At 49.6% G+C, this 57671-nt stretch carries 33 protein-coding genes and 3 pseudogenes (2 of these 36 cut by a window edge); 17 read left to right on the top strand and 19 right to left on the bottom strand.

The features are described from left to right. From AC27N8_RS13575 to AC27N8_RS13560, 4 genes and pseudogenes are all read right to left on the bottom strand, one after another. Nucleotides 1-679: the 5' portion of a transposase gene (locus tag AC27N8_RS13575; protein WP_487067928.1), read on the bottom strand. It extends 479 nt beyond the left edge of the window; 679 of the gene's 1158 nt are visible here — the first part of the coding sequence; it begins with the start codon at nucleotides 677-679; its stop codon lies beyond the left edge, outside the window. A 171-nt stretch (nucleotides 680-850) separates the two neighbouring features. Continuing rightward, nucleotides 851-1039 (bottom strand): annotated as a pseudogene (locus AC27N8_RS13570) (transposase); the annotation flags it as partial. A gap of 15 nt (nucleotides 1040-1054) precedes the next feature. Next, nucleotides 1055-1177: a hypothetical protein gene (locus AC27N8_RS13565; protein WP_487067856.1), complete on the bottom strand. Its 123-nt coding sequence runs from the start codon at nucleotides 1175-1177 to the stop codon at nucleotides 1055-1057. Nucleotides 1178-1330: 153 nt separating this feature from the next. Further along, a complete protein-coding gene (locus AC27N8_RS13560; RefSeq protein WP_487067854.1) occupies nucleotides 1331-2656 on the bottom strand; it encodes a hypothetical protein in 1326 nt (441 codons plus the stop codon). Between the two features lie 790 nt (nucleotides 2657-3446). Between AC27N8_RS13560 and AC27N8_RS13555 the strand changes: the two genes are divergently transcribed. The 4 genes and pseudogenes from AC27N8_RS13555 to AC27N8_RS13540 all read left to right on the top strand — a co-directional run. Continuing rightward, nucleotides 3447-4190, top strand: coding sequence for a peptidoglycan-binding domain-containing protein (locus AC27N8_RS13555; protein WP_487067852.1), 744 nt, complete (start codon nucleotides 3447-3449; stop codon nucleotides 4188-4190). 57 nt (nucleotides 4191-4247) lie between these two features. Continuing rightward, nucleotides 4248-4526, top strand: a complete 279-nt coding sequence (locus tag AC27N8_RS13550; protein WP_487067850.1) for a hypothetical protein — start codon at nucleotides 4248-4250, stop codon at nucleotides 4524-4526. Nucleotides 4527-5281: 755 nt separating this feature from the next. Beyond that, on the top strand, nucleotides 5282-5623 hold the full coding sequence (locus AC27N8_RS13545; RefSeq protein WP_487067848.1) for a hypothetical protein: 342 nt from the start codon (nucleotides 5282-5284) through the stop codon (nucleotides 5621-5623). Between the two features lie 71 nt (nucleotides 5624-5694). Beyond that, a pseudogene (locus tag AC27N8_RS13540) lies at nucleotides 5695-6333 on the top strand (IS3 family transposase); the annotation flags it as partial. A gap of 209 nt (nucleotides 6334-6542) precedes the next feature. Here AC27N8_RS13540 and AC27N8_RS13535 read toward each other — a convergent pair. Next, nucleotides 6543-8160 (bottom strand): annotated as a pseudogene (locus AC27N8_RS13535) (glycosyl hydrolase family 28-related protein); the annotation flags it as partial. 357 nt (nucleotides 8161-8517) lie between these two features. Next, complete coding sequence (locus AC27N8_RS13530; protein WP_487067846.1) at nucleotides 8518-17559, bottom strand: non-ribosomal peptide synthetase; 9042 nt, start codon at nucleotides 17557-17559, stop codon at nucleotides 8518-8520. 844 nt (nucleotides 17560-18403) lie between these two features. Between AC27N8_RS13530 and AC27N8_RS13525 the strand changes: the two genes are divergently transcribed. From AC27N8_RS13525 to sbnA, 12 genes are all read left to right on the top strand, one after another. Beyond that, nucleotides 18404-21598, top strand: a complete 3195-nt coding sequence (locus AC27N8_RS13525; RefSeq protein ID WP_487067844.1) for an alpha-L-rhamnosidase-related protein — start codon at nucleotides 18404-18406, stop codon at nucleotides 21596-21598. A gap of 154 nt (nucleotides 21599-21752) precedes the next feature. Then, nucleotides 21753-22775 carry a hypothetical protein gene (locus AC27N8_RS13520; RefSeq protein WP_487067842.1) on the top strand — a complete coding sequence of 341 codons (1023 nt, stop codon included), beginning with the start codon at nucleotides 21753-21755 and terminating at the stop codon, nucleotides 22773-22775. Nucleotides 22776-23011: 236 nt separating this feature from the next. Next, nucleotides 23012-24217, top strand: coding sequence for a saccharopine dehydrogenase family protein (locus tag AC27N8_RS13515; protein ID WP_487067840.1), 1206 nt, complete (start codon nucleotides 23012-23014; stop codon nucleotides 24215-24217). Continuing rightward, nucleotides 24218-25372: a carboxynorspermidine decarboxylase gene (nspC, locus tag AC27N8_RS13510; protein ID WP_487067838.1), complete on the top strand. Its 1155-nt coding sequence runs from the start codon at nucleotides 24218-24220 to the stop codon at nucleotides 25370-25372. Nucleotides 25373-25509: 137 nt separating this feature from the next. Further along, nucleotides 25510-26574, top strand: coding sequence for an ornithine cyclodeaminase family protein (locus AC27N8_RS13505; RefSeq protein ID WP_487067836.1), 1065 nt, complete (start codon nucleotides 25510-25512; stop codon nucleotides 26572-26574). Between the two features lie 350 nt (nucleotides 26575-26924). Then, on the top strand, nucleotides 26925-27923 hold the full coding sequence (locus AC27N8_RS13500) for an ABC transporter ATP-binding protein (protein WP_487067834.1): 999 nt from the start codon (nucleotides 26925-26927) through the stop codon (nucleotides 27921-27923). Further along, entirely contained in the window at nucleotides 27892-28680 is a 789-nt protein-coding gene (locus AC27N8_RS13495) for an ABC transporter permease (protein ID WP_487067832.1), read from the top strand. Before AC27N8_RS13500 ends, AC27N8_RS13495 begins: the two co-directional genes overlap by 32 nt. Nucleotides 28681-28776: 96 nt before the next feature. After that, complete coding sequence (locus AC27N8_RS13490) at nucleotides 28777-29508, top strand: ABC transporter ATP-binding protein (RefSeq protein WP_487067830.1); 732 nt, start codon at nucleotides 28777-28779, stop codon at nucleotides 29506-29508. 24 nt (nucleotides 29509-29532) lie between these two features. Then, on the top strand, nucleotides 29533-31887 hold the full coding sequence (locus AC27N8_RS13485) for an FtsX-like permease family protein (RefSeq protein WP_487067828.1): 2355 nt from the start codon (nucleotides 29533-29535) through the stop codon (nucleotides 31885-31887). Nucleotides 31888-31960: 73 nt separating this feature from the next. Next, nucleotides 31961-32776 (top strand): thioesterase II family protein, encoded by an 816-nt coding sequence (locus AC27N8_RS13480; protein WP_487067826.1) that lies wholly within the window; start codon nucleotides 31961-31963, stop codon nucleotides 32774-32776. A 12-nt stretch (nucleotides 32777-32788) separates the two neighbouring features. Continuing rightward, nucleotides 32789-33757 (top strand): ferritin family protein, encoded by a 969-nt coding sequence (locus AC27N8_RS13475; protein ID WP_487067824.1) that lies wholly within the window; start codon nucleotides 32789-32791, stop codon nucleotides 33755-33757. 57 nt (nucleotides 33758-33814) lie between these two features. Beyond that, nucleotides 33815-34843 (top strand): 2,3-diaminopropionate biosynthesis protein SbnA, encoded by a 1029-nt coding sequence (gene sbnA, locus AC27N8_RS13470; RefSeq protein ID WP_487067822.1) that lies wholly within the window; start codon nucleotides 33815-33817, stop codon nucleotides 34841-34843. A 73-nt stretch (nucleotides 34844-34916) separates the two neighbouring features. Here sbnA and AC27N8_RS13465 read toward each other — a convergent pair whose 3' ends face one another. From AC27N8_RS13465 to AC27N8_RS13450, 4 genes are all read right to left on the bottom strand, one after another. Beyond that, complete coding sequence (locus AC27N8_RS13465) at nucleotides 34917-35717, bottom strand: class I SAM-dependent methyltransferase (protein WP_487067820.1); 801 nt, start codon at nucleotides 35715-35717, stop codon at nucleotides 34917-34919. Nucleotides 35718-35834: 117 nt separating this feature from the next. Then, nucleotides 35835-37523, bottom strand: a complete 1689-nt coding sequence (locus AC27N8_RS13460; RefSeq protein ID WP_487067818.1) for an FAD-dependent monooxygenase — start codon at nucleotides 37521-37523, stop codon at nucleotides 35835-35837. Between the two features lie 169 nt (nucleotides 37524-37692). Continuing rightward, on the bottom strand, nucleotides 37693-38196 hold the full coding sequence (locus AC27N8_RS13455; protein ID WP_487067816.1) for a GNAT family N-acetyltransferase: 504 nt from the start codon (nucleotides 38194-38196) through the stop codon (nucleotides 37693-37695). Between the two features lie 141 nt (nucleotides 38197-38337). After that, nucleotides 38338-39870 carry a LuxR C-terminal-related transcriptional regulator gene (locus tag AC27N8_RS13450; protein WP_487067814.1) on the bottom strand — a complete coding sequence of 511 codons (1533 nt, stop codon included), beginning with the start codon at nucleotides 39868-39870 and terminating at the stop codon, nucleotides 38338-38340. A 201-nt stretch (nucleotides 39871-40071) separates the two neighbouring features. Here AC27N8_RS13450 and AC27N8_RS13445 point away from each other — a divergent pair, with 201 nt between their 5' ends. After that, on the top strand, nucleotides 40072-40248 hold the full coding sequence (locus tag AC27N8_RS13445) for a hypothetical protein (protein WP_487067812.1): 177 nt from the start codon (nucleotides 40072-40074) through the stop codon (nucleotides 40246-40248). A gap of 175 nt (nucleotides 40249-40423) precedes the next feature. On the opposite strand, the gene AC27N8_RS13440 is transcribed toward AC27N8_RS13445, so the two are convergent. The 9 genes from AC27N8_RS13440 to AC27N8_RS13400 all read right to left on the bottom strand — a co-directional run. Next, a complete protein-coding gene (locus AC27N8_RS13440; protein ID WP_487067810.1) occupies nucleotides 40424-41548 on the bottom strand; it encodes a phosphotransferase in 1125 nt (374 codons plus the stop codon). Between the two features lie 85 nt (nucleotides 41549-41633). Then, nucleotides 41634-41975 carry a hypothetical protein gene (locus AC27N8_RS13435; protein WP_487067808.1) on the bottom strand — a complete coding sequence of 114 codons (342 nt, stop codon included), beginning with the start codon at nucleotides 41973-41975 and terminating at the stop codon, nucleotides 41634-41636. 60 nt (nucleotides 41976-42035) lie between these two features. Further along, nucleotides 42036-46691, bottom strand: a complete 4656-nt coding sequence (locus AC27N8_RS13430; protein WP_487067806.1) for a non-ribosomal peptide synthetase family protein — start codon at nucleotides 46689-46691, stop codon at nucleotides 42036-42038. A gap of 25 nt (nucleotides 46692-46716) precedes the next feature. After that, nucleotides 46717-50115, bottom strand: a complete 3399-nt coding sequence (locus tag AC27N8_RS13425; protein ID WP_487067804.1) for an amino acid adenylation domain-containing protein — start codon at nucleotides 50113-50115, stop codon at nucleotides 46717-46719. 10 nt (nucleotides 50116-50125) lie between these two features. Next, nucleotides 50126-51202: an HAD-IIIC family phosphatase gene (locus tag AC27N8_RS13420; protein ID WP_487067802.1), complete on the bottom strand. Its 1077-nt coding sequence runs from the start codon at nucleotides 51200-51202 to the stop codon at nucleotides 50126-50128. A gap of 44 nt (nucleotides 51203-51246) precedes the next feature. Beyond that, a complete protein-coding gene (locus AC27N8_RS13415) occupies nucleotides 51247-52401 on the bottom strand; it encodes an acyl-CoA dehydrogenase family protein (RefSeq protein WP_487067800.1) in 1155 nt (384 codons plus the stop codon). 87 nt (nucleotides 52402-52488) lie between these two features. Then, nucleotides 52489-52746 (bottom strand): acyl carrier protein, encoded by a 258-nt coding sequence (locus AC27N8_RS13410; protein WP_487067798.1) that lies wholly within the window; start codon nucleotides 52744-52746, stop codon nucleotides 52489-52491. 45 nt (nucleotides 52747-52791) lie between these two features. Beyond that, a complete protein-coding gene (locus tag AC27N8_RS13405; protein WP_487067796.1) occupies nucleotides 52792-57468 on the bottom strand; it encodes a type I polyketide synthase in 4677 nt (1558 codons plus the stop codon). An 8-nt stretch (nucleotides 57469-57476) separates the two neighbouring features. Then, on the bottom strand, nucleotides 57477-57671 hold the 3' end of the coding sequence (locus AC27N8_RS13400; protein WP_487067794.1) for an SDR family NAD(P)-dependent oxidoreductase. Its footprint extends 8388 nt past the window's final position; only the last 195 of its 8583 coding nucleotides appear in the window; the start codon falls outside the window, past its right edge — the gene reads right to left on this strand; the stop codon is at nucleotides 57477-57479.

Here is a 57671-nt window from a genome sequence, read left to right as displayed (position 1 = left end):
CACATTGACTAGCATCAATGCCACGCTCCGTCTTCGCTTGCCATTTCACATCGCCTCGAGCAGGCCCAATTCCTTCAATGCCATGTTGTTGCTGACTACTGACGAGAATTGGTGCGGTAATATAGCCTGAACCAAGCACATGTTGACGAGGGGTGAGACCTGCGTGCTGAAGGTCTACATGGATCATTTCTATGAGCGCCTCGTCGGTGGTAGCAGCGATGGTCGTTGCTACATGCGTAATCAGATGAGGAGCGTCTTTCTCGCACGTCTCGGTGATGTGAACTTTGTAGCCCGTCCAGCGTGTCTCTCGTTTTTTGCCATAGCGGGCCTCTTGATCATAGGGCGAGTTGATAAAGAGCTTCTCTGCAGGAAGATCTTCGTTACTGCGCCAGTGAAGATGGCCCTCGACCCAGACGTAGTTTTGCAGCCAGATGCAGCGTAAGACCTGCACTGCTGGGATCTCGCGCAAGAAGAGAGGAGCATCGGCAGCAGAGACATCGGTGAGCAAACTCAAGCCATCCCGACCGATGAGGTCAGCAACCGACTCGCGTTCCTGCTGACCACGTGGGAGATAGGTCTCCTCAATTCGATGTCCATAGCGATCAACCCATTCAAGGTCACTGTGGGTGAGCAGCCCCCCCCCAGCAACAACGGCAATGCTGTTGAGAGCAAAGCACATAGCCTCGCCGACACACATGAGTCGATTGAGCGCACGCACTGTTGCGAGCACATGAGTCGAGTCACTGCGCTGACGTTGGCGTTCCTTGAGCCAGTCACGCTCCTTAAATAAACATAACATTGCATCCAACAGCACGTGTTCGGCCTTTCCTTCCACCAGACGTTTGCGAAAATCAGAGAGGATAGTAAAGTCAAAGTCGGAATCTGTGAGTTCTAAGCCCAGGGCATACTTCAAATCGATTCTCCCGCGTACCGCGTCTGCCGCCTGTCGATCAGGCAATCCTTCGATGAATTGCACGATGGTAATGAATGCCAACCGCCAGGGAGCCTCGACAGGGCGTCCATTTTGTGGAAACACATGAGCAAAGGCTTCGTCCTAGTACATGGTTCCCAAGGTATCACGCACCTTCATAGACAGATTCCCTTTGGGATAGGCTGCACGAGCCACACGAGCAGTTTCTTCCGGGATCGAACACTCGTTTTGAGGATGTAAGGTCATCTTCCTGCTCCTTCTTGCATGTAATTGCTCAGACTCCTTCTTCGTTTCTTATCCTAGCACATACGATGGGAAGGTTGGAGGGTTTCCCAACAGTGTCTAAAGTGTGCCAGACCCATTATTCGACAAACGACAATCTATACAGTGGCATACCTACTACGAAAATTTTGTCCACAATGTAAAATCTGTAAAATCTCCCTCAGTCACCTCATTTAAATTCGGCGAGGCACTAAAGAGCCCAATGTATCCAGTATTGGGAACTTGGTCACAAACGGTTATAAGCTTATGACCATTTATATAAACTGAAATCAATGATTTGATAATCACGATAGTAATAATATTCATTGAACTCTTTCCTATTCCTTGATGAATAAAAGGATTGGTAGGATCATTAGAGTTATTAGATAATGTACTCTGTGCTTGTGGACTATTCACATTTGTACATATGCTAAGGCGACCTGTATGGTTTTCATGTTGTATAAAAAGATCGTAGGTGCCATCACTGCCAATGCGTAAACGCTTCATTGATGCTGTGTCAGAAATATCTGAAGCTCCAAAAACAATACCCACGCTATGAGGAATTGACGGATCATTTACAGAAGAGAAGGTCACTACTGCCTGAATTGCAAACTGGTCTTGTGGTGCAAATAGTGGCAACATCTGTTCAAAGCATATGCCTAATGGCCAAGAAGATCGATCAATGGCTTGCAACCCTTTTGGTGTAAAGTTGCAACTTCGGATCTTCTCCGATCTTGGAGGCACTTGCCAGTGTAAAGACTGTGCATTTATCAAGGTATCGTGATAGGTTGGAGTGATGGTTGTTAGCCGGGCAGGTGTCAAGGTGGAAATAGTCAGAGATGGTTTAGAAGTTATACTCTGATTCCCAACCCATGTAGTAACCAATGCAAATACGAGAATACAGAGGCAAAGAAGAGTTCCCCCTGTGAACCACCATTTGTACCTCCGCCAAATAGTGGTTTGAAAACCCAAAAATCCGAGGGTTTCGCGAAGCTTCTCAGGCTGAGGCTGCGATGGACTTTCCCCCTGAGCGTTAGCTAAATCGATAGGTGTGAGCAGCGGCTCAGATTGTTGTATCTTTATGAAAGTCTCGTTTGAGGAAGTAGGTAATGGCTGGCTTGGTGATTGATGAGTAATCGCTACATCACTATATTCTAAACAATCTATATCTGGATTTTTCCATCCACCTGGAAAGCAAGATTCTAAGTCCATATCTACTAATTTAAGGAGTTCTTGCACTTGTTCTCTTTTGGTAATTATTTTTTTCTTTATAAAGACATTGGTAATATCATGTACATCTGACGTATTTATATTTGCGGATCCATTCAATTTTCTAGTGAGATTTTCTCGACCAATACCTACTATCTTGGCAAAATCAGTAAGAGTCATACGAGTTCGGCTTTTCCCAGGGAGTTGATGAATATACCCCCAAACTGTTTCACGAAATACTTTCAAATTCGCCATCACAGATCCTCACAAAAGCTCACAAATTATCTCACAGAAGTTCACAAAAAGAATCACATATAGCTCCCCTGAAATAGATTTCCTGCTGTATATTCTTTATGGCACCTGAATTTCAGGTATCCTATCTCATCTAATCTATATTTTTAACGTTTGTAGCCAAGCTTTATAACGCATTAAGAATAACAAGCTACTACAGTATCAAGATATAGGCTTAGAAATGAAGATTAATCAATAATAAAAGAGGTTTTAGGGATATTTAATGTTAAATAAATTTTTATTTGAATTATGTGCAAAAATATAGAATAAACGCAAAATAGTATTTTACCAGCAATAATTGTAATCACATATGAAAACATTTGAATTTGGAAAATGCTCTCAAGTTCGTGAAAGGGAAATTTATATGGTACGGGACTTCAAAATGGATAGACCTACAATTGTATATTGGTACTGTTTACCGTTGATAGTCGTACTAATCGGCATATCCATGGCTGTTTCGCCCTTGCCAGCGTCATCAGTTACAAGCGATATTATGTTGTTGCAACGAGACTTGGCAAGGCTAAACAACCGTCTTTTCTAAGATGTTCAGAAGCAAGTCGAGTATTCTTACGTCTAGCAGACTATCAGATTGGAGCGCAAAATGCAAAAAATTTGGCGAGCAGGTGTTGGAGCTATCATCATTTGTCTAGTGTTAATTTTAGTAAGGCAGAACATTGCACCTACCACAGCAATGGCTGCTTCAGGCTCGTTTCCGGGGTGTCCAGTGTTGACGCAGGGCTCGCACGGAGCATGTGTGGAATTGCTACAGAGAGAACTGGGGGGGCTAAGTGTAGATGGAGATTTTGGTCCTCTGACCCGTCAGGCAACAATAAACTTCCAGCGACTATACGGGTTAGAAACAGATGGAGTGGTGGGATCCAAAACGGCCACAACGCTTCGAGATGTCAATGACTTAATTTTTCCTCTACCACCACATGGTACCCCAGCCAATTACCCGCCATCTTTTAACCCAAATGTAGCAGCAATTTGGGCAAAGCAAAATGTGACAGAATATCGTGATCAGCACCCCCACGATCCATGCACCGAGTTTGCCTCAAATGCGTTAGCGCATGGAGGATTACCTTACAGTGGTAGTTGGTATCTTGATACTGATGCTGTCGATTTGTATGTCAATAGTGGTAAGTCTTCACTGCAATGGAATAACGCTACAGAACTGAAGAATTACATTGTTGGCCAAGGATGGGCAAGCATTATTCCGCTTAATCTGTACGATCCCACTTCGGCGCTTATGGCTAGACCTGGCGATTTGATCTATTATCTGTGGTATGGAACGGAAGCTCGTATTGTGCATATGTCCATCGTTGTAGGGATGAGCGGCGATGGACCGACAATCGCTGAACGAACAGGCGATCCCCATGTCCCGTATGCAAATGATGAGCCTTGGTATCAGTCACATGTAAATGGTGATAACCCCCTTGACTCTCTCTTTCCATCGGCACAGGTTTATCTCCTGCATTGGCGCGAGACAGTCGTGTAAAATCTGAGTTTTATCTGTAGTACTGATGGTTGTGGTTGTGAATGGGAAAGGCGGGAAGTGCCAGTCTTTCCTGGCCGAGAAGAGGCGGTCTTCTCGCAAGTGGCAGGCAAAGCACCGGATGCGCCAGTCTTTTCTCGCCTATCGAGCTTGCTGGACATTCATAGCTATCGCCGGCAATTTGCGCAAGAGCTCTATGAGCATCTGTCTGGCCAGGTGTTGCCACTGGTAACAGGTCGTCTTCATACAGAGGACTTGGATTATCATGTCGCTCTGGCTGTGAGTTGGTGCTTGGGTCATAATCGCGTTGATATCATTTTCGGTCATCATATACGGTAAGAGCACTTTGTCACGCCTGTCTCGACACTCCTCGGTGTGGTTCTTAGATGTTTCCTCTGCTCGCTTCCCTTCACTCACATTCAATGCAGCTTTTGAGTTTCTATACTATATTCATTTACTATAGTGTGTATACTATCGCAATGTGGGACCCTTTTATTGAAAACTTGCTTTGCTGCGAGGGACGACGAGATGAGAAATCGGCGTGGAATATCACCTTGGGCTTCTGGTGGTTGTGTCATCGCATTGGTTATTCTTGCCACTACTATTACAATAGCATCTATCTCTATTCCAGTATTAAGTTATATTGCAACTGCTATAGGGACTATCTTTACTGCGGGGTCCTTTATTTACGCTCATTTCCAGGTAAACCCACTACCACCCAACCCTTCCCAAACAACTCAACTTCTTCAACCTACATATGACAAGAACAAACGTCGATTTGGACAGATAATAGGAATATCCCTCATTTTGGGAGTTATAATTGTCCTCTTGTCCCTCAAATTCGTATCCTAGTAAATGCTCAACAATATAATTTTCAAAACTCTACTACATCTTTATTGCCTACATCTAACTCTCCGACTCCTACAACTACACAGACTAGTCCCCTGATTATGATACCACTTACTATACAGCAACCCTCGGGACAAAATTTGTCGGCAGTGCTGTACTTCGGCCAAGTAGGAGTCTTACGGCAAAATCACCCAGATGTTGGGTTTGTCCTAAACGAGTATGCTCAACAACATGAGCAATTGTGTGTGGAAACGGTAGTAGTGAGCAGTATCTCTGGCAAAACTGCTGTGGTTTTCAGTCAAGGTCTCCTAAATTCCTGGGAAGGAGCAGAAGACACTCCTCAATCCGATATGACCCAAACCAATTATATTGCACATCAGCAGTTGATCATTCCACCTGCGAGTATAGGGCCAGGCACATCTTACGACGGCGGTGCTCAGGTTGTCATCAACCATAATATCACGGCTGTAACCGAAACATATCGTCTAACCCTCAAAATTATCACTGGCCCCAAAACCCAGTGGAATGTTCAGAATTCGGATGGGAGAGACTCTGGTACGGTCGAATGCACTGCAGGGTCAAACTAATGTGTTAACACGATTGAGGTTGAGGGTAATCAAAGAAAATCTCTCCTCGTGGTTAAAGTCTAGGACGCAAACGGGTGGTGCACTTGATGCAATCGCTGGGGCTTTCTGCCTTGCCCAAAAGGTCCCGTCGTTCTATGAGCACCACGAGCGATCCAACGGCCCGCTTTGCACCCAATCTGTTGGATCGTGATTTCAGTGCATTGGCACCCAATACGAAGTGGGTCACCGATTGCACCATGATCTCGACCCAGGAAGGATGGCTCTATCTTGCGGTTGTCCTCGATCTGTTCGCACGTCGCGTCGTGGGCTGGGCGATGGCCGCGACTGAGGACGAGGCGCTGGTGACGATGGCGCTCCGTATGGCTTTAGCCCGGCGGCATCCTGAAAGTGACTGTTTTCCCCTGTTGCATCATTGGGATCGGGGCAGCGAATATACCAGCCTGGGCTATCAAGCATGTTTGGCCGGGGAAGGAATTCAGGTGCGTATGAGTCGGACCGGGAACGCATGGGATAACGCTGCGATGGAGTCTTTCTTTGCACCATTGAAAAAAGAGTGTATCTATCGATCCTCTTTTCAGACACGACGTCAAGCACGCCAAGCGGTTTTTGAATACGTAGAATGTTTTTACAACTCAATCCGACTTCATTCCACGCTCTCCTACGTCAGTCCGGTCACATTTGAGCGAGAAAACGATCAACCGATGAGCTAACCATCTTTTGTCTCTCCATCTTAGCAGGTCACTTCCATCTCACATTCCCTCTTTAGCCACGCTTTGCCTGCAGCCTCACTCCCGCTTCTCAACAGCTTTGACCTCACATTCCTTCCAACCCACACCTCACTTTTCTCCACCGTCATACATCCCACCCACACCTCACTCACTGACTCAACACTCCCCTCATTTATTTATGAATTTTACACTCCCAGGCCAATCTTCCAATTGAGCTCGAATGAGCCAGCCCGGACGGTCGTATTGTTCGTGAATCGGAGATAGCCAGCAAACAGAGTCGAGCCGAAGCGCGATCCTGCATGAAGACCGCTGCCCTCACGCACAGAGTCGGCAACGATATCGTTCGAAACAGTATTGTCGCGACCACCATAGATAGCAATCCCATTCGCGAATATCGGGTTCTGCACCGTGTTATGGTCGAACACGTTATTAGCGTCCTCAATTTCAGGCTGACCAGTGACTGCCTCCAACCACATCGCGAGTGCATCATCGCCCGTATTGCGAATGAGCGAATTTATGACGCTCGATTTTGTCACTCCCTGGTGAAAATTAATGCCATCTGCGATCTGATCTGCAATAACCGGGTTCTTAATCGCCACGTTGTTTATCGGCCCATCAAGCCAGATGCCAACTTTCGTGTGATGGATATAGAGCCCATTGATCGTCGTGTTGTTCAAAGCCCCGCCAATACCATTCACCTGATCGGTGTCAATGCGCTCACGGACGTCACCCTCAATGGCAAAGTTCGACAAATGCACAGTATGACTCCCACCATCAGCTGCACTTTTGCCCTAGAAGCCAACGCCTGCGTGCACAGTGCCATCTGAGGCCGCTGAGGAGAGTGTAACCTGATGCCCTTTGTAATCGACCACCAGTTGCCAGCACCTTCGATAGTGCTATCATCGACCATGATATGCCTGTTCACCTGCAACGTGCCAGCCGGGATATAGACGGTCATCCCCAAGGCTTTCGCTATCCGAATTGTGAGATCATAGGCATTGCCAGAGTCGCCCCTGCCGCTCGGATCAGCACCGAAAGACGTCACGGAGACTGAATGCTTCGGCTGCGGCGCCGGACTGGCGATCTCCTGAAAGTCGACAAGGTCGATGACCGTCCATGCTGCATGTGAATGGGCAGGCATCGTCAGCCTGACAACGTCTCCTGCCTGATAGGTATTATTGAGAGACAAACGCTGCTCATCATAGAAGTGCATTGGACGGAACGGTTTCGTTCCGCTCAGCGACGGTATCGTAGAAGATGGAACGCACGTGCACTCGGTGATCCACCAGTCAGGATGTAGCAAGTCTGCATTTGGATCGTTCGTGAACGAATATTGGTTATAGAGCCATGAGTACTTCGAGGTCAGCGTGATCATCTGTGGGAGCTTGTTCTCACTACCGCTGTGGCCCACGCTTATGCTCAACGGAGCGTCGATTCCGCCACCAGTTGGTGCATCTGGAAGCGCGTAACGATCGTCATCGCATTCATTCGCTGCGTGAGTGTAAACAAGATATACTGGCCCGGTACCAGCCGCACCGCTTGCCAACCTGATGCCTCACTCGACAACGTATAAGCCGACGTATCAAACGGGAGTATCGTCCCATTCGTTGTGGCATTCTCAGCCTCCTGCTCAACGAGACCAAGCTGAGCACCGCGTCCTGCAACGAGTGATGGATCAATTGCGGCGACAGTCACGTGCGGAGAAGCTTGGGCTTTTACATGTTGGGAAAAAAGACTACGACCGAAGATTGTCACAGCACTCGTGAGAACAAGGAGAAATACAATGAGCATACAGCTGCATTTTTGCATCGATCGTCCTCGATTGAGAAAAAATCCGGCCCTTGATGTGATACCTATGAGAAACCTCCATGAAAAAGGCATCATCCTCTTATTTTCTCTCTCTGACGTTGACGCGGATAAAAGAGGACAAATTAAGGGTAACGTTTACCTTTTCCGCTCTAGCAATTAACATAGAAATGATCGGCCGTCAAGAAGAACAGTAATTCACTGGAAAAATTCGCATGGAAAACCAAATTTTTCCAGCATTTTCTGCGAAAAAGCGAGCGTGCCTCAGACTTCCTGGAGGGTAACGGTTACCCAGAGGGAAAACACCCTACCCTTGCACAATAAATTGAGTTCTTGTTTACCTGAATGCGCCTGTCCTCACTATAACCTAGCCTCCTCTCGTTGAGCCTTTCGCAAGGCGCTCCCCAGGCACTCAGCAAATGCCTCAATTTTGTCGGTCAACATGCCATAGTGAGATGTCAGAATAATGTGCGACTCAACATCTGCAACCTGCTCATGATCAATCCAGGGATTATTCGGCTCCAACGCTTGCTGTGCGCTGGCCCATATAAGCGTCACTTTACCATGATAAGGTCTGGATACATAATACTGTAATGCCCAGGTAAAAATCGAGCTGTAGTCTTCTCTGAGCGTTTTCATACCTGGTAACAGGCGTGTAAATGCGTGATCTTTCTCAATACTAACCTGAATGCTTTTTGTCAATTGCACATCGCTTTTTCTTGTCAGGAGCAGCATCAAGGGTCGTATCTTGCGAATGAAGATGTGACGCACAGAGAGATATGCTTGCCATTGCTGCCATTGATTCAAACCCAGCAGACGCTCACTCAGCAACGCAAATTTTTTGACACGTTCCTCATATGGCGGATCGACCAGCGCAAGAAAAGCTACGTGTTCACCTTGTGCCTGGAGCTGTTGGGCTATCTCATACGCGATAATTCCACCATTGCAATAGCCACCCAGATAGTAAGGACCTGCAGGTTGGACTGACCGTATCAGTTCAACCTGAGCAGCGGCCTGACCTTCAATCGTCGGTATCTCGCCATCTTCGGGGAAGACCGCTGGTTCAATTGCGTAAAATGGCTGATCTGAACCAGCTTTTTTCGCCAGCGTGAAGCAATAAAAGGCTCCTCCAGACCAATCACCATGAAAGAAAAAAAAGGGCTTTTTTATATCTGATCCCGTGATCTGTACAGGGATCAGAGGCGTTTGGGGATCAGTCTGAGTTTGCTGCATAAGTACGCGGGTCAGCGCCTCGATGGTTGGTCCTGCAAACAGCGTTGATAACGCAATATTCTTACCAAAAACCTGCTTGATACGAGCAATCATACGTGTTGCGAGCAGAGAATGTCCACCCAGTTCAAAGAAATTGTCTCGAATACCAATTGTATGAATGCCCAGAAGCTCTTCCCAGATAGTACGTAACTGGTAGTGCATAATCACCGAAGGCTGATCGTCACGCTCTGTTGCCATGGCCGATTGACTCATGTCAGGAACGGGAAGTGCCCGACGATCAATTTTACCATTTGGCGTCAGCTTAAAGGCATCCAGAAAGACAAACGCCGCCGGCATCATATACTCTGGAAGCTTCTCTTTGAGGGTTCCCCGTAGTGTCTGCTGCGATAGAGACCTCTCGCGCACAATTATGTACGCGACCAAACGCTTGTCCCCGGGAGTATCCTCACGATCTATCACCACAGCCTGCTTAATCTCCGCCATTTGTTGCAGCACTGTCTCGATCTCGCCCAACTCGATGCGGAAGCCACGAATCTTCACCTGATGATCGATTCGTCCGAGAAAATCGATCGAGCCATCCTCTCGATAGCGAGCCAGATCTCCTGTCCGGTAGAAGCGCTCCGCTGGTCGGGGACTGAAAAGATGCGGTAGAAATGTTTCCTGCGTTAACGCAGGCTGATTTATATACCCTCTCCCCATACCAGCGCCTCCAATATAGAGTTCTCCGAGAACTCCAATCGGAACCGGCTGTTGTCTGGCATCCAGAATATACGTTTGCATATTGGCAATCGGATGACCAATCGTGATTTCACGCCTATCAGGTGTGATTTCGCTGACAACTGACCAGACCGTTGTCTCTGTTGGACCATAGACATTCCAAAACGCCGCCGGCTTGCAGGCTAAAATCTGATCGCGCAGTTCCGCCGTTAAAGCTTCACCCCCACAGAGAATAGTAAGATCGGAGAAATCATCTGCGCCTGCTGACAGAAGCATGCGCCACGTAGCAGGAGTTGCCTGGAGTACTGTCGGTCGGACCATGCTGAGCCTGTGCAAGAGCTGATGTCCATCGATGGCAACCTCACGCGGCTCAATCGACACCTGCGCTCCACAAAGAAGGGGCAGGAAAAGTTCCAATCCAGCAATATCGAACGAGAGCGTCGTAATAGCCAGAAAGGTATCCTGCTCGGTGATCTTCAAGAGATCACGCATCGCCAACTCAAAATTGATCAAGCCGCGCTGTGGAATCTGCACTCCCTTGGGTCGTCCGGTTGAGCCCGAGGTATAGAGGATATACGCCAGATCATCAGCAGTACCTGTATGGATCACATCTTCGGTGGCTTCTTGCGCCAGGGTGTCCTGCTCAAGGTCAAAGCAGATAAGCGTGGCCGTGCTCGACGTGAGCAGTGGAAGCAGATGATGCTCGGTCAGCAAACAAGAGGCTTGACTGTCCTGAAGCATGTAAGCAATACGGTCGATTGGATAGGTTGGATCCAGTGGCACGTAGGCCCCACCAGCTTTGAGGATGCCCAGCAGTGCGACGAGCAGATCGGTTGAGCGCTCCATGCAGATAGCAACCAGCGTATCTGCTCTCACGCCCCGCTTGCGCAACAGCCGTGCGAGTTGGTTCGCCTTCTCGTTCAGTTCCTGATAGGATAAAACGCCATCGATACCACTGACCGCTTCCGCATCCGGTCTTTGCTTCACCTGGGCCTCAAAGACCTGGCACAGCGTCGTATAGGCAGGATAGTCCACATGCGTAGCGTTCCATGTTTCCAGCAATTGTATACGCTCAGCGCCAGAGAGCATCGGGATCGCATCGATGGATTGAGTTGGATCTTCCATGACTGATTGGAGCAGTACCTGCCAGTGCGTGAGCAACCGTTCAATCGTTGATGCATTGTACAGATCCGTATTATACTCCACATTGATGCGTAACCCCTCGGCTTGTTCTTGCGCATCAAACGTCAGATCAAACTTCGATGACATACTCTCAACTTCTACGGAGCGCCAGGAAAGTTCCCCAACCTGTTCAGTACCTTGATCCTCACGCTGCATGCTGAACATGACCTGGAAGAGCGGCGTGTAACTGAGAGAGCGCTCAAGCTGCAACGACTGGACAACTTGCTCAAATGAGATCTCCTGATGCGCGTACGCGTGCAATGTCAGATCACGCACGCGTCGCAAGAGCTGGCGAAAGCTGGGATTACCCGACAGATCGCAGTGCAAGGCCAGGGTATTCACAAAGTAACCCAGTACGTTCTCTACCTCTGTATGGGAACGATTGGCAACTGGCGTTCCCAGTACAAAATCTGTCTGGCCACTGGAACGCATAAAGACCACCTGGAAGGCTGCCAACAGGGTCATAAACAGCGTAACCCCTTCCTGCTGGCTCAACGTTTTGAGGCGCTGCAACATTTGCGTTGAAAGGATCATTTTCTCTTGTGCACCATTCCCTGTCTGCACAGTTGGTCGCGGCCGATCTGCGGGCAGCGTGCTCAGATAAGGTGCACCAGCCAGATGGTGCTTCCAATAGCTGAGATGCTCTTGCAAGGCCTGCCCGTGTAAGATCTGTTTCTGCCACAGCGCATAATCCGCATATTGGATCAGCAATGCTGGCAGGGCAACTAATTCTCTCTGCACGTCTGCGCGATAAAGTGCGATGAGATCACGCCAGAGGAGAGTGCTGGACCAGCCATCAGAGATGATGTGATGAATGTTAAGCAGCAATATATGCTGCTGCTCATCCAGGCGCAAAAGCCATGTCCGGAAAAGCGGCCCCGAGGCCAGATGAAAAGGGGTTTGACTCTCCTGGCGCACCAAGTGATCGACATATGTCTCACGTCGCTCCTCAGAGAGTTCTTGGATATCGATCACCGGGAGAGACTGGTGATACATTGCGGCAATCACCTGCGTGGCGTGTCCATCGCGATCGGCAAACGTGGTGCGCAAGGTTTCATGTCTGAGCACAAGCGCATTCAGACTGTGTTCCAGGACACTGATCACCAGCGGCCCTTCGAGATGATACATCATTGGGAGATTATACACGACGCTGGTTGGCTCTAGCTGTTGGAGAAACCATAAACTTTGTTGCGCAAAGGATGCTGGAATCGCACCCGATCGCACCATCGGGACAAGATCTAGCTCCTCTGATGGTGAAGCTGTTTGGTGCGTCTGTAACAATGTCTCAAGATACGAAGCAAGCGTCGCAATGGTTGGCATCTCGAAAAGGCTGCGATTGGACACCTCGAGATGCAACGATTGGCGCAAACGTGACATCACTTGAGCCACCAGCAACGAATGCCCACCCAGTTCGAAGAAGTTGTCATCCATGCTGATCTGCGGCAAATTGAGGACCTCTGACCAGATGCTTACCAGCACTTCTTCCAGCGGAGTGCGTGCAGTTTGCAGAGGATGCTCCTGTCTATCAGGTACATTATTGGGCACGGGGAGTGCTCGTCGATCCACCTTCCCGCTTGGCGAAAGTGGGAAGGCATCTAGCAGGACAAAATGTGCTGGAAGCATGTAGTCGGGGAGCTTCTCTTGAAGTGCGGCACGTAGCAGTTCACTCCGTATCGACAGATCCGGCGTCATCAGATACGCCACCAGACGCTTATCCCCCGGATTATCCTCTCGAACCATAACGATAGCTTGTAGAATTCCTGGCTGCTGTTGCAAAACCGCTTCAATTTCACCCAGCTCAATTCTGAAGCCCCGCAGTTTTACTTGATGATCGATGCGTCCAACATACTCAATAGCGCCATCTGGTCGATAGAACGCGAGATCGCCTGTCCGGTAAAGTCGTGTTCCGGCTGCTGAGCCAAATGGATCGGGGACAAAACGCTCAGCCGTTAACTCCGGACGCTGATAATAGCCACGTGCCAGACCCACTCCGCCGATGTAGAGTTCGCCAGTGACCCCAATGGCGACTGGCTGAAGCGAAGCGTCTAAAATGTACAGTTGCGTATTCGCGATTGGATAACCAATCGTGATTTCACGCCTATCAGGTGTGATTTCGCTGACAACTGACCAGACCGTTGTCTCTGTTGGACCATAGACATTCCAAAACGCCGCCGGCTTGCTGGCTAAAATCTGATCACGCAGTTCCGCCGTTAAAGCTTCACCCCCACAGAGAATAGTAAGATCGGAGAAATCATCTGCGCCTGCTGACAGAAGCATGCGCCACGTAGCAGGAGTTGCCTGGAGTACTGTCGGTCGGACCATGCTGAGCCTGTGCAAGAGCTGATGTCCATCGATGGCAACCTCACGCGGCTCAATCGACACCTGCGCTCCACAAAGAAGGGGCAGGAAAAGTTCCAATCCAGCAATATCGAACGAGAGCGTCGTAATAGCCAGAAAGATATCCTGCTCGGTGATCTTCAAGAGATCACGCATCGCCAACTCAAAATTGATCAAGCTGCGCTGTGGAATCTGCACTCCCTTGGGTCGTCCGGTTGAGCCCGAGGTATAGAGGATATACGCCAGATCATCAGCAGTACCTGTATGGATCACATCTTCGGTGGCTTCTTGCGCCAGGGTGTCCTGCTCAAGGTCAAAGCAGATAAGCGTGGCCGTGCTCGACGTGAGCAGTGGAAGCAGATGATGCTCGGTCAGCAAACAAGAGGCTTGACTGTCCTGAAGCATGTAAGCAATACGGTCGATTGGATAGGTTGGATCCAGTGGCACGTAGGCCCCACCAGCTTTGAGGATGCCCAGCAGTGCGACGAGCAGATCGGTTGAGCGCTCCATGCAGATAGCAACCAGTGTATCTGCTCTCACGCCCCGCTTGCGCAACAGCCGTGCGAGTTGGTTCGCCTTCTCGTTCAGTTCCTGATAGGATAAAACGCCATCGATACCACTGACCGCTACCGCATCCGGTCTTTGCTTCACCTGGGCCTCAAAGACCTGGCACAACGTCGTATAGGCAGGATAGTCCACATGCGTAGCGTTCCATGTGTCCAGCAATTGTGTACGCTCAGCGCCAGAGAGCATCGGGATCGCATCGATGGATTGAGTTGGATCTTCCATGACTGATTGGAGCAGTACCTGCCAGTGCGTGAGCAACCGTTCAATCGTTGATGCATTGTACAGATCCGTGTTATACTCCACATTGATGCGTAACCCCTCGGCTTGTTCTTGCGCATCAAACGTCAGATCAAACTTCGATGACATGCTCTCAACTTCTACGGAGCGCCAGGAAAGTTCCCCAACCTGTTCAGTACCTTGATCCTCACGCTGCATGCTGAACATGACCTGGAAGAGCGGCGTGTAACTGAGAGAGCGCTCAAGCTGCAACGACTGGACAACTTGCTCAAATGAGATCTCCTGATGCGCGTACGCGTGCAATGTCAGATCACGCACGCGTCGCAAGAGCTGGCGAAAGCTGGGATTACCCGACAGATCGCAGTGCAAGGCCAGGGTATTCACAAAGTAACCCAGTACGTTCTCTACCTCTGTATGGGAACGATTGGCAACTGGCGTTCCCAGTACAAAATCTGTCTGGCCACTGGAACGCATAAAGACCACCTGGAAGGCTGCCAACAGGGTCATAAACAGCGTAACCCCTTCCTGCTGGCTCAACGTTTTGAGGCGCTGCAACATTTGCGTTGAAAGGATCATTTTCTCTTGTGCACCATTCCCTGTCTGCACAGTTGGTCGCGGCCGATCTGCGGGCAGCGTGCTCAGATAAGGTGCACCAGCCAGATGGTGCTTCCAATAGCTAAGATGCTCTTGCAAGGCCTGCCCGTGTAAGATCTGTTTCTGCCACAGCGCATAATCCGCATATTGGATCAGCAATGCTGGCAGCGCGACAGATTGTTTCTGAATGCACGCTCGATAGAGCGCAATAAGGTCATGCCAGAGGAGAGTGCTGGACCAGCCATCGGAGATGATGTGATGAATGTTAAGCAGCAATATATGCTGCTGCTCATCCAGGCGCAAAAGCCATGTCCGGAAAAGCGGCCCCGAGGCCAGATGAAAAGGGGTTTGACTCTCCTGGCGCACCAAGTGATCGACATATGTCTCACGTCGCTCCTCAGAGAGTTCTTGGATATCGATCACCGGGAGAGACTGGTGATACTCTGACAGGATCACCTGCGTAGCGTGTCCATCGCGTTCGGCAAACGTGGTGCGTAGCGTCTCATGCCTAAGGACGAGTGCGTTGAGGCTCTGTTCCAAGGCACTAATAACCAACGGTCCTTCAAGACGATATGTCGCTGGGAGATTATACACGACGCTATTTGGTTCGAGCTGTTGGAGAAACCATAAACTTTGTTGCGCAAAGGATGCTGGAATCGCACCCGATCGCACCATCGGAACAAGATCTAACTCTCTAGATAGTGAAGATGGTTGGTGCATCTGTAACAACATTTCGATATGGGGAGCAAATGTTGCAATGGTTGGCATGTCGAAGAGGCTGCGATTGGGTACCTCTAAATGCAACCACTGGCGCAGACGCGAGATCACTTGAGCCACCAGCAGCGAATGCCCACCCAGCTCGAAGAAGTTGTCATCTATACTGATCTGCTGCACATGAAGGATCTTTGACCAGATGTTTGAGAGCTCTTCTTCCAGCGGAGTGCGTGCAGTTTGCAGAGGATGCTTCTGTCTATCAGGAACATTATTGGGCACGGGGAGTGCTCGTCGATCCACCTTCCCGCTTGGCGAAAGTGGGAAGGCATCTAACAGGACAAAATGTGCTGGAAGCATGTAGTCGGGGAGCTTCTCTTGAAGCGTAGCGCGTAGCGATTCACTACTCGTCGAGGTATTTGGCGTCAGCAGATACGCCACCAGACGCTTATCACCCGGATTATCCTCTCGAATCATGACGATAGCTTGTAGAATTCCTGGCTGCTGTTGCAAAACCGCTTCAATTTCACCCAGCTCAATTCTGAAGCCCCGCAGTTTTACTTGATGATCGATGCGTCCAACATACTCAATAGCGCCATCTGGTCGATAGAACGCGAGATCGCCTGTCCGGTAAAGTCGTGTTCCTGCTGCCGACCCAAAAGGATTAGGGATAAAACGCTCAGCAGTTAAGTCTGGACGTCGATAATAGCCACGAGCCAGACCCACTCCACCAATGTAGAGGTCGCCAGTGACCCCAATGGCGACTGGCTGAAGCGAAGCGTCTAAAATGTACAGTTGCGTATTCGCGATTGGATAACCAATTGGTACGCTTCGCACCTCCTGAGTGGAACGTTGACACGTCCAGGCAGTGACATCAATTGCAGCTTCGGTCGGACCATAGAGATTATAGAGTTGGACAGGCTCTGCAAACTGCGCAAAGAATTGTGCTTGTAGCTCTATTGAGAGTGCTTCACCACTACAAAACACTTGACGCATACTGCGAATGTGCTGTAAACCGGGTTCAAGTAAGAAGGTTTGTAACATGGCAGGCACAAAGTGCAGCGTTGTGATGGCTTGTTCGATGAGGATGGTCTTAAGATAAGCTGCGTCCTTGTGACTCTCAGGAAGAGCCATCACCAGGCAAGCTCCCACCGACAGAGGCCAGAAAAACTCCCAGACTGAAACATCAAAGCTAAAAGGCGTTTTTTGCAAGACGCGATCCTGACTGCTCAGTTGATAGGTATCTTGCATCCAGACAAGCCGATTGTGAATGCTCTTGTGCCGATTCATCACACCTTTAGGTTTACCCGTAGAACCGGACGTGTAGATCATGTAAGCTAGATTCTCAGGCTGGACAGGTTTATTGAGATTTTCTATCTCTGGCTGCGCCATGGAGCTAATATCAATCTCACTGGTATCCAAAGCTATTATAGGTACTCCTTGCAATGAGATACGTGCATAGACAGCCTTCTGGATTAGTACCAAGGAAACTTGAGCGTCTGCAACCATATACAGAAGTCGCTCTTGTGGATAGCTGGGATCAAGGGGAACATAAGCGCCACCGGCTTTGAGCACGGCAAGCAGCGCAATGACAAGTTCCAGCGAACGTTCCATGCAGACGCCAACCAGGACATCCGGGCCAATGCCAACCGTGTCGAGACGCCGTGCCAGGAGATTTGCACGCCAATTGAGCTCTTCATAGGTGATCTGCGCGTCATCAAAATAGACTGCAATAGCGTCAGGTGTAAGCTCTATCTGCTTTTCAACTAATTGATGAAGATGAGAGTAGTCAGCATATATAGTCTCTGTATTATTCCATTTCATAAGAAGCTTTCGTTGTCCTACATCTGTCATTTGAGAGAGGGGAGCTTGTTTTATATTTATATTTTTCGACAAGAATTCATGTTTTTCCATATAACTATCCTTCTATGCAATATATTAAGGTAAACTACTTCACTACGCTTAATCCATATAGTGAAGAACTCAAAAATTTCCCAGGATTTTTATTAATTCAGGATTTTTTAACGCACCTGCACCTCCTGCATATAAATATGATGCTTATCATTACGACTATAGGATCACTATATACATAGTTAGTATTAGAACCGGGATTGTTTAGGTGTAATTCCTTGCGATATGTTGTTATATCGGCATCTCAAGCGTCTGAGATGAACAATTTTGACATGAAAGGATCTTTTTGTCTTTCGCCTCCATAAGGGTTTTTATAACCTCCCTTTAATGAAATCGCAAAAGTGTGCAAAATGTTACAAAAAAGAGGATATCTGACACACATCTAAATAAAAAACACTTGTCCTTGACAAACAACTGAATGTTCAGTTATTCTTTACCCAAGAAACGAAATGTTTCATCTTTTTTTTACTCGCTATTGAAACGTTTCAAAAACCCATGGATAAGAGAGGCAAGGGAGTAGATAGTGCTCCTTTGCAAAAGCATCAGCAGGCATAGAATAATCGTTTCTTTTGCACAAAGTTGAGCAAAGGAGTGCTAGCCCGATGAGATGTACAATCCTCATTGTCCTGATCTTCATCCTGCTCCCACAACCCAGGGGCCCAACCGGGTACGCAGAGACTTCTACTGTGCAAATGGATAACGACTATCCTGTTTTATGCTATTTCTCCAGTTTTTTTGCGCAGAAAGGTTTATTTACATGCAAGGATGTGTTTGGCGTAAACCTGTGGTCATTCTTCTGATCATCTTGTTATTTTTGCAATACCTGCTCGTTCGTCCCCCGCTCGCCCGGGCAGCGACGAGTGACTGGAGCATTCAAAATGGAGTGATGAGTGCTCAGGGCGGCGGCGGTGGTCTACTGGGTTTTGGTTATAACTGGACTGACTACACTATGACTTTCTCCACCGAGATTACCTCCAATCAGTCAGGTTGGATTGTGCGTGGTCAATCAGCTAACAACAATTATCTTCTGATCCTCGATGCAAACAACGACACTGTCGGACCACAAAATGCCTTGCAGCAGGTTGTAGGCATCGGCAGCAACACCTATGTTTCTCTTGCCTCGGTCTCGCTGGCACAAAATTTGCTGCCTGGCACGTGGCACACGGTGAAGACTGTCGTTCAGAGCACAACCATCACTACCTATCTTGATGGTAGCCTGATTGCCTCCTTCAACTCTACTAATTTTTCCGGTGGCACCCCATCGTACTCCAGCGGCACAGTCGGATTTCGCGAGTCCACTGGCGAGACCGCTCTCTACCAGAACCTGCAAGTGACCGACATGAGCGGCACCATCCTCTACCAGAACTCCCTCAGCCAGCCTGCTAATCTCAACGATTTTTTTGTTCCGGGCAGCAGCACAACACCTCTTCCCTGGCCTTCAAATCCAGACTGGCAGCAATATGTACAAGCACCAGCATCGCGTGACGTCCATCCAGTTGCGGTCCTCAGCACCGCCGGAAATGTTACCAATGCTACTGCTCTGACTCAGCCGGGTAGTGGTCAAAGCACGACCTTGACCTGGTCAGGTTCAGGCACGGCCCCGACGATCGTTCTGGATTACGGCAAAGAGGTCGGTGGACTACCACAATTCACCGTCAGTGCTGAGTCGGGTTCTCCCACCCTTCAGTCAGGATACAGTGAAGCATTGCCATACCTCACTCCAACGGGAGATGGCGGAAGCCCCTGGGCCTCTGGCGACCCACAGCGTTACGATAGCTATAGCGTCACGCAAACGGGAAACATCGTCAACCGCTACATCCAGGGAGGCGAACGCTACCAGGAGATCACTCTGACCTCCGCTGGAAGCGTGACGCTTAGTGCTGTAGAGATCTACTATGAACCGTATCAGGGCACAGCTAATACCTACCAGGGCTATTTCGTCACTGACAATACCCTGCTGAACCGTATCTGGTACGACGGAACGTATACGCTCAACCAGATGCAGATCCAACCCAACACCACCTCTGGTGCCTGGAACATACAAAACAGTGCGCTCAGTATTCAGGGTGGCAATGCAGCGCTTCTGGCTAGTGGCAGCAGTTGGACCGACTACACCATGACCTTTTCTACTGAAATCAATAATGCGCAAGCTGGTTGGATTGTACGTGGCCAATCTCCCAACAACAACTATCTATTGATTCTCAATGCCGACAATGACACAAGTGGCACAGCCAATTCGCTCCAGCAGGTTGTGGCCACTGGACTCAATACCTATACCGCGCTGGCCACTGTCGCACTACCCTTTGACCTGAAACCAAATACCTGGCACAGCGTCAAAACCGTCGTCCAGGGTACTACCGTCACCACTTCTATCGATAACCAGCAGATCGCCTCCTTTAACTCAACCAGTCTTCCCAGCGGCACCCCAGCATATGCCAGTGGAACTATCGGCTTCCGTGAGTATGGTAGCGAAGCAGCAAGTTTCCAGAATCTTAAAGTCGTCGATAGTAGCAACAACGTTCTCTATCAGAACGCGCTCAGCCAGCTATCAGCGCTCAGCGACTTTAATGTGCCCGGCAATAGCCTGCCGCTTATTCTGGATGGAGCCAAGCGTGACCGAGCAGTCTGGGAAGGTGACCTCAGCGTTGCTGGTCCAACCCTCTACTATTCCTCGAACGCCACTGACTATATTAAGGACTCCCTAAAGCTGCTGGGCAGTTATCAACTGCAAAGCGGCTTTGTCACTGGAGATCTCTCCCCAAATACCGCACTTAACACCGCCGGGCTACTTCCTGGTCAAACGACCAACTACTCGGCCTCGTACTCGATGTACTGGGTTACAAACCTGGCGGACTACTATCTCTACACCGGCGATAGTAATTTTATTAACCAGGAGTGGTCAGGCATCGCCAGTGAACTGGCCTGGAACGCACAGCAGGTCAACAGTCAAGGCCTCTTTATTACCGATAGCAACGATGGTGACGATTGGCACTATTATGACAATGCCCAGATTGGCGCGATAGCTTCGTTTAATATGCTCTACTACCAGGCGCTCAAAGCCGGAGTCCTGCTCGCAACCGCTGCTGGCCACGCCGACCAGGCCGCAACATATCAGACGCAAGCAAACACGCTCAAGAACGCGATTAATCAGTACCTTTTTAACACAACGACAGGAGCTTACAACATCAGTACCACACAGACCGGGGCGGTGCCACAGGATGCTAACGCCCTTGCTGTTCTCTACGGCGTCGCGCCCACAAACCAGGTCAACGGCATCCTCTCAACCATGACCCAGAGCTTGAAGACCACCTACGGAGAACTGGATGTCTCTCAGCCTGCATCCAACGGCGGCTATACCCAGCTCATCAGCCCATTTATCGGTTCTTACGACCTCTGGGCACGCTTCCAGAGTGGCGATACCACTGACGCCATGAACCTGCTGACCACCGAATGGGGACATATGGCCACCACGACCACTGGCCCTTCTGGTACCGACTGGGAACAGATAGCCATTGATGGGACACTCGGCGGAGGTAATGTTAGCGCCGAACATGGTTGGTCAACCGGCTCAACCACCGCGCTCTCGGAGTACGTCCTGGGCGTCTCACCGATCCAGCCTGGCTACCAGACATGGCAGATCAAGCCTCAGCCCGGTACACAGCCCTGGGCCGAAGGCCAGGTCCCCACCCCACACGGCACCATTGCCGTTCAATGGGGACAGAACGCCGTCAACCAGCAATTTGAATTGCAGGCCCAGGTACCAGCCAGCACCAGTGGCACCATTGCCATTCCGATCGCCAATGCCCAGGCCACCATCGTGGTCAACGGCAGCACCGTCTGGAGTAACAATAGCTTTCACGCAGCCACCGGTATCAGCGCCGGTCATAGTGACGGTCGATACGTCTATCTGACAGCGACTGGCGGAGCGACCTATCTCGCAACCAGTCACTAACGAGCACGTAGCTCAGAAGCAGGTAACATCAGGTCAGACCTGATGCTGCCTGCTTCCACGAGAGCGCACATCTCCTCGTCAAAATACGACGCTGCCAGCGTATACTTCTCGTAAAAGATCAAAATATTTCTATGGCAAGGAGCAAGCCTGAACCTTGAATAATCAAGCTATCTTTTTTTCATTTCTGCGACAACCAAGCACATTTACCGAATTGCAAATGGGACAACAAATCTTTAGCAGAGAAGAGATCCAACCATTCCTTTCCTCCATCCAACACTTACACACAGTTGAGGAGAAAAACGCCGTCCTGCGAGAATTTGCGACTCTTCTTCCCACCCTCGATGGATTCCATGCCGGGATACTGGCATTGCTCTGTGGCATTCTTATTGAACAAGGAGGTGATGTTTCTCTTCCTCTCAACGCGACAGTGGAAACGCTGCATAGTCAATTAAAGCTACTGAAACAGTATATAAAAATAAGCGAAGATGAGTACGATGAAGACCTGTTCCAGCGCTTCCCGGAGGCCATCCGTGCCCATGCCGCCCTTCCATTTCTCGCCCCTGCGGTCATGGCCATGCTTTGCCGAGAAAAGGACGCACGCAAACATTGGAGTCAACAACAGGATCTTCGTACACTCCTGAACGAATTGGAAGCAGCCGAAGCAATCCCTTTCTATCTTCATGCCATCTTCTCTTTGTGGGACGATCAGGATCTTCTAGTCCTTGATCAGATGAATATGCGTGGCTTTCTGACACGCCTGATAGGTGTCCAGGATGTCATGTATCACTGTTATGCACTCCTGCAACATGCTCTGCTAGAACTGACTGGACCAGATTATCTGGACGCAACACCAACTGACCCTCTGGCGGTCCGTTTTGCCCAGAATCGCGACATGACGCCAGATGATTATCGAGAGGCGCAAGAGCTCATTGATTTCCAGCGCTTTAATTTCAGAGTTCCGGGAGGACTAATTTTCTTTCCAGGCTCAGCACATTTTACAGAACTCCCCACCTTCGACGGAGTACCACTGTTACTGGTCGAAAAGAAACACATTACGTTTCAATGGGAACCCGCAAATATGTATCCAGTGTTGCACCAGGCCCTGCACTCACGCATCGAGATTGTTCGCGAACTTACACGCGAGGAAGTGGAAGACTGGTTCGTGCGTCTCGGTTGATTAAGGCATTGTCTTCTTTTCAGATCATCGCTTTGAACTAAATAAACTCAGATGAAAGCACTGGATCGGACAGGACGAGACAATTCGCAGACACCTCTGCTTACATTCTTGTCGTTCGGTTGTGCCAGCGTGTATAATTCTATGCAGAAGGTACAAGCAAGAAACACACAAACAAACAAGTTAAATCATAAGTCAGTTTGCTAACTGTTATTAGCATCGAGGAAACATAACATAATATGGGGAAGATTCTCATTATTGGGGCAGGGGCAGCAGGTAGTGTTGTGGCAAAAAAATGTGCCATGAATCGGGATGTTTTTACTCATATTCATCTTGCGAGTCGGACTTTTGCCAAATGTGAAAAAATTAAACGTGAGATAAAATCAGAGATAGATATATCGCAAGTGGATGCTGATAATACCAGTGAAGTGATTGCTCTGATCGAGAAAGTTCAGCCCGATGTCGTGGTAAATATGGCCCTGCCCTATCAGGATCTATCTATCATGGATGCCTGCCTTGCCACCGGCACTAACTATCTGGATACAGCCAATTATGAGCCAAAAGACGAGGCAAAATTCTCCTATAAATGGCAATGGGACTATGAACAACGCTATCGAGAAAATGACATTCTTGCGGTTCTTGGTTGTGGATTTGATCCAGGTGTAACTGGAGTTTTCTGCGCCTACGCCCAGAAGCATCTCTTTGATGAAATCCACGAAATTGATATTGTTGATTGCAATGCCGGTGACCATGGTCAGTCATTCGCTACGAATTTCAACCCTGAAATCAACATTCGTGAAGTTACTCAGAGGGGCAAATACTGGCAGGACGGTTCTTGGATTGAAATCGATCCGCTTTCCATATCGAAAATGGTTGATTACCCAGAGGTTGGACCCAAAAAATCCTACCTGCTGTATCACGAAGAACTCGAGTCTCTTGTCAAAAATATTCCACATTTAAAGCAGATACGCTTTTGGATGACCTTTTCAGATAATTACATCAAACATTTAGAAGTGTTACAGAATGTTGGCATCACCCGCATTGATCCCATTCTTTATAACGGAGTGGAAATTATTCCCCTCCAATTTCTAAAAGCACTTCTACCCGAGCCATCATCTCTGGCTGAAAATTACACCGGTAAAACATCCATTGGGTGCATTATCCAAGGGATAAAAGACGGTCAACCGAAGAAGTACCTGATCTATAATGTTTGCGATCATGCTGAGTGTAACAGAGAAGTAGGTGCTCAGGCTGTTTCCTACACGACTGGCGTGCCAGCAGTGGTAGGCGCAAAAATGATGCTCACAAAAAAATGGGCTGGAACAGGTGTCATTAATGTTGAGCAGTTTGATCCTGATCCATTTCTTGAAGAGTTGAGCAAACAGGGTCTGCCCTGGCACGTCCAGGAGCTTGATCCAACCAGTCAGGATGAGGTGGTAGCTTAAATGCTACTACCAGAAAAACTGGGATCGATCAAAACGCCCGCTTATGTCCTGGATGAGCGAGCGTTAACCCATAATCTTGAGAACATCGACGCTATTCGTGCGACCACTGGAGTAAAAATCATCCTTGCCACCAAAGCCTTCTCTATGTTTCAGGCATTTCCTCTCATGCGGAACTATCTGGATGGTACAACCGCGAGTGGCTATTACGAAGCACGACTTGGTCATGAAGAGTTCGGCAAAGAGGTCCATGTCTACTCGCCCGCTTTTGATGATGATGAAATAGCAAAAATTATCCCTCTTGCAGATCACATCACATTTAATTCGGTCGGACAATTTCGCAAATTCTATTCAGAAATTAAAACACACAGACCTTCTCTATCACTGGGCATCAGGATTAATCCTGATATTTCATTCGTGCAGACAGACCTCTATAATCCTTCCGCATTGTATTCGCGCATGGGGAGCCTGAAAAAATACATTGATCCGGAAACGCTTGGTTTATTAGAGGGGCTACACTTCCATAACCTTTGCGAGAATATGGCTAACGATTCTATCAAACTGATCGATTTTGTCGAAGACAATTACGCTGACTGGCTACAAAAAGTCAAATGGGTCAACTTCGGGGGCGGACATTTTATTAATCATCCAGATTATAATATTGCGCAACTTATTGCCCGCTTGACTGCTTTTCGCGCCCATTATCCTGAACTTGAAGTCATCCTGGAGCCTGGAGGAGGCGTTGTCTACGATACTGGCTATCTCGTTGCCAGCGTGATTGATATTGTTGAAAACAGCAAGCACATTGCGATTCTAAATACATCAGCCACAACCCACATGCCTGACGTGTTAGAAATGCCTTATCGTCCTCCTCTTTACGGCTCAGGCATGCCGGAAGAAAAGCGTTTCAACTATATCCTGGCTGGCAAAACGTGCCTGACTGGCGATGTAATTGGTGAGTATTCCTTCGATCAACCATTACAGATTGGCGATAAGCTGATTTTTACAGAGATGATGCAATATACCATGGTCAAAAACACGACCTTTAACGGCATGCCCTTGCCCGACATCGCTATTTTGCGCGAGAATGGTAACTACGATATTTTAAAATCATTTGACTACCACGATTTTATGGAAAGATTAGGAACTATTGAATAAAAGAAAAGTGCGCTTTCTCACGTAGAAGAAATAGCGACAAAAGAGCATGACACGTCCTCTACCTTTCAACTATGCTGACAAGACAAGACACACCGCCTACCTCGGAAATTTCACGCTAGATGAGAGGCTTTTTACTGATGATTGATACCGATAACATCCTTTATCTCACACGTAAAGACGTTGTACAAGCTTGTCAAGATATCGACAGTGTTGCGATCATCAAAGACATGTTTCGCCTGCATCAGACGCAACAAACCATTTTACCAGACGAAGCATATCTGGGTTGGACAAACAAGCGTAACGAACAAGCTCGCAGCTTAAATATGCCTGGTTACGTCGGAGGATCTTTTCAAAGTGTTGGGACCAAAATCATTAACGGCAACATCGCCAATCCCCAACATGGTTATCCACGAGCAAGTGGTCTGACTCTTTTACACGATGCACTTACAGGTCGTCCACTCTGCATCATGGAAGGAGCATACATTTCTAGCCTGCGTACCGCCAGTGTGTCGCTTTTAGCAGCCGAGCTACTTGCCGGACCAGCCGTACACAGTGTTGCGGTCATTGGAACTGGCGTACAGGCGCAGGCACATATCGCATTGCTGTTACAGCGAAAACAACAGCACTATCCCCATCTTACTGAAATCAGACTATTCGATCTCTCGCCTGAACGTCTTCAAGAAGCACAGGCTGCCCTGACAGAGATCATAATCCCCCATGCAGTCACGCTCACCATCGCTACGTGCGCTGAAGAAGCCATCAATCAAGCACAACTTGTCATTGCCACCACCACCACCACCGAGGGTTATATCGAACACGCATGGTTACAACCCGGTACCATCATTTCCAACATTTCGCTTGATGATCCACTCCCGGAAGTCGTCTTCAAAGCCGATTACATTGTTATTGACGATTGGTCACTGATCAAAGCTGATACTCGCCGTCTACTGGGTCGTATGTATCGCCAGGGACAGGTCATAGGACCCGATGATACACCTGCATCATCTTCTTCAGCAGATCAATGCCGACGTATCGATGCTCAACTAGGTGCTATCATCACTGGTGACAAGCCAGGACGCCGCCACGAGAGTGATATCATACTCGTCAATCCTTTCGGACTGGCTATCGAAGATGTTGCCATTGCCAGTTGCGTCTATAAAACTGCCAGACAACAACAACTTGGTATCTATCTTGAACGCTAAACGAGACCTCAGGCGAAAGAAGAGTCCTTCTACCCACTCGGTACAAAAAATACGGTTTCAATGGCATGACATTTATATCGGCTCAACGTACGCTTAAAGATGAGATAAGGTCGGTTTTATTGTCCCTTATATACTGCTATGGACAACAGAAGCGATATTTCACGCACGATTTTGATGAGTACAAATGTGTTCATCTCATGCTATTCAATCGTCTGAGTGAAACCGCTTGCTTGGCTCAGACATTTCTTTTCAACTCATCACCTTCCCATACAGGAGCGTGGTAGCTGTGCCAGACACGTAAGCGAGACGTTTACAATTGCTTTTTATTGCATGTCAGGAGATCAGATATTATGGCAGCAAACGATCCATCACCTGCCTCTATTGAGATTACGCATCTCAGTAAAATCTATGGACGCCCTCGCAAAACGGGGATTACAGCCGTCGATTATTTAGATCTTTCTATTCCCAAAGGGCAAATTTTTGGTTTCCTCGGCTCCAACGGAGCTGGCAAAACGACTACTATCAAGATGATCTGTGGGCTCGTCACTCCCACAACCGGCACCATCCGCGTCAATGGTTATGATGTCGCACATCAACGCGGTGCCGCCATGCGACAAATCGGAGTCGTGCTTGAGGGTACACGTAACGTCTATTGGAGACTTTCCGCCTGGCAGAATCTTCTCTACTTCGGACACCTTAAGGATCAATGGGGAAAGCCTCTACGCCTACGTGCAGAGGAATTACTGCGTGATTTTGATCTCTGGGATCGACGCAACGATCCATTACGTACTTTTTCACGTGGCATGCAACAGAAGGTAGCCATCTCCTGTGCCCTGATTGCCGATCCTCCGATCATTCTTCTCGACGAGCCCACGCTTGGACTGGACGTCCAGGCGGCACGCACCATGAAATCATGGGTCAATAAACTAGCGCGTGAGCAAAACAAAACGGTTATTCTGACGACGCATCAATTGGATATGGCTCAAGAGCTATGCGATCGTGTTGCTATCATGAGTAAAGGGCAGTTATTGACCAACAAACCTCTCAACGAGCTCTTAGATGTTTTCCAGCAGGAATACTATCAGATACAGATCAAGGGTCAGCTATCCGATCGGACACCGTTCCCTCAACTTACATTCGAGGAGGATGGTGAGAACATGCAATTGACTGGAGTCATCTCCAGTCGAGCAGTGCTCCATCAGTATCTCTGCTCGCTCTATGATCAAGATGTTACGCTCCTCGGAGTCAAACGCGTCGAGCCTAATCTAGAAGAGATTTTTGTCCGGCTCCTTAGTGGAGGAGAGAAAGAGGAGGATCATGATCACCGCATCGTTAGCGTCACTCAATGAGATCTATAAACGCCTGCTGATCATCTGGGACTATAAGTTTAATATTATTACCCAGTTGATTCTCATTTCAATTATTTTCATTGGGGCCAGTTTTCTCATCGGAGGCGGGCAGTTTCATCAAGATCAACTGGTCACGTTGTTCTTAGGCTACGTTATCTGGTTCTACGCACGTATCGTCATCATGAGCACAAGCGCCGATCTCATCGGTGAAGCTCAATCGGGAACCCTGGAGCAAATGTATATGACCCCTGCTCCTACCGAAATGTTGCTCGTCGGACGTGTCATCGCAATGCTCATTACAACGACTATTCAGGTAATCCTGACAAGCTTCTTGCTCGTACTCATCATGCGTATTCAGCTTCCACTGCGTTGGGAAGCAATTCCAGTCTTATTTTTAACGCTCGTTGGCCTCTTCGGCTTCGCCTTGATCCTGGCTGGAGCCACCCTGGTCTTCAAACAAGTCGAGTCTCTGGCAGATCTCATTCAAAATCTGCTTTTATTCTTGACTGGCTCACTTCTACCCATTGAAAACTTCCCCACGTGGCTCGCCATTTTCGCCCGGACCCTTCCCATCACAGAAGGTATTGATGTGTTACGCGCCATTCTACAACACAATCAAACGCTCTCATCCACCTGGGATAATGGTAGCCTGATACTCCTGATCGTCAATTCAGCCGTTTACCTGACCGTAGGTTGGATCTGCTTTAAATGGGGAGAACACACCGCCAAGAAACAAGGTTCGCTCAGTCATTATTAACTTACAGCTCTCTTATTATGGCTATACGACAAACGTCGGCATTTTCGACGCTTACAGCACAACATGTGTAATACGAAAGGCGGCAAATACGAGTTTATGTCCACTACTGAATTACAACCTACACCAGAGCAGACGGATCAGCTACAAACACAGATTCGTGTCGAGCAAGTCTCGAAAGTGCTCAGTCACCAGATGACCCGCACAACCATTCTCGAAGACATCTCATTCTCGATCAATACAGGTGAGCTTTTTGCCATCAACGGCCCATCGGGCAGTGGCAAATCCACCATTCTCAATATACTCATCGGAGTTGATCGTCCCAGCAGCGGGCGCATCTTTTTTGCCAATCAACTCTTACAAGACATGAGCGAGAACCGTCTGGCTCGCTGGCGTGGACAAAACGTAGGTATCGTTTTTCAATTCTTCCAACTCCTGCCCACGCTCACCGCCCGTGAAAACATTCTCCTCGCGCTAGAATTAGGCCATACCTATCCACGCCGTCAGTGGAAGGACCGAGCCAACGAATGCCTTCATCTGGTCGATATGGACGCCTATGCGGAACGTCTCCCCAGCGAACTATCAGGTGGACAACAGCAGCGTGTCGCCATCGCCCGTGCGCTTGCCAACAATCCGCCGGTCCTGGTCGCTGACGAGCCCACTGGAAATCTGGATTCGAAAACCGCAACCCAGGTCTTTGACCTACTCGATAAGCTGACGCAACAAGGAAAAACCGTCATCTACGTCACACATGATCCTCATCTCTCGACGCGAGCGCACCGCTGCATTCATCTCCTTGATGGGCATCTTGTCCAGAACAATGGCGAATAATCGATAGTGTAGGAGTAATACGTCATGCGTGCGTCGACCAAAAAAGTCATCACAGATATCTGGTATCGCAAACTGCGGACCATCTTAACCATCCTGGGCATTGCCATTGGGATTACTGGACTAACCGGCATCAGTATCGCCTCCAGCCACTTCCAAAGCAGCCTGGAATACAGTAGCAGCCAACGCCTGGCTCCAGACATGCACATTTACACGCCTCCCACCAATCCAGTTCTTGCTACATTTATTCAGCAGCAGCCAAACATCAAGACGGTCCAGGCTCAAGGAGGCATTGTCACACGCTGGCAGATCGGTTCTGACAAGAAATTGATTCAGGTTGTCGGCGTCCTCGATTTCCAACATCAAAAACTTGATAAATTCCAGCTTATCGAGGGAAAACTGCCTGGAGCGAGCGAAATCGCCCTGGAGAGTGGAGCGCGAACATTCTCGCCCGTCAAAGTTGGAGATCATATCCTCTTACAAACAGGCTCGCAGTATCAGCAACTGACCATCTCTGGCTTTGTACAGACTCAGGGACGCGCCACAGCGGCCATTGACAACGAAGCCTATGGCTACATGCATGAAGCCAACTTTGAGCAGTTCTTTCATCGTACAGGCGTGACAGACTTTGAGATCCAATTAAACAACTACGATCAGCGTTATCAGACCCTGGGCCAGCTCTCGCAATCCCTCCAGCAAGACCGTCACATCCCACTTGACGGTAGTAATGTAGGGCGTGATGATAGTGTGCAACAGATTGCTAATGGAATCTTTAGCCTGATGAATGTTCTTTCTGTCGTAGCGCTACTGCTCAGCCTTATTCTGATTATCAGCACCATCAGTTCGCTGATCACAGAACAGATTCCCACCATTGGCACCATGAAAGCCATCGGGGGACAACGTGGACAAATTATCCGCCATTATCTTACTATCGTCTTCTGCTATGCCTTGATCGGCACGTTGCTTGGGATTCTGGCTGGTATTAGCGGAGGCTATGCGCTGGCTACCTACCTTGGCGGATTGGTAAGTCTGCATATCGGACCATTAACCGTTACGCCGTTACAAATCATCTTGAATGTACTCATTGGATTACTGGCACCTCTGCTGGCTGCGTTATTTCCCGTCTTTCAGGGTACCAGGATTACAGTGAAGCAGGCATTAAGTGGTTATGGAGTCACAAACACCACTCATCAACGAGGGGTTGGATCACGCCTTAGTTATGTGTTCACACGTCTTTTTCCACAAACGATGCAATTCGGCATGCGTAGTATCTTTCGTAAACGCACCCGTGCTATTCTGACGATGATCACCTTAACCATCGCTGGGACCGCCTTCTTAGCTATTCAGACAGCTAGCTTTTCGTTCACCAGCTTCCTCGATCAGATGTACAACAACTACCACTATCATGTTTTAGTCGCTCTCTCTGATCCCATTGCACTCAGCGATTATCAGCACACCCTCGCATCAGTATCAGGAGTAAACAAGATTGAGCCACTCTTCCAGGACACTATCTCAACCAACTGGGGTGACGCCACGTTAACCGGCCTGCACAGCAACACACAGTTCTACCAGAAAACAGACCTGACGGGACGCTGGTTCCGTGATGATGACCAGAACGTTGTACTTCTCAGTAAAGATGCAGCCACCAAATCTGGCCTGAAAATTGGCGACTCAATCACATTCCACTATGGTCCGCACCAGGCCACCTGGCACATCATCGGAACGGTACAGGACTACAGCGGAGTTGGTACTGATACGCTTGGGGCACTTATTGCTCCGCTTGCGCAGGTTAATGCACTGATGGGGATCGGACCGGATCAGACCCAAAAAGTTATGATCAGCTCAACGCAGGCGCAACCCGACCAGGCGTCTCTCAACGCACTAAGCAAACGTGTTGACGATGCAATGAGTACTGCCGGCTACCTCCCTGATGTCCTCACGGTACAGGATGAAATAGCACAAGCGCAAGCAAAATATCAAACCGTCTTCATCTTATTAGACATGGTTGCCATCATCGTCGGCTTTGTCGGAGCAGTCGGGCTGGCAAATGCATTAGCCATGAGTGTTTTAGAGCGACGCCGTGAAATCGGCATCTTACGCTCAATGGGAGCGGTTGGAACAAAAGTAGCGCAAGTCTTCTGGACAGAAGGGAGCACCATCGGCCTACTGGCCTGGCTACTCGCGCTGATCCTTGGTCTACCGGCATCCTATGCACTGGTGCTTTTACAGGGAAAACTGCTCGCCCCTATCCCATTTGCATTTGCGCCCATCAATCTCATCTGGATGTTAGCAGCTATTTTGATTCTAACATCACTCGCCAGCATTGGTCCTGTTGTGGGAGCCATGCGTGTGAAAATAGCCCAGACATTACGCTACGAATAGCCTCATGCATAGAGACGGTATCGAAAACGAACTCCTCCTTTCCCTGACGAAAGGAGGATTGATGGAGAACACGATGCATCGAATACAAAGTACGAGTCCCTGGTTCTACGGTGCCAGACCAGATCCTGGCGCTCGGCTTCGCCTCTTCTGCCTACCCTATGCGGGCGGAGGGGCTTCTTCCTATTTCCCTTGGATCAGCTTGTTGAGGCCCAATATTGCCGTCTATCCCATCCAATTGCCTGGACGAGAGAACCGCATTAAAGATCGACCCTTTCAAGACTTTGACGAGTTAGTTCAGACGCTGACAACCATCATCCGTCCCTACATGGACCTACCTATCGCCTTCTTTGGTCACAGTATGGGAGCATTAATCAGCTTTGGGATCGCCCAGCAGTTGCGCCGCGAGGGTGCTGATTTACCTAAACATCTCTTTCTCTCCGCCTATCGGGCGCCTCAGCTTCCCAGTAACGAAGCTTTGCACAATCTTCCCGAAGCCCAGCTAGTCCAAAAAATTTTGCAGATGCAAGGCACTGACCCCTCTCTCATGCAAAACACAGAGTTAAGAGCACTACTTCTACCCCTTCTCCGTGCCGATTTTGCCATCTGTGAAAGCTATCATCATCGTCAGGAAGAGCCACTGGACTGTCCCATCACCGTTATTGGTGGCCTGCAAGATGTTCGTGTTAATCAAGAAGCATTACAGGCCTGGCAAGAGCAGACAAGCCAGAAATTCCAACTCCAGATGCTGCTTGGAAATCACTTCTACTGGCGCACGCGACCGCAACCCACACTCAACATTATTTCTCACACCTGTCAAAACATATTACGAGCAAACCTGGAAGGCAACGACCTGGAAGACGACGACGAACAAGGCAATCTAACAGTATAGTCAGGAGACAAGATGAACACAAATATCCCCCTCGATGAAGCAATTGAGGATCAATTTGATGAAGAAGCACAGGACGAGCTTGATGGCTCCTCATTTGAAGCTGTATTCAATGGGCTTGATCGCTCACTCATCCATCTTCCAACCTATCGAGAATTATTTTATCGCTGGGAACGTCAACAATGGGACAGTGGAGCCTTAGATTTTATTCCAGACCGTATTCAATGGGAAGATTTGCTCCCGGAGGAGCAAGATGAGCACATAGTTGTTCTCTCAAGTTTCTATCAGGGAGAAGTCAGCGTCACCGATGCTCTTGGACCCTACGTCCTGGCGGCCCCGGACGAGGAGATGCGCTTTTTCCTGACAACTCAGCTTGTTGATGAGGCACGCCATGCAGTCTTTTTTGATCGCTTCTTCCACGACGCGCTTGATCTGGGGCAGAGCGATCTAGAAGCCTCGCTTCACGCCGCACGTCGTCACATTAGCCCTGCCTCGCAAACCATCTTTTTGGAAGCCTTGCCAGAGATCGCCAATCGCTTACGCCAGGAGCCTGACAAGATCTCCCACCTGATTGAAGGGGTTGTGCTCTATCACCTTGTTGTTGAAGGTATGATGGGACTGGCGGGGCAGCGCATGCTTTTAGAGCGCTTCCGTGCCGAAAACCTTTTCCCATCTTTTCGCATAGGAATGACGGCAGTCACGCGTGATGAGTCGCGCCACGTGATCTTCGGAGTATGCTTCTTACGCGACATGCTCCAGAGAGACAGCAAACACGTCGTCACGCTAGAAAACGCGCTCAAAAAATACGCGCCAATCGCTCTCGACTCACTCATGCCTCAAGATGAAGATATAGAAAAGCTCCTGCGTAACAAAGAAGACCCCTGGAAGATGCCACGTTACGCGCGTGAGTCGCTTGGAAAAAAACTCAACGCCATCGGCCTCAGAAATATGGCCTTGCCGCTCCCAATCTTACCCGCACTATAAATGAGACATAATTGCACATTCCTGTAAAGCGAACCCGCTAGAGAAAATTTGAGTGCCATGATTCAAGGTCTACCGACAGATAACCTACAGTCATCCAACGCAGACGGATTGCCCGCCGTCGTGCAGACACCGATGGTAGCAGTACAGCTACACATTCAGGGTAGAATTCACACCATCCACCTCAAACTTGAGAGCGCAAACCCGACCGGTTCCATGAAGGACCGGACGGCGCTTGCGCTCCTCGAACATTTACAAAGCCAACACAGCCTGACAAAAGAATCGGTGATTATCGAATCGACATCCGGCAATCTCGGGATTGCACTGGCACATCTCTGCCATCACGCCCACTATCGTTTTATCGCCGTCATTGATCCCAAGACCACAGCAGAAAACGTCCAACGCATGCAAGGCCTGGGTGCTCAAATTGAACTTGTCACACAGCCAGACCAGAATGGAGGTTATCTACTCTCACGCCTTGAACACGTCCAAAAACTGTGCCAGCAACACCCCAACTACCTCTGGACCGACCAGTATCACAATCTTGCCAACCCGGCCATTCATTACATGAGCACCGGTCCCGAAGTGTATCAACAAATGGAACAGCGCGTTGATGCCATCTTCATCCCCGTTTCGACTGGAGGGACACTTGCTGGCATTGGTCGCTTTTTCAAAGAAGTAAGTCCTGAAACCCGGGTGATCGGTGTAGACGCACATGGCTCAGTCATCTTCGGCACCCCTCCTGCTCCCCGCAAACTAACAGGCATCGGCTCCTCGCGCCCATCTGAATTTCTGCGTCCTCATCTTTACGACAAACACCTGCTCGTCACAGACCAGGAAGCCTTCCTTGGTTGTCGCGAGCTCTACAAACGCACAGGCATACAGGTCGGAGGATCAAGTGGAGCCGTACTTGCAGCCTGTGCCGCCTATCTCACACAGTATCCAGATTGCAAACGGATTGCCTGTATCTGTGCAGACCAGGGAAAAAACTACGCCTCGACCATCTTCAACGATCAATGGCTAGCCGAACACGCCAACATCAACATCCACAGCGCACAGACTAACCTCACCTTTCGCCCACAACCATAAATCCCAGGTGGTGCGGGAGATCCCTGTACTCCACACCAGCAGGTAGTCCCGTTACGCCAGAAGCGATCTCTTGTCACTTCCGCTGCGCCACATACAGGATTGCCAGATAGCCTTTGGTGATAGATCCACAATAGCGGGTATTGATCAACTCCGCGATATCGTGAAAGAGACGGTCGTGCCTGTGTTTCTCTAATATCCGGTGATTAGAATAGGTATCCAGCAAGCGAAGATAACTGGCCGCATCGTAGGTAATATCCCAGTGATATCGACATACCGACACATCACGAAAGAGGCCTGTCTGCTCCATTTCTATCTTGACCGGCTCCTGTATCTCATGCGGCCACAGTAACGAACCATATTTCTCCTCTTGTTCCGGCACCTGTTGCCGATAGATCTGCTCCACCTCCTCAAAAAAGCCTTGAGAAGCCTCGCTCTGGACATGCACGTGCCAGAACAAGGCAATAGCCCCAGAAGGTTTGAGAGCCTGTGCTGCTTTCCGATAAGAAATGCTGGGATCAATCCAATGAAAAGAGGTCGCAGCAAACGCAAGATCAAATGCTTCCGCTTCCACTTGCCAGGCTTCAAACGCCTCTGTTTGGATATCGACCAGAGGATACGCAGCCACATTACGGCGTGCCTGAGCAGCCATGTTGGCCCCAAGCTCAATACAGAGCAGGCGATAGCCCCTCCGTGCCAGAGGGGCCGTCGCCTGCCCGGTTCCACATCCAATTTCGAGAATCCTTCCGGCAGGAGGGAGACCTGAGAGCATCACAATATCATCAAAAAGTGCTTCAGGATAGCCAGGCCGAGCCTGATCATACAGCAAAGCATCCTGATCAAATGTCGTTCGCAAGTGCATTTTATCTGATTTCATATCTTATTTACTCCTTCCATGAGCAGGAGCAGTAAGTGTAAAGTCTCCTCATAGCTTCCCTGATCCAGCAATCAATAGATTGTAGCTCACGCAAAGTATACCAGATCCGCTTTATCCCTATGAGAAGGGAGGAGTATATCCAAGCAACCTTGAGAGATCAATGAAAATTTTTTCAGGCTCTCCTGGTTGGATTGTGGCATTTTGAGCTCGCCAGGAAATAAAGCCATCGGGTCGCACCAGGACAGCACCTGAGTCGCTTATCCTGTAGCTTGTCAGAAAGCTGCTATCGTCATCTCTATACGGTTGATTATGGCCGATGCGGTACCTATCCACAGATACGCCCAACCTATCTGCTGCCTTTACAAACGCCTCATGCCAGTACTGTCCATCGGAACCTGTCAGCAAAACGAAATTGCGTCCATAAAGATCGAGGATTGAAATCTGCTTGCCTTTGTGGCTTAACCAGACATGGGGAGCACGGGTTCCAGAGCGTGCCGACGGCTCATTTTCGAATAGAGCTTCCTCATCATTCTCATGGATAGAACGATATCGATAGCCACAGATCACACTGAAGGCTGTTGGTTGAGGCGCATCGGAGCTTTTGCGAACGCGCATCAACATCTCCTCGGCACTGCGCGTAATAGCATCACTTTGTTCATGATGTGGTAGGCGATAGGCATATAAGCCAGTGGAAACGCCCACAGCAAGATCCGCAACTGCTTGCCGTTCATGACCATAGGTTGCCAACAAATCCTGGTGAGCCTTTTTTTTGAGCACCAGAGCCAGCTTCCAGGCCAGATTGTGAGCATCGGCAATACCGGTATTAGCGCCAAACGCTCCCATCGTTGTCATCACATGCGCAGCATCGCCAGCCAGAAAGATCCTCTCCTGCTGATAGCATTCCGCAACACGAGAAGCAAGTTCCCAGGGAAGCGTGCTGATTATTTTAACAGGCTGGTCAGGAATACCAATTGCCGCACGTACAAGATCAAGGCAATAGCCTTCTGATGGTGCGTCGAGACGTTCACCGACCCTGGGCTTAAGATTGGCGAACAGCGCCCAGCGATCTCTTGACTCTCCCGATTGTCCCATAATGCCATCGAGTGTGGCGTTATTGACAAAACAGAGTGTCACCTTTCTTCCCTGAAGGGCCTCGTTGAGATCGGTTTGAAACAGTATGCTCACCCATTGACCCAGCGTCCCATAGCCATATGAGCTTATGCCAAGCTGTTGCCGAATCGCACTTCTATTGCCATCTGCTGCTACCAGATAATGTGCATGGATATGGGATTCCCGACCGGTAGCTCGTTCGCGGATGAGAGCGTTGATACCTCCAACCTGTTGTTCAAACTGCACCAGTTCCGTACCAAAACGAATATCGCTACCCAGCGCCCTTGCATGCCGCTGCAAGATCGGCTCCAGCTTATTCTGCCCGATCATCGCCGTCCGTGTGGAACTCTCAAATGGATTGATGTAGTTAGCCTGTCTGTAAGCTGGAGATTCAGTGCTATCAAGCACCTTTCCCAGCAGACTTTCTACGCGCAAGCCCATTTCACCGATTTGTTCTGGCGGCGTTTCTTGTTCAAAGATGGCAGACTCGATCCCAACCTGACGAAAGAGCTCCATCGTTCGTGAGTTGAAACCATTGGCTCGTGCATGGATCGATGTTGTAGCATGTCGCTCAACCAGGAGTGCAGAAATACCATGCTGTGCTAAAAAGAGCGCCATTGAGAGACCAACAACACTTCCTCCCACAATCAGGACTGGTACATCTTCGTCAAATCTTCGTGAAAAATTTTCGCTCATAGTGTTTCCTCCAAACATAGGTGATACTTCGTCTGGATGGCAGTATAGAGCGAGGAAGGGTGAAAGCGCATCACCTGCTCTCGTGATTTTTGCATGCGAAAAATCTGAACCAGTCACAGTGGTGAAGGCACCGGACATGATAGGTGAACAGAATAACCCTCTTTTCTTGTTAATGAAACTGAGCAAGCATAACAAATGATTCGCTTCCTACCCGATTGCGAGCGGTATCTACGATTTCAAAGCCCATCCGCTCGTATAGGTATCGAGCAGGATTGCTCTTACGAACGCTTAACATCACTGCCGGATACACTTGGCTGGCCGCTTCTAGGAGATGTTTCATCAATTGCGTGCCGATCCCTTGCCCAAGCGAGTCTGGAAGGACGGCAATAGCGAGTTCCGGTATGCCGTCGCTAATCAAGCGAGACATCTTCTTTTCTTCAATGAGCAGACGAAGCCAGGCAGCCCCCAATGGACGCTGATCGTGTGGATGCAGGGCGAGTACTCCCATATCGGTATCGCGTCCCCAGCCTTGAACATATTTTTGTAACCCAGAATTGTTTCTCGCTGCATCAGATGATGTCTCGCCATCTTCTTCCATATGAGCGGCATAATAGAGCATTTGCCAGAGAAATGGCTCGTCTTCTTGCCTCAATGGCCGTATGAGGGCATCCATGTCGTTTCTCCAGAGCACGTTCTTCTTGTGCTTTATTTTAACTCAGAGCACACTTCGCGGGCAAGCACCCATACCTTGAGATCACATAAAATGGGAGTCATGCAAAATGTCTGATCGTGAAGAGATCTCCGCCCCAGTTTACTAATGGCTTTCCGCTGAGAAAAGATGAAGATGTTGAACAATCGCTCGCGCTTCTCGGCGACTATGCACGTTGAGCTTGCGGTAGATACTGTTCACGTGCGTTTTCACGGTATTGATTGAGACGATCAGTTCACGCGCAATTTCTGGATAGGAAAGTTCGGCGACAAGGAGGCGTAGCACTCGTTGTTCCTGTCGTGAAAGTGGCTCCTGATGTGCCACCGCATGCTGTTGAGCTTCCTGCTCCACCCTCAAAGATCGAAAGAGAGGCTGAAGAGAAGTAAACAGTTCTGAATGAGCAGAGAAACGGGTCTGTAACATTGTAAGACGCTGCAAAGCGTGCGCATTGGATCCCTGGAGAGACCAGATCTGTACCAGGATGGATGCTGAGCGCAGCAACAATTCCTGATCTCGCCATTGCTCGCTCGCGTCCCATGCCTCTTGAGCAACTTGTTCCGCAGTCTCCATATCATTCCATTTATATGAGGTTCGTGCCAATCCGAGCAAAGCCGGGATGAGATCCTCGCGATCTCCTACTTCCCTGGCTTCCTGGGCTACGCGACGGTAACAGGCAGCCGCGTGCTCTAACACTCCTTGCTCACAATAGACCGTTGCCAACAGCAGCATACAACTACGTGTCCCATGTGGATGATGAAGGTTTGTCCAGATTGTGAGTGCCTCTTGCAAGAGTGACGTGGCCTCGGTAAGTTGCCCACACGACAATGCTCTTGACCCCAGGAAGTTAAGGCAAACTCCGCGCCAATGCTGAGACTCCAGTGGCAACCACCGTAAGGCCTGACTGGCATAGGCAACTGTCTGCTCTTGCATGCCTTGCCGCATCGTGAGGTAAGCACGAAAGGCATAGACTTCACCGAGTCGAGCGAGATTGCCTTCAACGCGCCAACACGTATCAGCCATCTGCAACAGCGCATCCATCTGCTTAAGTATGCTAACCGACGGTCGCTCTGGTGCTACACTCACAGAGAGAACTTGCGCATAGTGAAGACAGAGCTGAGGGTATCGGGAGAGAATGTCATTGGGCAGTTGTTCCAACCAGCGCCACAATGTGGAGAAATCCTGCATATCATCGAAACCTCGATTGGTCAAATAGTGGTCGATCAGAACTGCGGCGTGTTCTGTATCCTGTGTTTGCAGCGTCTGCTCAACAGCCTCTGTGAGTATCTCTTCCCGCTCCTGCCAGCTACTTACCTCGCATGTTTGCATCTTCTGAAAAGCGCTTCCAATCTCCTCTAAACGTGTTGTGGACAAGTCGACGCTACGGCCCACGTAGCGTTTTGCGATACATTTCCCTTGTCGTTGATAAGCATACCAATATCCCTGGCTACTCTTTTTGCGCGTCTCTTTGAGTAGATTAAAAGAGCCATTTCTTCCACGAAAAGAGATGGAACTATGTGCAGCCAACCAGGCAGGCCATGAAGCGTTATCGGCCTGAAGCAAACGATGACCGTGTTCATAAAGCCAATAAAGGTCTTGTTCTCCTGACCAGATAAGCATAAAGTGGGCTATTTTGGGCATCACTCCTCTCACCTTCTATTTGTTCCCCAATTAGTTCTTATGGGAGTATATATACTGCTCGATAGAAGGTCAAGAGGATACCTTGCCACATGATGCTTGAAAACGGTGCGCGCTCCAATTAGATAAAAATCGGTCTTCTCAAGTGGGAGTGACTGTTAACACAAAACCTTGCAAAGACGTAAAAAGCAGGAAGGGATTACCTTGCCAGAAGGCAAAAAGCTACGCCTGGGCTACAGCAAGACACCCCTACGCGATGCTCTTGTCAAAGAATTCAAAGCTTCTCTTTTCGGAAAAGCCCCAATCTTTCCGGAAGAGGAGATGGAACTGCGAAAAAAAGTGTATCTGGCCTTCTTGCTTGGAGAGAGTGCCCAGGCATAAAATGTCGCATTGACGACGATGTGGAGGCAACCGTTTGTTACGACTGATGGGCTGTGAACTGAAAAGGAGAAGGAAGGATATCATGCTTATCGAAGAACAACATCTTCGGGCAAGGACGAGGCGTCTCTCAAAACGGCGCCTCTATACTGTTACAATACATGAGCTCGCTATCCTCTCATGAGAGACCCAGGAGGGAGTGACAGTTCCACTCCTGAAAAGCGGCGACCATACATTGCATTTTCGGCCACCAATACTCCTTACTCGCTCCACCAAAGCAATCCTGAACAGGCATAAGCAGCCAAAAGATCAGGCCCGTCCGATAGTCGATCAATAGATCATCCCATGAGTAGTTATTCACTCCATGTTTCTGCAGAACCGTGTGATAGCAACGCAGCATCTTCTCTTCGCGTTGGTGTTCGTGTCGCTGCTCGGGAGTCCAAAACGCTGCACACAAGTTGGCGAGGTCATAGCCTCCAATGTCGACTGTTGGTGATTGCCAATCCAGCAAATACGTCGCACCAGTTTCTGAATTCTTTGGGCACAGAAAGTTGGCGAAGTAGGCATCACCATGAATAAGGGTTAGATTGCTCCTCTCACGAAAACGAGGCTCCAGATACTGCTCCCAGTGACGTGACAAATGAGTAAGTACCTGTTCATACAGCTCCCGCAACTCGTCAGGGAACCACTCATACTCATGAGTCAGAAGATATTCCCAGGAGGTTCTTCGGAGACGAAGGTACAAGGCAAATCGCTCTGCATTGCGAGACCAGTATCCGATATCGAATGTATTCTCCCCAAGCAATGGATGATCCCACCAGTATGCATGGATCTGAGCAAGCACCTCGATAACGGCGTCGATGTCGGCTGCGGCAGGTACTCCCTCGACCAGACTGATTTGTTGATCACGCGTGATGGGTGGATGATGGGTCTCTGAAAGATCCTGCAAAAGCACATAGGAGTTTTTGCTTTGCGAGTCTGTGGCTGCTGCATAACAAGGAATCACCACAGAGGGATGGTCTGGCAAAGATGCAACGAGTTGATAAAACTTCACTTCTTCCATGCCTGCCTCTTGCCCCCAGGCACTTTGTGTATTCTGTTTGAGTACCAAGCGCCTTGGTGCCTCTCCAGAAGCATCTGCTGAATAGTGGAGGAACAGATGGCTGGTATGAGAGTTAAATGCTCCCGCCGTTTCCTTTTCGATGCACCTCACCTTGCCTTCCCGAAGAACTCCTGCATGGCGCAAGACTATGGTGAGCCACTGTGGCGTGAGAGGCTCGGGAACAGAAAGAAAGGCATTCATAGCACACCTCTTTTGCGTTCATACGATGTTCCAAATCGTTTCATACATGACCCATCGTTCTAGATAGTTGGATTTAACAGTCACATCAACGCCGCCAATTCACAGCGAGATTAATCACAGCAATCGTCAAGCACACCACCAATAGACATGCCCAGCGTCCCAGCGCAAACAAAAGATTGCCAGCCTCAGCATCTGAGACATTCCCTTCCAGGATAACCGCACACAGAGGAGCCAGCAGAGCCAGAGAAACAATTGCCACCGTCATCCGCTGCTTCTGCGTCAGCCCCGGCTGCGATTGCTGATAAATCTTCTGAGAAGGACCATACGTACTTCCCATATCCTGATCATAAGAAAAACGCTCTCCAGTTGGAGGCACATCACGCTGCTGCGTATAACCGCGCTCTCTATCCTGTTGTTCTTGATACATGACATCTCCTTTTTTTCTTAAATAATACAATAACAATCTTGAGCTACACTCTCCAACATGTTACATTTTTCGCGCCGGCACAGGCAAAAAGCCGCACTGCACCAGATAATTCAAATAGGTATGCAATAAATTCTCATCGAGAGGAGGACAAGTCACAGCCAGGCGTTTCAGTGCCAGATGTGTATTCTTGTAATCGGCCTCCACCCGTGTAGCTTGACCTTCGCGAGCTTGCACCTGAAATAAATCAGGCGTCGGTAATTCCAACAGAACGCCGCTAAATCCTGCATCTGCCGCCCTGGCATCCTCCTCCTCGCACAACCGCGCAACTGCTTCATACCACAACGTATACTCTGTAGGTTGCACATCATAGCCAAAGCTATTCAGCCATCCAATAATGTCATTCACCTTGCCCTGCACTGCATTGTACAGATGGAATGCCTGCCCCAGAGAAGCCTTGCGCAAGGATAATCCCACGATAGCCCCACTCACATAATCAACCGGAGTCATCTCCAGAGTATCGTTCTCCGTCATGATTGGTCCCTTACCAAGCATGATGCAACTCTTGATCAGCAGACAGAAAACATCATTTGTACGCCACGCGCCATTGCGGCTATCACCACTAATGCGCCCCGGCCGATAAATAACAACCGGCAAGCCGCGTGAGCGTGCAATGGTCACAATCTTCTCCGCCACCCATTTACTCTGAGCATATCCCCCATGGACATAATTGAGAAACTCATCCAGTGCTTCCTGTTCACGTACATGTTGTACGAGCGTTTCTCCCTTATGAGGAAAGACGCTCAAGGTCGAGACATAATGCAATGGTTTTATATGATGCGTAGTCGCCAGACGAATGACCTCTTTTGTACCGCGTACATTCGCTGCTTTTAGTTCTGCATATGGATAGACCATATTCACAAAAGCACCATTATGGTAGATCGTATCCACCGTCTCTGCGAGCAGCATAAATTCAGCAGAAGTCAGCCCCAGTAACGGCTGAGACAGATCGCCTTGCACTACATGTATACGCTCACGCCACTCGGGCGAGACATCTATCCCACTCTCTAAGAGCAGACTCCACAACTTCTGCTCGCCTTCTGCCAGACCGGTAGCACGTATGAGACAGTAAACATGCACAGATGTCTTTCTCAAAAAATCTGCCAGCAGCGCACATCCCAGGGTTCCTGTCGCGCCAGTAAGCAGGACACGTGCAGGAGCTATCTTCAAATCCCCCACCCACACCTCGGGACAGATTGTACTCTCCAGCGTCGCATCCGCCAGCAGATCTACAGGCGCATCAACCTGTGTATCAATTTGTGTGGCGGGAGAGGAGCCAATACTATGCCGATGCAGCGTATGCGCCAGTGACTCAATCGTTCTTCCTTGAAAGATCGTCGCCAGGGATAGACGTACGCCGAAATCCTCTTCAATTCGCTTCATCAAGCGTACAGTGAGCAGTGAATGCCCGCCCAGCATAAAGAAATCATCATGCACCCCGATCAATTGTACACCCAGTAACTCCATCCACAATGCCGCCAGATGCTTCTCCAGCTGCGTACGCGGCGCCACATATGCCGCTTGATCATAAAAGGTATCATCGATATTCAGAGCTAACAAACGTCGCTTATCCACTTTTCCATTTGCGGTTAGCGGCATACTCTCAACAAAAACCACCGCCGTAGGAACCATATACTCAGGTACAGACTCGCGTAAGGAGCTGAAAGCGGCTGTGATACTTTCCTGATTTTCCGTCTGCTGCTCTTTTTGAATATAGGCTACAAGCTGCTCGCTACCACCAGCGTTTGTCTTTTTAAGGACCCGGCACTCCTGGATACCTGCTTGTTGCCGCAGGATATGTTCTATCTCGCCCAATTCGATGCGATAGCCATGCAGCTTCACCTGCTCATCGATCCGCCCGCAAAACTCTATCACACCATCTGCTCGATAGCGTCCCAGGTCGCCAGTACGATACAGACGTGCTCCCGCTTGCGAGCTCAAAGGATCTGGCAGAAAGACGCCAGCAGTCTTCTCAGGCTCATACAGATAACCTCGCCCGACCCCAATTCCTCCCACATACAGCTCGCCAATCACTCCAATAGGTTGAGGAGCAAGATGCGCATCCAGCACGTAGACGCTCAAGTTCGCGAGGGCATGCCCAATTGGAACCTGCTGATTGCGTCCCTCACACTCTTGTAGGCTACCGACTATATGATGCGTTACATCATCTGAACATTCGGAAGGCCCATAAGCATTGAGCAAGGGTATCGATGGATAACGCTGGAGCCACGCAACTGCCAGATCACTCTTCAAAGCCTCACCGGTTGCCAGCAGACAGCGCAGTGCCCCGGTTGCTGCTGGTTGCTGCGTTTCGGCCAGCAGCGTCTCCAGCCATGATGGCACGACCTCCAGGATACTAACTTCATCGCGCACAACCTGCCGTAACAACTCTTCGGCGTTCCAAACAACTTCTTCGACATAGATCCGTACCTCAGCGCCGGCCAGCCAGGGAGTGAGTAGCTGCCAGATCGAGATATCAAAGCAAGCTGAAGCCGTCTGTGCCACGATATCTTCGGATTGCACCTGTAACTCTTCAAGCTTAATACTCAAATGATTCAACATCCCGCGCTGCTCTACTAGAACGCCCTTCGGCACACCGGTCGAGCCTGAAGTATAGATCACATACGCCAACTGCTGCCCTGCATACCAACCAGGACCCTCCATCTCCAACTCATCAACAAAGTCAGGCTGCTCAGCCAGTAAGGATTGCAGAATGAGAAGCTCAGAATTTGCTCCTTTTTCTTGCAGCTCACTCAGCATCTGGACGCCCCATGCCTCCTGCTCCTGCGATACAAGCAGCAATCGTGGACGACTCTGACTCACCATCTGCTTCAGGCGAGCCTGTGGATAACGTGGATCAAGTGGCACATAGACGCCACCAGCCAGCATAATCCCCAGAATAGCAATAGACCAGGCCACCGTGCGTTCGCTATAGAGCCCCACCAATTGTTCTGTGACAATCCCATGTGCTTGCAAGATACGTGCAACGTGTTGAGCCTGTTGCCACAATTCTTTATACGTAAGCCGCTCATCTGCATCGCTGACAGCGAAGGTATCGGGGTGAAGTCGTACCTGTTCCCACATTCCTTTTATAAAGCTGGCGGGACGGATACTGGCAGGTGGTGGATTATTCCATTCTTGCAATAACTGCTGCGCTTCCTTTTCCGCCAGCAGTGGAATAAGTCCAACCGCTTGATGAGGATCAGCAATCACGTTTTGCAGCAATATCAAAAAATGATCATGCAAGCGATCAATCGTCGCCGGCTCAAACAGATCAGTATTATACTTGATCTCCCCAAATATCTCCTCGCCGCGTTCCCAGAGCGTCAGATCCAGATCAAACATAGCCGTCTTATTCTCGGACATCACGCGATGCTTCTGGGCGCTATAGCTTGCTGAATTGCCAACTGAATTAAGAATAGAATGCTCCATCGCATTCAAGGACTTCAGTTGCACGCCCGGCAATTCGATCTCGCTTTGCGGAACATTCTGAAGGGCAAACATAACCTGAGTGAGAGGATTATGGCTGATATTGCGCTCCGGCTGCAACTCTTCCACCAGGCGTTCAAAAGGGATATCCTGATGCTCATAAGCGCCCAGAGCGACTTCGCGCACACGTTTGAGCAGTTCCCAAAATGTCAGCTCATCCTCAAATTTCGTCGCCAGAACCAGCGTATTAATAAAGCAACCAATCAGAGGCTCTAGCTTACTCTCGATTCGACCCGCGATTGGCGTTCCAACGGCGATGGCCTCCTGGCCGCTATAGCGATAGAGGAGCGTCTGAAATACAGCCAACAGGAGCATAAAAGGCGTCACATTGGCCCGTCGGCACAAAGCATTGAGAGCCGTATTCAGCTCAGTCGACAAAAAAATGGGACGCAGCGAACCACGAAATGTTTGAATGGCGGGACGCACGTGATCAAGAGGCAACTGAAGCGTCGGAATATCGGCCAACTGCTGTCGCCAATACGCCATCTGTTCTTCTAGCGCCTCGCCTTGCAACCAATCTTTCTGCCACATCGCATAGTCCGCGTATTGGATCTCCAGATCTGGTAGCGGCGAAGGTTCTCCATTCACATCTGCGACATAGAGCGCTTTAAATTCATGCAAAAACACCTCCATTGACCACCCATCAGAGATAATATGATGCATGCAGAAGAGCAGTGTATGTTTATCTTCGCGATGTTTCAACACGCTGATGCGCAACAACGGACCACGGATAAGATCAAACGTTTGCTGTGAATCTTCCTTGATTACACGACGCAGTTTCATCGATTGCACATCCTGCGGGAACGGGGTCAGATCAACCTGCGTCAATGACACGGTCAGGGTCGGTACCACCACCTGAAAGAGCTGGTTCCCCTGCATCGTAAAAGTTGTCCGCAAAATCTCATGTCGCTTCACAATACCCTGGATGGAACGTTCAATCGCGGGCAAGTCCGCTTGGCCCAGAAGTTGTACGGCCAGATTGATATTATAAACTCCTGGTTCCCATTGCTCCAAAAACCAGAGGCGCTGCTGTGCAAATGAAGCGGGCAGAACAAAGACATCCTCGTTCTGCACGGCATCTGATGACTCAGCAGGAGATCCTGCCGACGTGTCAGGATAAGCCGCCTCATCACTCTCCTGCGACTTAATTGTCATCTGCTGCTGATCCATATCAAGGAGCCCTTCTTTCTATTCTTTATCCCTGGCGTTTCTGACGAAACTGATCTCGCGAAACAGAAGCCACAGAGTGTTTCCGCAACTGGGTACTACGCTCCTGAATCTTCACAACCGCGCCTGCCAGTTCTTCGATTGTTGGATTCTTAAAAATAGAGCGCACTGTCAGAGGCACTGTCAGAGTATCTTGTACACGAGCAATAATCTGCGTGATCAGCAACGAATGACCGCCAAGAGCAAAGAAGTTATCATGTATGCCAATCTGTGGCAACGCCAACACATCCTGCCAGATAGCCACAAGCTGCGTTTCTTGAGGTGTACGTGGGGCAACATACACGCTACGCTCGCCAACGCTCTCGGCATCCGTTGGATCAGGCAAACGCTTCTTATCAACTTTTCCATTCGCATTCAAAGGCCACGTATCGAGAAACACCACCGCTGTCGGAATCATATATTCGGGCAACTGGCTACTCATATTGTGCAGAGCTTCTTGCATATCGCCGCGCTCTACATCTCGCTGCACATAGGCAACAAGCTGCTCACGTCCAGTACTTCCCATCTTTTTGAACACGCGACACGTCTTAACGCCTGCCTGCTTCTGCAACACCTGCTCAATCTCACCCAACTCGATACGATAGCCACGCAGCTTAACTTGATCATCTTTTCGCCCATAGAACTCGACCACGCCATCAGATCGATAACACCCCAGATCACCAGATCGATAGAGTCGTACTCCAGGTGCCTGACTCCAGGGATCAGGAAGAAACGCCTGAGCCGTCTTCTCAGGCTCATCCAGATACCCTCGACCCACACCAATCCCGCCGATATATATCTCCCCGATGACACCAATAGGACATAAATGCAACTGCTCATCAAGGATATATAAACTGGTATCACCCAATGGGACGCCGATGGGCACAACCCCACTTCCACTGATGCTATCCTGCTCACCACGTACATGATGATGCGTCACTTCATCGGAACATTCTGAAGGCCCATAGGCATTGATCAGCTCAATCTCAGGATACCGCTGCTGCCAGCGCTGACACAACCAGCTTTGCAAAGCCTCACCGGTCGACATCACATAGCGCAACTTACCGAGGCCCGTGGGAAGCTGAGCATCAGCGAATAAGAGATCCAGCCAGGAAGGCACAATTTCTAAGACACTGACGCCGTCTCGTGCCGCCTGACGTAGCAACTCTGGTGCATTCCACACCACTTCATCACTATAGATGCGTACCGAAGCACCAGCCAACCAGGGAGTCAATACCTGCCAGATAGAAATATCAAAGCTTGAAGAGGCTGTTTGTGCGAGACAATCGTCGGGCTCCAGCTTCAATTCTTCCAACTTGGCATATAAATGATTCAGCATCCCGCGCTGCTCAATCAATACCCCCTTTGGCACGCCGGTCGAGCCAGAGGTATAGATTACATAAGCCAGTTGCCGTTCAAACGTTTGGATCGCTCCATCAGGAACAGCCGCTATATCATCAGAGGTAACTTGTTCCAGGAGCTCCTGTACATTAAGTGATGCCCCGATATCACTGAGTGCCTTTGAGATCTGTCCAGCTGTCTCTTGCTGCTCAGGCGAAACCAATAACAGGCGTAGATGACTTTGTTTCACAATTTGCTGCAAACGAGCCTGCGGATAACGCGGATCAAGTGGCAGATAGACACCTCCCGCCAGCAAAATTGCCAGGAATCCAACCGCCCAGATAACGCTACGCTCACTATACAGGCCCACCAATTGTTCTGGTCCGATACCTTCCTGACGCAAGCGAACAGCAATCTTTTCGGCCCGTTGCCACAGCTGTGCATACGTAAGTTGTTCATGCTCATCGCTCACCGCCACAGCGGTTGGATGCAATCGAACCTGCTCCAAGAAGCCCGCGACGAACGAGGTTGCGCGAGGAGAGACAGATGCTGGTCGAGAACAACTCTCAAGCAAGGATGCTTGTTCTTCTGGAGAAAACAGTTCGATAGTTGCCAATTGAGCGGTTGGTTGTGCCACCATCGCACGCAGTATCTGTACATAATGCCGACTCAAGCGAGCAATCGTCCCCTCATCAAAGATATCTGTACTGTATTCGATAAAGCCAGCAATAGCATTATTCGTCTCAGTGAGAGCCAACTCAAGATCAAATTTCGCGGTCTGCGTCTGGATCTCGAACGGTTCCAGCACCAGGCCGGGAAGGACGACTCGCGAATCGGGAGCATTCTGCAAGACAAACAATGCCTGGAATAAGGCATTTCGACTCAGACTCCGTTCCGGTTGCAACACCTCAACCAGTTTCTCAAATGGCAAATCCTGATGGTCATACGCCTCCAGAGTCAAGGCACGCACGCGTTGCAAGAGATCATTGACGCTCCAATCTCCCTGTATGGCCGTACGCAAAACGAGTGTATTCACGAAGCAGCCTTGCAATGCTTCCAGTTCTGGTCTTGTACGACCCAGCACTGGAGTCCCCACCAGGAGATCATTTTGCAGTGAATAGCGATACAATAAAATATAAAAGCCAGCCAACAGAGTCATAAACAAAGTCGTTCCCTGCTGCTGTCCTAGCTCTGCCAGTTGCTGACCCAACGCCTGAGGAATATCTACTGAACAACGCTGACCACCGCCGATACGAATCTCTGGATAAGGCCGATCCGTTGGTAACTCTAGCACCGCATGGGGAGCTTGGAGCTGTTTCTGCCAATAGGCCAATTGCTCCCTGGCTTCGGGGCTCTCCAACCAATGCTGTTGCCAGTACGCATAATCCCCATATTGCAGCGGGGTCTCTGGCTCAGGCAGCGCTTTCCCTTGATTATAAGCCACATAGATCTGTCCGATTTCTCGATACAGAACCCCCATTGACCAGGCATCGGTAATCATATGATGCAAAATCGAGAGCGAAATGTATGTTTCATCACCAATCCGAAATAAAAAGGTGCGCCAGGGAAGCTCATCAATGAGTCCAAAGGGGCGATGTAATTCTTCCTGCGTCCGCTGCTGGATGCGTAGTTCAAGCTCTTGAACCGGGGTTTCCCGCCAATCCTCATAAGGAACCTCATAGCTATGCTGGACCTGTTCATCTATAGTCTGAATGACTTGTCCATCCCGCAATTTGAAACGGCTACGCAAGATTTCATGGCGTCCGATGACGGCGCGGATCGTACGCGCAAAGACCTCTCTATCGAGCGGACCCGTCATACGCGTCGCAATCGCCTCATTATAAGCAGCACTCTCCGGCTCCAATTGCTGCAAAAACCAGAGACGCTGCTGCGCAAACGAGAGTGGGACTGTCTCTGCTGCTGGTCGTACCGCAATCGTATTGGCTGGTTTGACCTGCTGACCGCCTAACTGTCGTAAGCGTTTTTCCAGGAGAGCCTGCTTGGCAGCCGAAAGGCCCGTTTGCCGACTTGAGAAACTTTTCTGCATACATATATCCTTATTCTTGAATATCCAGCTGGATATAGGGAGGAAAAGGCTGAATATGGCTCAAATCATTTTCCAGGATACTTAAATCGCCATCCTTCTTCACCTCTTTGAAGCCGCCAAATTTGTAGGTCACATACATCATGCGATTGCGATCATTCGAGATAAACTCGGCCTGTAACGGCACCTGAGCCTGTTTTGCCAGGCGCATTACATGATTTATCATGACCGTGCCAACACCTCGCGACATCACCCGGCAAGACATCAGCAATAATTTGACCACCCAACGATCCGAGAAGCATTCAATCAGGATAAGACCTATCTTGCCATACGTGCCATATTTATCATCCAGGCCAGCGACCAGCAATTTATGCGTCGGCGAGAGGCGGAAAGCATTCAGCTCATCATACGAATAGGTATAGCCTGTAGTATTTAACTGATGCGTACGTACCGTCAATTCTTCTGCGCGGCGAAGATCCTCTTCTTGAGCCGGAGCAATTGAAAAGACCATCTGAAGCGTCGCCAAAAATTCCTCACTGGTGCCCACAAATTCTTTCTCGGACTGATTACGAGAAATATCGCTCTGATACATCTGGCGCCGTTTCTGGGCATCATCGGTAATAAAACGCGGCATCATCTCAGGCATATCAAGCAATTGAGGAATCTGCTCCGCATCAATGCACAGCACAGCCGAAACAGAAAAATGCACCTCTTCTAGCTCGAAGGGCTGATCGTCAACGAAGGCAAGGGTATCGAGCCCAATGTTGATAGCTTTCGCGATTGCCTCGACTGAGGAGCCTTTGGAGTTCCAATTAATCTGTGGATAGAGAAAATACTCATGCAAACCAAACTCGGTTAATTTCTGCATGGCACGTTCATGATCATTCTTGCTGGCAATCGAAAGCAGGATACCACGACTATCCAACGTTTGCAGAACCTCTCTGATGCCAGATCGGAGCACGACCTGTTCATCTTCAAGCAGCACACCATCCCAGATGGTATTATCCAGATCCCAGACAACACATTTGATCGATTGGCGTTTATTTTTAGCTTCCGCGTCAATAACAGCTTGTATCTGGTCTTTCAGCATAGAATAGCACTATCTTTCTTTCTGATGTATTACTACAAAACATGTCAGGACTGTTGCTTTCCCAATCCATTCGTAAGATTCGCCAGTTGATAGCCATAATTCGCGATCGTAATCTGTTGAATCTGTGTGCTTCCCTCAATCACCTCCATTACTTTGCTATCGCGCCAGTAGCGCTGGACCGCATAATCGCTGCTACAGCCATTCGCGCCATGCAATTGGACAGCGTCTCCAGAGATTCGTGTAGCGGCGGTCGAAGCAAAATATTTGGCAATCCATGTCTCCATGATCGTATCTGGCGATCCAGTATCCTTCAAATAGCCAGCATTCAGGCAAAGGAGGCGAGCAGCTTTAACATTCGTGATCATATCGGTGAGCATTCGCTGGATCAACTGATGCTCCTTGAGATAAACTCCAAACTGTTTGCGCGTCTGAGCATACTGCAAAGAAGCTTCTAGACAGGCCTGAACGATACCGACGCATCCCCAAGCCACGCTATAGCGTCCGATATCCAAGGCAGAGGTCGCTACCGAAGCCAGACCAAATCCTCGTCCACCGATCAGATGTGCTTTAGGCACCACACAATCGGTCAGAATCAACTCGGCCGCCATCGAAGCGCGGGTACCGATCAGACCATCAATTGGCTTCACATCAAAACCAGGTGTATTGCGTTCCACCAGGAATGCAGAGACGCGATCATCGCAACGAGCAAACAACAGATAGAGATCTGCGATCTGCCCATATGTAATCCATTTCTTGCGCCCATTCAGCACATACTCGTCACCACTCGCAGTAGCGGTCGTCTCGACACTACTGGCATCGCTACCTACCAGCGGTTCGCTGAGTGCGAACGCCCCGATCAATTCTCCGCTTGCCAGACGTGATAACCAGCGCTCTTGTTGCTTCTTTGATCCCCAACGTTGCAGAGCAAAGCACATCATCGAATGGACCGTAATCAAGCTACGAATCGACGAACATCCTCTTCCCAACTCTTCATTGAGCAGACCAAAGGTGATCATATCCAACGCCTGCGGACCAACCAGAGCCCCAAGATATCCCAGTTCGCCAACCTGCTTAATCACTCGAGCCGGCGTCTTCTGTTCCTGATCCCACTGATCGGCGTAAGGACTAATCTCCGCCTCCACGAACGCTCGGAAAGTCTGTTGCGCAGCCCTTTGTTGGGCTGTCAGCTCAATCTCCATATCCGCCTCCAATTCCTATACAAGCTGTCAGGAAGCAGATGCATTTGCCCGTAATCGACCAACGATCCGCTCCCCTGATGCTAAAGACTAGTGAGTTGACGTAGCAATGCGGTTACGCTCCACCAGTTGTGTAATTGCGTCGACGCTACGGAAATTTGCGATATCCAGATCATCATTCTCCACCGCGATACCGAACTCCTTTTCCACAAAGAGCACCAATTGCATCGCGAACAGCGAGTTCACAAAGCCCAGTGCAAAGATATCCTGATCATCGGCCAGATCCACATTCGAAAAGAAACGAGCAAAAAATGAGCGAACTGTCTGTTTAATTTCTTCGGTTGTCATAAGGGAATACTCCTTTTCCTGTATGCCACACATAAGCGTGTTCATCTAGACGAGGCGTAACGCCTCATCCTCTTCCATTTTTTCAATCTCTTCCAGGATCTTCAACTTGATGGCATCAGCCAATTCAGCCACAGTCGGCGACTCAAATAGAGTCGCTAAAGGAAGGCTGATCTGAAAGTGATGCCGAAGCCGTGATGCCACCTGCATGCCAATCAGAGAGTGACCACCTAACTCAAAGAAGTTATCGTGTATCCCAATCTGAGACATCCCCAACACCTGCGTCCAAATATCAATAATCGTCTGCTCAATGTCATCGCTAGCGGCGACATAAGCAGTTGAGAGCTGTGGACGAGGCGCTCCCTCTTGACCTTCTCCTTCCTGAGCCATCAAAGGAGCTTCATTACTCAACGGCTCCAACCGCACCCATTGCTGAATACGCGCATGCAGATCACCTGTTGAGTTGATCAGATGAGAAAGCTCTGGAGCCATGAGCACACGCAACACTGCGTCGATCCCTTCATTGGGTTGCATCACAAACTCGCTCACGGTCGAAGTACGTTGTTCCTCCACTTGATCTGCCTTCTGCCACGTGTCCCAATTGACACACTGCCAGGAAGTCTTGCTATTATCCTGATTATGCAGAAAAGTATAGGCATTCATAAACGTATTTGCTGCCGCATAGCCGCTAAAGCCAAGCCCTCCCAACACCGTACTGATAGAGGAGAAGAGCAGGCAGAAATCCAATGGATACTCTCCCAGCGCCTGATCAAGCACCAATAAGCCAGCAACTTTGGGGCGAAACTGTGCTTCGCAAGTTGCTTGATCAAGGTCCTGGACAAGCTGAAATCCATCATCCGTCGTCAGACCAGCCGCATGAATAACCCCATGTACGACACCAAAACGTTGCCGTGCCTGCGCCAAAGCACCTTGCATCTGGACACTATCGGCAACATCGGCTGCAATGATCAAGACTTCCGCACCACTCGCCTCGCAGGCCTGAATCTGTTCGATCCTCTGCCGGATTGGCTCATCGTCCTCATGACTGGCAATCCATTGTTCCCAGAGAGAACGCTCAGGCACAACGGTCCGGGCCACCAGTACCAGACGAGCCTGCACCTGCTCCGCCAGAAAACGCGCCAGGATCAGACCCACAGTCCCCAGGCCACCTGTCAGCAGATAAACGCCTTGTGTACGGAACGACGTTTTATCTGCTGCCGGAGGTACAAGTTGCACAGGCTTATAACTCTGAACCCAGCGCTGTCGCTGGCGGTAAGCCACCAGAGGATCTAGAACACTGGCAGTACACTCAGCCGCAACCTGTGCAACAACTCTCTCATTTACAAGCTCTCCATCCAGGTCGATACAACGACACGTAATATTGAGCTGCTCCTGCGGTATGACGCGACAGGCTGCTTGCACAGGCGACTTCTCTGGCTGCACAGATTCCAGGCCAGTGATCGCTTGCAAATAATTGCTCACAACCAGAATCTGCAAGGGATCGGCATGAAAAATCGTAGCCAACGCTTTTGTCAGAAAGAGCACGCTATAAAAGCCCAACGCCTGCTGCTCCACAAAGCGCTCAGCAGCGCATATACGTTTATTAGACGAATCAAAGCTCCAGCAATGTATCACTTTCTGAGGAAGACTCTCTTTTTCCGCCAACGAGCGACACAGACTCAGATAATCAGCAGGATCACCAGGACGAATAGTATAACTTTGCTGCTGCTGAGCAAACGTCGTACCAGCATACACACGAATACAGGTATGTCCATCTCGCTCCAATACCTGCACCAATTGCTCCGCCAACTGCAACTCATCCATAAAGAGCAGCCAGATCATCGGTGTAACGGGTGAGCTAGCGACCAACAAAGGCTCCTGCTCCCAGGTCGGTAGGTAAAACCAGTCGGCTGGATCAGACAATTTGCCCTGTCGTATCTGAACCTGACGCTTCTGTCCACTGCCCAACTTTGGCGGATCAATCCAATAGCGCTGACGTTCAAAAGGATACGCAGGCAACGGCACGCGATAGCGTAGCTTCTCCTCATGGAAGACTGACCAGTTAAAGCTAACGCCCACCAGCCACAACTTTCCGATTGCTTGCAGCAGAGAAGCCAACTCAGATTGTTGCTGATCATAAATAGTTGTAAGTGTTGGCACAATCATAGTCAGCCGCTCGTTTTTGCAAGCTGGATGCTGCTTGGCAAAGGCGGTCAATGATTGACCTGGACCAACTTCCAGCAGAGCATAATCAGTCTCCTGCAACAGAGTCTCCATGCCAGCGGAAAACTGGACGGTTTGACAGAGATGCTGCAACCAGTATTCTGGATCTGTGGCCTGTTCTGGAGTAATCCAGGTTCCAGTGACATTCGAGAGATAAGGAATTTTCGGGGCATGGAAAGATATCTCACTCAACACAGCTCTCAATGGATCAAGGATCGGCTCCATATGTATCGAGTGGAAAGCGTGTGTAGTATCGACGCGCCGTGCCACAATCCCCAGCTCATTCAACTGTTCCTCTAACGCCTCGATATCCTCCACATCCCCTGAAACCACGCAGGTCGTGGGGCCATTGATAGCTGCCAGAGAGATCTGTTCATCGAGATACATCTGGATACTTTGTTCAGAAAGGGCTATGGCGAGCATCGCCCCTCCCGGCAGTTCCTGGATCAGTTGAGCGCGATGTGCGACAAGTTTGATCGCATCTTCAAGCGAGAGGACACCAGCCAGACAGGCGGCCACATATTCGCCCAGACTATATCCAATCATAGCTTGCGGCACGAGGCCCCAATGTATCAGTAATTGAGCCAGAGCATATTCCAGCATAAACACGACCGGTTGCGCCACAGCTGTCTGCTTCAAATGATCAAGTGCAGACGGTGCAGAGGCATCTCTGCGCATAAGTGCCCGCAAATTCAGACCTGCCTGCTGCGTCTTTCCATTGCTACCAGGTCTATCTTTAGCGTAGAGAATCGCCAGCAGATCTTCATCCAGATAGGCTTTGAACAATGTAGTGCATTGTTCTACAGCGTCATGAAAGACCGGTTCATGCTCATACAACTCCTGAGTCTGACCAACATACTGCTCTCCCACGCCGGGGAGCAGATAAGCAACTTTGCACTCCTTGCGTTCAACCTTGCCTTGCCAGATATTTTTTTCGCGTCCTTCCTCAAGGGCGCTGACAGCCTCTTCACGTGTATGACACACCAGAGTGCGCCGATAAGGAAACTCGCTACGACCGAGTTGCAACGTATAAGCCACATCGGCCAGGTGCTGCTCTGTATGCTGTGCAAGGTGCTCATGCAGACGCTTCGTCATAGCCAAAAGAGCCGTCTCGCTTCGTGCCGACCAGATCAACACCTGCCAATCATTATCATCTGTTTCAGCCTCAACTGCAGGTGCCTCTTCCAGAATTACATGAGCATTCGTACCCCCCAGACCAAAGGAGCTAACACCGGCGCGACGTAGTTCGCCCAACTTCAGAGGCTCCCAGGGACGCAGCTCAGTATTCACATAAAAAGCGCTCTCCTCCAGACCACTCTCTGGATGTGGTTGCTCAAAATTGAGACTGGGAGGCAATTGTCGATGCCGCAAAGCCTGAACTGTCTTAATCAATCCAGCCACGCCAGCCACGCGATCCAGATGTCCAACATTCGGCTTAATTGATCCAATCGCGCAAAAGTTTTTACGGCTCGTCTGCCGCTCATACACCTTACGCATCGCAGCCAGCTCGACGGCATCGCCCAGACGGGTTGCAGTGCCATGCGTCTCGATATAATTAATGCTCTCCACCGGAACGCGAGCATAGCTCAGTGCAGCCTGCAAGACATTTGCCTGCCCATCCAATCCGGGAGCCGTATAGCTGACCCGCATACTCCCATCATTATTAATCGCCGAACCGCGAATCACTGCATAAATCTGATCTCGATCGTCCACAGCATCCTGCAAGCGCTTGAGCGCCACCATACCGACGCCACTGCCCATCACGCTCCCCTGGGCCTTTGCATCGAAGGTCCGGCACTCGCCATCGGGTGAAACGATCCCGCCCTCCTCATAGTGATATCCCTGACCATGCGGCAGGATAAAAGAGACGCCTCCAGCCAGAGCCAGATCGCATTCATAATTGATCAAACTCTGACTGGCAAGATGGACGGAGACCAATGAGGTGGAGCAGAAGGTCTGGACTGAGACGCCCGGCCCTCTGAGATTCAGTTTGTAAGAGATCTTTGAAGCGAGCGAATCGCGATCATTTGCGGCATCGACCTGCAATTGTCCCAGACGCTCCAACAGATTCTCCTGCGGAAAGAGATTGCGAAACAGATATGAGCTAAAGGCGGACCCGGCAAAGACCCCGATCAAGCCCGCATAGCGATGTGGATCATACCCCGCATGCTCTAACGTCTCCCAGGCGCATTCCAGCAGGATACGATGTTGCGGGTCCATGATCTCCGCCTCGCGTGGAGTATAGCCAAAGAAGGCGGCATCAAACTGCTCGATCCCCTCCAGCGGACTCCCAACTTTGACATAGGAGCTTGACTGCAATAACGAGGGATCTACACCTGCCGCCAGCAACTCTTCATCGCTATAATGGCGCATCGCTTTCACACCGCCAGCGATATTCTGCCAGAGTTGCTCGACATTCAGTGCGCCCGGAAAGCGTCCCGCCATCCCCACAATAGCCAGAGCCGTCTCATAATCGCTATCCTGTAGATATGAACTATCCATAACCCACTCTATCTCGACTTTCTTGTTTCTACCATGCGTTTAATACCAGCGCGTCGCTGCCTACCGCGTGCTTGCTCCTCTTCGCCACTTTCCGGAGCGTGCTTCTCTTGCAAATAATCGGCCAGCGCGTGTACAGTTGGAAACTCATATAAAATATGCGGAGCAATTAATTTGTGGCTTCCCAGCTTGCGCAAATGAGCAAT

The sequence above is a fragment of the Dictyobacter sp. Z7_2 genome (assembly GCF_057551105.1).
The sequence above is the reverse complement of the archived record's forward strand: the minus strand, read 5'-3'. Positions and strand labels throughout refer to the sequence as shown.

Excerpts from the sequence above, each read along its gene's own strand:
- AC27N8_RS13455 (WP_487067816.1), bottom strand. The coding sequence starts at position 38,196 with ATGGATGCCCTCATACGGCCATTGAGGCAAGAAGACGAGCCATTTCTC.
- AC27N8_RS13530 (WP_487067846.1), bottom strand. The coding sequence starts at position 17,559 with ATGAAATGGAATAATACAGAGACTATATATGCTGACTACTCTCATCTT.
- AC27N8_RS13410 (WP_487067798.1), bottom strand. The coding sequence starts at position 52,746 with ATGACAACCGAAGAAATTAAACAGACAGTTCGCTCATTTTTTGCTCGT.
- AC27N8_RS13405 (WP_487067796.1), bottom strand. The coding sequence starts at position 57,468 with ATGGATAGTTCATATCTACAGGATAGCGATTATGAGACGGCTCTGGCT.
- AC27N8_RS13480 (WP_487067826.1), top strand. The coding sequence starts at position 31,961 with ATGCATCGAATACAAAGTACGAGTCCCTGGTTCTACGGTGCCAGACCA.
- AC27N8_RS13460 (WP_487067818.1), bottom strand. The coding sequence starts at position 37,523 with ATGAGCGAAAATTTTTCACGAAGATTTGACGAAGATGTACCAGTCCTG.
- AC27N8_RS13495 (WP_487067832.1), top strand. The coding sequence starts at position 27,892 with ATGATCACCGCATCGTTAGCGTCACTCAATGAGATCTATAAACGCCTG.
- AC27N8_RS13485 (WP_487067828.1), top strand. The coding sequence starts at position 29,533 with ATGCGTGCGTCGACCAAAAAAGTCATCACAGATATCTGGTATCGCAAA.
- AC27N8_RS13505 (WP_487067836.1), top strand. The coding sequence starts at position 25,510 with ATGATTGATACCGATAACATCCTTTATCTCACACGTAAAGACGTTGTA.
- AC27N8_RS13450 (WP_487067814.1), bottom strand. The coding sequence starts at position 39,870 with ATGCCCAAAATAGCCCACTTTATGCTTATCTGGTCAGGAGAACAAGAC.
- AC27N8_RS13465 (WP_487067820.1), bottom strand. The coding sequence starts at position 35,717 with ATGAAATCAGATAAAATGCACTTGCGAACGACATTTGATCAGGATGCT.
- nspC (WP_487067838.1), top strand. The coding sequence starts at position 24,218 with ATGCTACTACCAGAAAAACTGGGATCGATCAAAACGCCCGCTTATGTC.
- AC27N8_RS13565 (WP_487067856.1), bottom strand. The coding sequence starts at position 1,177 with ATGACCTTACATCCTCAAAACGAGTGTTCGATCCCGGAAGAAACTGCT.
- AC27N8_RS13430 (WP_487067806.1), bottom strand. The coding sequence starts at position 46,691 with ATGGATCAGCAGCAGATGACAATTAAGTCGCAGGAGAGTGATGAGGCG.
- AC27N8_RS13435 (WP_487067808.1), bottom strand. The coding sequence starts at position 41,975 with ATGTATCAAGAACAACAGGATAGAGAGCGCGGTTATACGCAGCAGCGT.
- AC27N8_RS13440 (WP_487067810.1), bottom strand. The coding sequence starts at position 41,548 with ATGAATGCCTTTCTTTCTGTTCCCGAGCCTCTCACGCCACAGTGGCTC.
- AC27N8_RS13560 (WP_487067854.1), bottom strand. The coding sequence starts at position 2,656 with ATGGCGAATTTGAAAGTATTTCGTGAAACAGTTTGGGGGTATATTCAT.
- AC27N8_RS13525 (WP_487067844.1), top strand. The coding sequence starts at position 18,404 with ATGCAAGGATGTGTTTGGCGTAAACCTGTGGTCATTCTTCTGATCATC.
- AC27N8_RS13425 (WP_487067804.1), bottom strand. The coding sequence starts at position 50,115 with ATGCAGAAAAGTTTCTCAAGTCGGCAAACGGGCCTTTCGGCTGCCAAG.
- AC27N8_RS13490 (WP_487067830.1), top strand. The coding sequence starts at position 28,777 with ATGTCCACTACTGAATTACAACCTACACCAGAGCAGACGGATCAGCTA.
- sbnA (WP_487067822.1), top strand. The coding sequence starts at position 33,815 with ATGATTCAAGGTCTACCGACAGATAACCTACAGTCATCCAACGCAGAC.
- AC27N8_RS13415 (WP_487067800.1), bottom strand. The coding sequence starts at position 52,401 with ATGGAGATTGAGCTGACAGCCCAACAAAGGGCTGCGCAACAGACTTTC.
- AC27N8_RS13515 (WP_487067840.1), top strand. The coding sequence starts at position 23,012 with ATGGGGAAGATTCTCATTATTGGGGCAGGGGCAGCAGGTAGTGTTGTG.
- AC27N8_RS13420 (WP_487067802.1), bottom strand. The coding sequence starts at position 51,202 with ATGCTGAAAGACCAGATACAAGCTGTTATTGACGCGGAAGCTAAAAAT.
- AC27N8_RS13500 (WP_487067834.1), top strand. The coding sequence starts at position 26,925 with ATGGCAGCAAACGATCCATCACCTGCCTCTATTGAGATTACGCATCTC.
- AC27N8_RS13475 (WP_487067824.1), top strand. The coding sequence starts at position 32,789 with ATGAACACAAATATCCCCCTCGATGAAGCAATTGAGGATCAATTTGAT.